Source organism: Mesorhizobium sp. P3_B5, from assembly GCF_056402815.1.
Map to the genome: position 1 here is coordinate 1 of NZ_JBFUGR010000015.1, position 56772 is coordinate 56772.

Sequence of the window (56772 nt, forward strand, 5' to 3'; positions counted from 1 at the left end):
AACTCGACACCATCGGCATGACGCTCGGCAATCTCGAGGCGCATGGCTTCCTCGTCTATGACGTCGAAAACCTGCGCGAGCACTATGCCCGCACCTGCCGTCTGTGGGCCGAGCGCCTCCAGGCACGGTTCGACGAAGCGATTGCCGAAGTGGGTGAGGCCAAGGCGCGGCTCTGGCTGCTATATCTCACCGGCTGCTCGATCACCTTCGAGCGTGCCTCGGCACAGATTTTCCAGACCGTCGTCACCAGGCGCGCGCGGGGGCCAAGCGGCTTGCCGCCGACGCGGGCGGATCTGTATCGATAATCCTCAGAGAAACCGCATCGTTGCGCCGATCTCGACGCGGGCGGGCTGGTCGACCGTGCAATAGACGCCGAGATTGTGGGCGTTGTGGCGGACCAGGTTGCGAAGGATGGCCGGGTCGTGGTCCAAGCCATCCTGGGCAATGATGGTGAAGCCGCAGCGGCGGCATGGCTCGGCGATGGTCAGCTTGAGGTCGCCGATCGCCAGCTTGCGGCCGATCCATTCCGTTTCGGGAAACGAGCCCTCGACCGGTGGCACGTCGACGACGATGTTGGGTCGGAAGCGGCGCGGGTCGGCACCCTCCGGATGCAGCGCCTTGAGGCGGGCCAGCGACGCCGTGGTCAGGAGATGGATAGGCGCCTTGCGATAGCGCGCCGCGGTCAGCGGGCCGGAATAGCCGGGCGCGGCATTTTCAGGGCCGAACGGCCGGATCGAGGCTTCGAAGCCGAGATAGGCTGATACGGCGCGGTCGCTTTCGGCGCCGGGTGCCGCCAGCCAGTCGCCGCCGGGAACGGCAACTTCAAGCTGGCGAGCTTGTGACAGCCGAGTGCGGATGCGCGGCACCTTGTGCCATTTCGCATCGCGATCGGGCCGCGCGATTTCGTTGTCGGAGACATCGACGAGACCGAACATGCGGTCGCCGTCGATGCTTTCCTGACTTACCAAAATCGCGTCGAGGCGTTCACCGGCGAGCGAGCTCGCCGGATAGCGCCAAAGCTCAGTGACGGAACCGACCGTCGACGGCATCAGCCCTTCTTGTTCTGCCGGTTGGCGATCAGGTCGTCGACCACAGCCGGATCGGCCAGCGTCGATGTGTCGCCGAGCGAGCCGAAATCGTCCTCGGCGATCTTGCGCAGGATGCGGCGCATGATCTTGCCGGAGCGGGTCTTCGGCAGGCCCGGCGCGAACTGGATCTTGTCGGGCGAAGCAATGGCGCCGATCTCCTTGCGAACATGGCCGACCAATTCCTTGCGCAGCTCCTCGCTCGGCGCCTCGCCGGCCATCAGAGTGACGTAGCAGTAGATGCCCTGGCCCTTGATGTCGTGCGGGTAGCCGACGACGGCGGCCTCGGAAACCTTGTTGTGGCTGACTAGTGCCGATTCCACTTCCGCCGTACCCATGCGGTGGCCGGAGACGTTGATCACGTCGTCGACGCGGCCGGTGATCCAGTAGTAGCCGTCGGCATCGCGGCGGCAGCCGTCGCCGGTAAAATACTTGCCCTTGTAGGTGGAAAAATAGGTCTGGATGAAGCGCTCGTGATCGCCATAGACGGTGCGCATCTGTCCGGGCCAGGAATCGGTGATGCAGAGATTGCCGTCGGCGGCGCCGTCGATCACCTTGCCCTCGCTATCGACCAACTGCGGCTTGACCCCGAAGAAGGGCCGCGTCGCCGAACCTGCCTTTAGGTCGGTGGCGCCAGGCAGCGGCGTGATCAGGATGCCGCCGGTCTCGGTCTGCCACCAGGTGTCGACGATCGGCACCTTCCCGTTGCCGACGACGTTGAAATACCACTCCCAGGCTTCCGGATTGATCGGCTCGCCGACCGAACCAAGCACGCGCAATGACTTGCGCGACGTCTTTTTCACGGGATCGTCGCCGGCGCCCATCAGCGCGCGCAGCGCCGTTGGTGCCGTGTAGAAGATGTTGACCTTGTGCTTGTCGATGACTTCCCAGAAGCGGGCCTGCGAAGGGTAGTTGGGCACGCCTTCGAACATCAGCGTGGTGGCGCCGTTGGCGAGCGGCCCATAGACGATGTAGCTGTGGCCGGTAACCCAGCCGACATCGGCGGTGCACCAGTAGATGTCGCCGTCGTGGTAATCGAAGACATATTGGTGCGTCATCGAGGCGTAGACGAGATAGCCGGCGGTGGTGTGCAGCACGCCCTTCGGCTTGCCGGTCGAGCCCGACGTGTAAAGGATGAACAGCGGATCTTCGGCCTTCATCTTCTCCGGCTTGCACTCGGCCTTCACCGAAGCGATTTCATCGTGGTACCAGACATCGCGCCCCGGCGCCCAGCCGACCTTGCCGCCAGTGCGGCGCACGACGACGACATTCTTGACCATGACGAAATTCTTGGCGGCGATGTCGATCGCCTTGTCGGTGTTCTCCTTCAGAGGAATGGCCTTGCCGCCGCGCAGGCCTTCGTCGGCGGTGATGACGAAGGTCGATTCGCAATCGACGATGCGGCCCGCCAGCGCATCCGGCGAAAAGCCGCCGAAGACGATCGAATGGATGGCGCCGATGCGCGTGCAGGCGAGCATCGCATAAGCCGCTTCAGGGATCATCGGCATGTAGATGGTGACACGGTCGCCCTTCTTGACGCCGTGCTTCTTCATCACATTGGCCAGCCGGCAGACATGCTCGTAGAGTTCGTTGTAGGTGATCTTCTTGTCGTCATAGGGATTGTCGCCCTCCCAGATGATGGCAGTCTGGTCGCCGCGTTTCTTCAGGTGCCGGTCGATGCAGTTGTAGGAAACGTTGGTCAGCCCGTCCTCGAACCATTTGATCGAGACCTTGCCATCGAAGGAGGTGTTCTTGACCTTGCTGAACGGCTTGAACCAGTCGATGCGCTTGCCATGCTTGCCCCAGAACTTGTCCGGGTTCTTGACGCTTTCGGTATACCATTTGAGATAGGTGTCGTTGTCGATCAGCGCGTTCTTCTTCCACGCCGGCTGGACGCGATGGACATGAACTTCGGACATTTCTTCACTTCCTCCCAAACCAATCCGCCGGCTTGAAACGCCGGCGGGATCGCGGCGACGCGGCCGCGAATTCGCGCGCATTATTATCAGTTCCGCGGTGACGGCAATATTAGACGTTGGGTTTGCGTGGCGGGATGACGCAGGGGCATTGCCAGGTGCTGTCAGCACTCGGGCAAGGTCGCTGCTAACTGTATGTTTTCGCGTGGAAAAGCCCGTTTCGATCAGGAAAAATCAATAGACAGTTAAGCAACGGCGCGCACAATGTTCGTTGGGAGGCGAGGTGAATCAACCTGGGGGCTGCAATGCGCGACCATGCCGAAATGGACCTGATGCTTAGGGGTTATGGCCTGACCACGGCCAAGATTCTCTATCACTTTCCCGATCATCCGCACCTCTTACAGAGCTTCATCTGGCAGGACTATGACCTGGCGCCGAAGTTCCCGGTGCTGATCCGGTTCATCGAGTTCTGGCAGGCCAAACTCGACGGGCCGCTGCATTCGGTTGTCTACACGCACCAGAAGCTGATCGCGCCGAATGAATGGCGCAAGGTGGATGGCGAGTTCGTTTTACACTGAGTGGCCGCCAGGCATTTTATCGACCGCTCGTGATTGGCTGAAACCCCCATCGCTTCGTCATCCACGGGCGGAGCAAGGAGCGTAGCGACGCGGCGCAGACCCGAGGATCCATGCCGGGACTCCGAAGCGTCACTAGGGTGCAGAATTCTGCTCCGCTGCACTTTACGTCCAAGGTCGCGGCATGGATCCTCGGGTCTTCGCGACGCCGCTTCGCGGCTGCTCCGCCCGTGGATGACGAAGTTGAGGGGCTTCGGCTACTCCCCAATGTGTATGGCGGCCCCGGAACGTGGGATCGCGTCGCTCAAACCGCCGGCGGATTGAGCCGGGCGAAACCTTCCTGCCGCTGATAGGGGAAATACGGATACGGCGCGGTGACCTCGCTTGCCGCATCGAGCTTTTTCATCTGGTCCCGCGTCAGCGTCCAACCAATGGCGCCGAGGTTCTGGCGCAATTGTTCCTCGTTGCGGGCACCGATGATGACGGATGAGACGGTCGGGCGCTGCAACAACCAGTTGATGGCGATCTGCGGCACGGTCTTGCCGGTTTCCCCGGCCACCGCATCGAGCGCATCCATGACCCGGTAGAGATGCTCGTCCTCGACCGGCGGTCCGAAGCTTGCCGTATCGTGCAGCCGGCTCTTTTCCGGCAGCTTTTGGCCGCGGCGGATCTTGCCGGTCAGACGGCCCCAGCCGAGCGGGCTCCACACCAGCGCGCCGACGCCCTGATCGAGGCCGAGCGGCATCAATTCCCATTCATAGTCGCGGCCGAGCAGCGAATAGTAGACCTGATGCGCGACATAGCGCGGATGGCCATGTCTGTCGGCGAGGCCGAGCGACTTCATAACTTGCCAGCCGGAAAAGTTGGAGACGCCGACATAGCGCAGCTTGCCGGCGCGCACGAGATCGTCGAGCGTCGACAAGACCTCCTCGATCGGCGTCGCGGCATCGAAGGCGTGTAGCTGCAGCAGGTCGATATAGTCGGTGCCAAGACGCCTGAGCGCATCCTCCACGGCTTTGATCAGCCGTGACCGGGACGAACCGTAGTCGGCCGGCCCATCGCCCATCGGCAGCGACGTCTTGGTCGAGATCAGCACCGCATCGCGGCGACCCTTGATGGCTGCGCCCAGCACTTCCTCGGATGCGCCATTCGAGTAGACATCGGCGGTGTCGAACAGATTGACGCCGGCTTCCAGGCAGATGTCGATCAGCCGCCGTGCTTCATTGGCATCGCTGGTGCCCCAGGCGCCGAACAGTGGCCCCGAACCGCCAAAGGTCCCGGTGCCGAACGAAAGCGCCGGGACCTTGAGGCCGGATGCGCCTAGACGTCGATAGTCCATTTTCTCACTCCTGCGGGTGTGGACGGAAAGTGAAAGCGATCTGGCTTTGCCTGCGGATGTCAGGACCGCACGGAAGCGGGCGTGCCGAGCGCGGCGGTGCGATCGAACCGTAGCGCCAGCATTGCGACTGCGAGTGCCGAGAGCGGCAGCAAGGCCGCGATCCAGCTGACGGCGCCGAGGCGGGGGCCGTCAGCAATGACCATGCCGCCGAGCCAGGCGCCGCCGGCATTGCCGAGATTGAAGGCGGCGATGTTGAAGGACGAGGCCAGGCTCTGGCCGGCGCCTTGCGCCTTTTCCAGCACCCACATCTGCAATGGTGCCACGGTGGCGAAGGCGGCGGCACCGAGCAGGCCGACATAGAGGACGGCCATCACCTGGCTGTGCAGGGCGAAGGTCATGGTGCCGAGCACCAGTGCCAGCACCACGAGGCTGCCGAGAACGGATGGCACCAGCCAGCGGTCGGCGAATTTGCCGCCGAGCAGATTGCCTGCGATCAGGCCGCCGCCGAAGACCAGCAGGATCGGCGACACCGCAGCTTCCCCAAAGCCACTGATCTCGGTCAGCAGCGGGGCGATGTAGGTGAAGACGGCGAAGACGCCGGCATAGCCAAGCACGGTGGTGGCGAGGCCGAGCAGCACCGGCATGCGGCCGAGCACGGCGAGGTCACTGCGCAGGTCGCTCTTTTCCGGCGCTGCCTGGCTGCGCGGCACCAGCACGAGAATGATGGCGAAGGCGGCGAGCCCGACCAGGGTTACCGCCCCGAAGGTCGCGCGCCAGCCGAAAGCCTGGCCGAGCCAGGTGCCGAAGGGAACGCCAAGAATGTTGGCGATGGTCAGGCCGGTGAACATCAGCGCGATCGCCGAGGCCTTCTTGTTGGGCGCCACCAGCCCGGTGGCGACGACCGAGCCGACGCCGAAGAAGGTGCCGTGGGCGAAGGCGGTGATGATGCGGGCGCCCATCAGCGTCCAGTAGTCCGGCGCCAGCGCACAGGCGAGATTGCCCAGCGTGAAGATCGCCATCAGTGCCAGAAGCACGGTCTTGCGCGGCCAGTTGCCGGTGGCGATGGTCAGCAGCGGTGCGCCGATAACGACGCCAAGCGCATAGCCGGAAATAAGCTGGCCGGCGGCCGAGATCGAGACGCCGAGATCTTTGCTGACATCGATCAGCAGGCCCATGATGACGAATTCGGTGACACCGATGCCGAAGGCGCCGGCGGCGAGGGCGTAGAGAGCGAGAGGCATGGCGGTTTCCAGTTCAAAGGCGATGAGCGTCCTGTCCAAATCCGCGCCCCGACCGCAAAGATCGTGCTCCCATGTACTGTGAACCAGACTTGCTACGGGCATAGTTTCTATGAAATAGATTCACAGATGGCCAGGCCCGACATCAACCGCTCCGGTGAGATCGAAGTGTTCGTGCGCGTCGTCGAGACGGGGAGCTTTTCGGCGGCGGCGCGCGAACTGCGCATGACGCCATCGGCGGTGAGCAAACTGATCGGCCGTCTCGAAGGCCGGCTCGGCGCCCGGCTGGTCAGCCGCTCGACGCGCAAGCTGCAGCTCTCACCGGAAGGCTCGGCCTTCTACGACAGCGGCGTGCGCATCCTGGCCGACATGGCGGCGGCCGAGCGCGAGGCGGCGGCAGGAGCGGCACCGCGCGGGCTGTTGCGTGTCAACAGCTATGTGCCGTTCGGACAGCACCGGCTGATCCCGCTTTTGCCGCGCTTCCTCGAACGCTACCCGGAAATATCAGTCGATCTGGTTTTGACCGACAGCGTCATCGACCTGATGCAGGAGCGCGCCGATGTCGCCATCCGTGCCGGCCCACTCAACGAATCGCGGCTGGTGGCGCGCAAACTTGGGCAAAGCCGCACCGTCGTCGTCGCAGCACCGTCCTATCTCGAGACGCATGGCACCCCGCAAGTGCCGGCCGATCTCGAGCGCCACAACCGGATGAGTTTCGGCTTCGTGCGGCATATCGATGGCTGGCCATTCCGCGACGGCGCCGGCGCAAGCGTGATCGTGCCGACGACAGACAACGCGCTGGTCAGCGACGGCGAGGCCATGCGGCTGATGGCGCTTTCCGGAGTGGGCATCGCCCGGCTGGCGCGCTGGCATGTGGAGGCCGACATTGCCGGCGGGCAGTTGCTGCCGTTGCTGGAAGATTTCAATCCGGGTGATGAGGAGTTCACCCACGCCGTCTATGTGGGCCAGGGCAAGCATCTGCCGGCGCGCGTGCGGGCTTTTCTCGACTTTCTCGTCGAGACTGTCCGGCTGTGATTTGAACCTGAGAAAGATTCGGGAGCCGTTCGGCTCCCGAAATGTCCAGTCAAGACGGCTACTTCTTGGGTATGAACGGCGCCGGGCGCCGGCCGGCTGCCTGCCGCTCCAGCATCCAGCCGGGATATTCGGCCGGCAGCGCGCTCACCGCATCGAGCCTGGCGAGATCATCGGCATCGAGCTTCAGCTCCGTGGCGGCAAGATTCTGTTCGAGCTGCTCCATGCGGCTGGCGCCGATGATGACGCTCATCACGAAGGGCTTTGCCAGCACGTAGCCCAACGCCACGGTGGCGACGCTGACGCTGTGCTTGCTGGCGATCTCGCGCATAATGGCGACTGCTGCCCAGGCGCGGTCTTCGTTGACCGGCGGGAAATTGAAGGAGGCGCGGCGGCCCTCGCCATTGCCCGGCGCGCCGGGTCCGTATTTGCCGGACAGCAGCCCGCCGGCCATCGGCGACCAGACCATCAGGCCGAGCTTCTCCTCATTGAGCAGCGGCACGATCTCGCGTTCGAGGTCGCGGCCAGCGATCGAGTAGTAAGATTGCACGGTCTCAAAGCGGGCAAAGCCCTTGCGGTCGGCAATGCCGAGCGCCTTGGCGATGCGCCATGCCGCCCAGTTGGAGACGCCGACATAGCGCACCTTGCCGCTGGCAACCAGATCGTCCAGCGCCCGCAGCGTCTCGTCGATCGGCGTCACCGTATCGGTGCCGTGCAACTGATAGAGGTCGATATGGTCGAGCTGCAGCCGTTCTAGGCTGGCGTCGACCGCATCCATGATGTGGCCGCGCGACGAGCCGCGCTGGTTGGGTCCTTCGCCCATGGCGCCATGCGCCTTGGTGGCGATGACCACGTCCGACCTTTTGACGCCGAGATCCCTGAGCGATTGGCCGAGCAGTTTCTCGGACTCGCCAAAGGAATAGACATCGGCCGTGTCGAAGAAATTGACGCCGCCGGCGATCGAGCGGCCGACGATCTCGTTGACGCCTTTCTGGTCGAGGCTGGCGATCAGGCCCCATTGGGCGTTCTCGCCGGCGGCGCCGAAAGTCATGGTGCCGAGGCAAAGTTCGGAGACGAACATCCCCGTGTTTCCAAGTTGATTGTAGCGCATAGTGCGGCTCCAGAGGTGTGGTGATTGACACCTGTCATATAGGAACGATACGTTTCGTTTCCAGTGCTGGAGCAACTGGCCGGCGGCTCTGGCCCAAGGCCTGACTGGCTAACGGCTGCCGAAGATCGCCGACCCAACCCTGACGCTGGTGGCGCCGAAGGCGATTGCCGTCTCGTAGTCGCCGGACATACCCATCGACAGTTTTGCGACGCCGGCCTCACGCGCCAGCTTTTCCAGCAGGGCGAAATGCGGGCCGGGGTTCTCGTCGGCCGGCGGGATGCACATCAAGCCTTCGATGGCGAGGCCATGGACGTTGAGACAGCGGGTGACGAAAGCGACGGCGTCGCGCGGCTCGATGCCGGCCTTCTGGGGCTCCGAGCCGGTGTTGACCTGCACGTAGAGTTTTGGCGCGCGGCCCTGTCTGGCAATTTCCCTGGCGAGTTCGGCAGCGATCTTTTCTCGGTCGACGGTCTCGATGACGTCGGCCAAAGCAACGGCTTCCTTCGCCTTGTTCGACTGCAGCGGGCCGATGAGATGAAGCACGATGTCGGGGAATTCCTGTTTCAGCGCCGGCCATTTGGCCTGCGCCTCCTGCACCCGGTTTTCGCCAAAGACGCGCTGGCCGGCTTCGATGACCGGGCGGATGGCGTCGGCTTCGAAGGTCTTCGACACGGCAACCAGCGTTACGGAACCGGCGTCGCGGCCGGCCTCGCGCTCGGCAGCAGCGATCCTCGTCTTGACGGCGAAAAACTGTTCGACGGCGCTGGCCATGCCTATATCCTGTCTGTCTTTCTAGCGCTGGCCGGCTCGCCGCAGTTGACGGGTCCGGCAATCCATGGTGAACACCGCGACGACATTTACCTCGGCCACCGGGCCTTGTCCGGCGGTCTGCGCCTGCTTTTAAGTGAAAATCATCCGATGGCAACCGAACGATACAATCCGCGCGCGTCAGAGCCCAAATGGCAGAAGGCCTGGGCCGAAAAGAAGCTGTTCGAAGCGCAGAACGACGACCCGAAGCCGAAATACTATGTGCTGGAGATGTTCCCCTATCCCTCGGGGAAGATCCATATCGGCCACACCCGCAACTATACGATGGGCGACGTGGTGGCGCGCTACAAGCGGGCCAAGGGTTTCAACGTGCTGCACCCGATGGGCTGGGACGCTTTCGGCATGCCGGCTGAGAATGCGGCCATGCAGAACAAGGTCCATCCCAAGGAATGGACCTACGCCAACATCGCCGCCATGCGCGAGCAGCTCAAGATGATGGGCCTGTCGCTAGACTGGGCGCGCGAATTCGCCACCTGCGATGTCGACTATTACCACCGCCAGCAGATGCTGTTCCTTGACTTCGTCGCGAAGGGGCTGGTGACGCGCAAATCCTCCAAGGTCAACTGGGACCCGGAGGACATGACGGTGCTCGCCAACGAGCAGGTCATCGACGGCCGCGGCTGGCGCTCGGGCGCGCTGGTCGAACAGCGCGAGCTGACGCAGTGGTTCTTCAAGATCACCGACTTTGCCCAGGACCTGCTGGAGTCGCTCGACGGCCTCGGCGAATGGCCGGAAAAGGTCAAGCTGATGCAGCAGAACTGGATCGGCCGCTCGGAAGGGCTGCTGATCCGCTGGCCCCTGGCAGCACCGGTTGGCGATGCGAGCGAACTGGAAGTCTACACGACCAGGCCCGACACCATATTCGGCGCCTCTTTCATGGCGGTCGCCGCCGACCATCCGCTGGCCAAAAAGGCAGCCGAGACCAATGTCGAACTGGCGAAGTTCATCGACGAGGTCCGCCACATGGGCACTTCGGTGGCGGCACTGGAGACGGCTGAGAAGAAGGGCTTCGACACCGGCATCCGTGTCGTGCATCCGTTCGACGACAGCTGGACGCTGCCGGTCTATGTCGCCAATTTCGTTTTGATGGAATACGGCACCGGCGCCATTTTCGGCTGCCCGTCGGGCGATCAGCGCGACCTCGACTTCGCCAACAAATACGGCCTGCCGGTGATCCCGGTGGTGATGCCGGAAGATGCCGACGCCAAAACCTTCCAGATCACGGAAGAGGCTTATGTCGATGACGGCGTGATGATCAATTCGCGCTTCCTCGACGGCATGAAGCCGGAGCGGGCTTTCGAAGAGGTCGCAAAGCTGCTGGAGCAGAAAAGCATCGGCGGCCGGCCGATGGCCGAGCGCAAAGTGAATTTTCGCCTGCGCGACTGGGGCATTTCGCGCCAGCGCTACTGGGGCTGCCCGATCCCGATGATCCATTGCGAGGATTGCGGCGTCGTGCCGGTGCCGAAGGCCGACCTGCCGGTCAAGCTGCCCGACGACATCGAGTTCGACCGTCCCGGCAACCCGCTCGACCGTCACCCGACCTGGCGGCACGTCACATGCCCGCAATGCGGCAAGGACGCGCGGCGCGAGACCGACACGATGGACACGTTCGTCGATTCGTCCTGGTACTTCGCCCGCTTCACCGCGCCCTGGGCGAACGATCCGACCGAGCCGAAGGCTGCCGACGATTGGCTGGCGGTCGACCAGTATATCGGCGGCATCGAGCATGCGATCCTGCACCTGCTCTATTCGCGCTTCTTCACCCGCGCCATGCGCGAGACCGGGCATCTCGACCTGGCCGAGCCGTTCAAGGGCCTGTTCACGCAAGGCATGGTGGTGCACGAGACCTACCGCGTCGGCGGCGCGTCGAACAATGGCCGCTGGCTGTCGCCGGGCGAGGTCAGGATCGAGGATGTGGGCGGCAAGCGCCGCGCTATCGAAATCGCCACCGGCGAAGAGGCGGCGATCGGCTCGCTCGAAAAGATGTCGAAGTCGAAGAAGAACACGGTGAGCCCGGAAGACATCACCGACGGCTACGGCGCCGATACCGCGCGCTGGTTCATGCTGTCGGATTCGCCGCCCGAGCGCGATGTCGAATGGACCGACGATGGCGCCGCCGGTGCGCATCGCTTCATCCAGCGCGTCTGGCGTCTGGTGTCGATCGCCGCCGAGACGCTCGGCGGCGTCAAGCCGCAAGCGGCGAAGGAGGGCGAGGCGGGCGCCGTTTCCAAGGCCGCGCACAAGATCCTGAAGGCGATCGGCGAGGATATCGAGAAGCTCGGCTTCAACCGCGCCATCGCCCGCATCTACGAGCTCGCTAATGCGCTGACCACGCCGCTCAACGATGTTGCCGAAGGCAAGGCCGATGAGGCGCTGAAAGCCGCTTGCCGCGAGGCAGTGGAGATCCTGGTGCATGTGGTCGCGCCGGTCATGCCGCATCTGGCCGAGGAGTGCTGGCACACGCTGGGCGGCACCGATCTGGTCGCCGAACGGCCGTGGCCGGTCTACGATCCGGCGCTGGTCGTCGACAATGAGATCGTGCTGCCGGTCCAGGTCAACGGCAAGAAGCGCGGGGATTTGACAATTGCCCGCGACGCGGATCAAGGTGCGGTCGAAAAAGCGGTTCTGGCCCTCGACTTCGTGCAAAAAGCGCTGGAAGGTAAGGCGCCCCGCAAGGTGATCATCGTGCCGCAGAGGATCGTCAATGTCGTTGCCTGATTTCGGAAAGACGACGCATTTGCTGCGACGCGCCGCGTTGTGCGGGCTGGTCGCCTCGGTGACGCTGGTTTCGGCCTGCACGGTCAGGCCGCTCTATTCGAGCGCGCCGCTGACGGTCGGCTCCACGGTCAGCGCTTCGGCCGAACTGGCGTCGATCTCGGTCAAGCCGGTCAAGACCCGCTACGCCCAGCAGGTCCGCAACAATCTGATCTTTGCGCTTGGCCAGGGTGCCGGCGAGCCGGCCGCGCCGGTTTATATGCTTGATCTCGGCGTTAGCGAACTGGTCGAATCGGCGGCGCAGGTGCAAATCCAGACCAACGAGGACGAGCCGACGGCAGGTACGGTCACGCTGACCGCGAACTACGTGCTGACCGACGCCAAGACCGGCGCGGTCATCGCCACCGGCAAGCGCTCGATCCCGTCATCCTTCGACAAGCCGACCCAGGAGTACGCTTCCTATCGCGCGCAGATCGATGCCGAGAACCGTGCTGCGCGCGAACTGGCCGAAATGGTGACCCTGTCGGTCGCCCAGGACCTGGTCAAGCACGGAAAGACCTCGAGCTAGAGGCTTTCCCGCTTAGATTCATTGGATGAAAACCTGGCAACAAAAAAGGCCGATCGCTCGGCCTTTTTTGTTACGCGGTGCGGCTTGGCCTCAGCCGATCGTCTGGCCGGTCTTTGCCCAGTCGGCAAGGAACTGTTCCAGGCCCTTGTCGGTCAGCGGATGCTTGACCAGCGCCTTCAGCGTCGCCGGCGGCGCGGTGACGACGTCGGCGCCGATCAGGGCTGCCTGCTTGACATGGTTCACGGTGCGCGCCGAGGCAACGAGGATCTCGGTCTGGAAATCGTAATTGTCGTAGATCTGCCGGATTTCCTGGATCAGCTCCATGCCGTCGAGGCCGATGTCGTCAAGGCGGCCGACGAAGGGCGAGATGAACGAGGCGCCGGCCTTGGCCGCCAGCAGCGCCTGGTTGGCCGAGAAGCAGAGCGTGACGTTGACCAGGCGGTTCATCTCGGTGCGGATGGTCTTGCAGGCCTTCAGGCCGTCCAGCGTCAGCGGCACCTTGATGCAGACATTGTCGGCGATCTTGGCCAGAACCTTGGCCTGCTGCATCATCTCGGAATATTCGGTGGCGGTGACCTCGGCCGAGACCGGGCCCTTGACGATGTCGCAGATCTGCTTGGTGACGTCGGCGATCTTGCCGCCGGATTTCAGGATCAGCGAAGGATTGGTGGTGACGCCGTCGAGCAGCCCCAGATCGTTCAGCTCACGAATGTCCTTGATATCGGCGGTGTCGACAAAAAATTTCATGGGGGGTCTCCTGAAGATTCTCATGTGCATGCCATGCACATTCGGGGTTGCCCTTTGATCTAGACCAAAGTCGGGGCAAGGTCACGCCTCATGATCGAAGATTCGCCCTTTGTCGCAGCCGCACCGGTGCTGGTGCCGATGCCTGCCGAACGCCCCTACACCTATGCCGTGCCTGCCGGCATGCGGGTGGTGCCGGGCTCGATCGTGCGCGTCCCGCTCGGTCCGCGCCAGGTTGCCGGCATCGTCTGGGATGGCGTGGTCGAAAAGGTCGACGCGAAAAAACTGCGACCGATCGAGCAGGTCTTCGACTGCCCGCCGATCGATCGTGCGATGCGCCAGTTCGTCGACTGGATCGCGCAATACACGCTGTCGCCGCCCGGCATGGTGGCGCGCATGCTGCTCCGGGCGCCAGAAGCCTTTGACCCGGAACCGTGGATCGAGGGCTTGCTGCGCACCGTGACCGAGCCCGACCGGATGACCGCCGCGAGACTACGGGTGCTGGAGACAGCCGAAGGCGGGCTCGCCTGGACGCGCTCCGGGCTGGCGCATGCGGCCGGCGTGTCGTCGACCGTCATCGACGGGCTGAAGGCGCAAGGCGTGTTCGAGACGGTGATGATCCCGCCGCGACCGGTGGTCGCAGCACCCGATGCGAGCTATGCCGTGCCGGAGTTGATGGTGGACCAGGGCGATGCCGCCGCCATGCTGCGTAGCAATGTCATGGCCAGCGCCTTCGGTGTCACGCTGCTCGACGGCGTGACCGGATCGGGCAAGACGGAAGTCTATTTCGAGGCGGTGGCGGCCGCACTCGACCAGGGCAAGCAGGTGCTGATCCTGCTGCCGGAGATCGCACTGACACATGCCTTTCTCGAACGCTTCCAGCAACGCTTCGGCGCCAAGCCGGCGGAATGGCATTCGGACCTGCCGCCAAAAATGCGTGAACGGGTCTGGCGGCAAGTGGCGGAAGGCGGCGTGCGCGTCGTCGCCGGCGCCCGCTCGGCGCTGTTCCTGCCGTTCAGGGAACTCGGGCTGATCGTCGTCGACGAGGAGCATGACCCTGCCTACAAGCAGGAAGACCGCGTCTTCTACAATGCGCGCGACATGGCGGTGGTGCGTGGCCATATTGGCGGCTTCCCGGTGGTGCTGGCTTCGGCAACACCGTCGGTGGAGAGCCGGGTCAACGCGCTGCAAGGCCGCTACGGCAGGGCAGTGCTTTCGGCGCGTTTTGCCGAGGCGGCACTTCCCGACCTGAAGACGATCGACATGCGCCGGGCGCCCCCGGCGCGCGGCGGGTTCCTGTCGCCTGTGCTGATCGATCATATGCGACGGACACTGGAGAAACAGGAGCAGTCGCTGCTGTTCCTCAACCGGCGCGGCTATGCGCCGCTGACGCTGTGCAGGGTTTGCGGCCATCGTTTCGGCTGTCCGGTCTGCTCGGCCTGGCTGGTCGAGCACCGGTTTCGCGGCCAGCTCGTCTGCCACCATTGCGGGCACAATGAGCGCCGGCCCGAGGCCTGTCCGGAATGCGGCACGCTCGACCATCTGGTGGCTTGCGGTCCGGGCGTCGAGCGCATCGCCGAAGAGGTCGTCACGCATTTTCCCGACGCTCGCACCATCGTGCTGTCGTCAGACCTGATGGGCGGCGTGCGGCGGCTGAGGCTGGAGCTGGAAGCCATCGCCGATGGCGAGGCCGACATCGTCATCGGCACCCAGCTGGTCGCCAAGGGCCACAACTTTCCCAACATGACGCTGGTCGGCGTCGTCGATGCCGATCTCGGCCTCGCCAATGGCGATCCGCGCGCCGCTGAGCGCACTTTTCAACTGCTCAGCCAGGTGACCGGTCGCGCCGGCCGCACCGGCAAGAAAAGCCTTGGCCTGCTGCAGACATTTCAGCCTGACCATCCGGTGATGCGGGCGATCGTCTCCGGCGACGCGGATGCCTTCTACGAGCGCGAGATCGCCGAGCGGGAGCGGGCGGCATTGCCGCCTTTCGGCCGGCTCGCCGGCGTCATCGTCAGCGCCGCGTCGCGGGCGGAAGCGGAGGGCCATGCGCGCGGCCTGCGGCGTGCTGCGCCCCAGGCCACCGACCTGTTCGTACTCGGCCCGGCCGAGGCGCCGCTGTCCTTGCTCGGCGGCCGCCATCGCTTTCGCCTGCTGATCCAGGGCGAGCGTCGCGCCGACATGCAAGGCTTCATCCGCACCATGCTGGCCGAAGGGCCGAAACAGCGCGGCTCGGTGCGGGTGCAGGTCGACATCGACCCGCAGAGCTTTTTGTGAGATCGACGATGCAAATCGGATCGGAGCAGCGAACGTCATGAAAACCCTTGGCCTGATCGGCGGCATGAGCTGGGAATCGACGGCTATCTATTATCGCCTGCTCAACGAGATCGTGCGCGAGCGTCTGGGCGGGCTGCATTCGGCAAGGCTTTTGCTGTGGTCGTTCGATTTCGCCGAGATTGCCGAGCGGCAGCATGAAGGAGACTGGCAAGGCGCCGGCGTGCTGTTGATCGAAGCGGCGCGCAAGCTGGAACAGGCGGGGGCCGAAGGGCTGCTGATCTGCACCAATACCATGCATAAATTGGCCGACGCCGTGCAGGCGGCCGTGTCGATCCCGATCATCCATATCGCCGATGCCACGGCCGTTGCGATCAAGGACGCCGGTGTCAACCGGCCGGCGCTGCTGGCGACGCGCTTCACCATGGAACAGGATTTCTACAAGGGCCGGCTCATCAAGAAGCATGGGCTGCATCCCGTGGTGCCGGATCAGGCCGGGCGGGACATGGTTCACCGCGCCATTTACGAGGAGCTCTGCCAGGGCATCGTCACAACAGAGTCGAAGGCGGCATACGTCGATGAAGTCACCCGCATGCGGCGCGATGAAAAGATCGACGGCGTCATCATGGGCTGCACCGAGATCACCATGCTGATCGGCCAGCCGGATTTCGACATTCCGGTCTTCGACACGACGCGCATCCATGCCGAGGCGGCGGTCGAATTCGCGCTGGGATAACCCGATCTAAAATCGCAATACCCATCTGGTGCATGTCTCCCGGTCGGCTAGAATGCTCAAAATTTTCAAGACAAGCATTTTCGAGGGGACAAGATGGAATTTGCATTTCCGTGGCCGACGAGCCAGGGCGAGTGGCTGGCATGGTCGAGCGCCGTCGTCACGCTCGCCTTCGGCCTGCTGCTGTTTCTGGCGCCCAGAATTGGCTTCAGGATTCTTCGGCTGCAGCCCAAGCCCGAAAAACTCGCCGCCATCGCCGAGGGGCGCGGCCGCATGTCGGGCTTCTATCTCGGTGTCAGCCTGTGCTGCCTCCTGCTGGCGCAGCCGCTGCTCTATATGGCGCTCGGCTTTTCCTGGCTGTTCACCGCCTTCGGCCGCTTGCTGTCGATGATGTCTGACGGCGCCAACACGCCTTTCAACTGGGTTTCCATCGTCGTGGAACTGGTGCTGGCCGGGCTGCCGCTTGCCTTTGCCTTCGGCTTTTTGCCTTGAATCCAACGGCTTCGGTTGAACTCAGCCGCCAGATGCGACAATAGTGCCTGAAAAGCATGCGGAACGACGCATTGCGGTCTTAAAATGCCTGTGCTAGACGGCAATCGACTTTCGGCCGGGGATAGCGGAAGCGGCGCCTCCGTGCTTGAAAAAATGCAGTAAGGTCAAAGATTTAGCCAGAGTTTTTGCTCGCGCCAACAATCTGCGGCCTGTCAGACAAGAGAAAAGACGGTCCGTGGCCCAATCGTCATCGCCAATCTCAGGTGTCGCAGAACGCTATGCGGGTTCGCTGTTCGAGCTCGCGCTGCAGGCAAATTCGATCGCCAAGGTCGAGGCCGATCTCAACAGTTTCCAAGCAATGCTAGACGGCAGCGCCGATCTTTCCCGCCTGATCAAAAGCCCGGTGTTCTCCAGTGAGGACCAGGCCAAGGCGATCGCGGCGATCGCCGACAAAGCCAAGATTACAGGCCTCACCGGCAATTTCCTGCGCGTCGTCGCCCGCAACCGCCGGCTGTTCGCCATTCCCGGCATGATCAAGGCGTTCCGCCAGATCGCCGCCGAACATCGTGGCGAGACTGCCGCGGAGGTGACGTCGGCGCATGGGCTGACGGCGGCCCAGCAGACTGAACTGAAGGCGGCGCTGAAAAGCGTTGCCGGCAAGGACGTGGCCATCTCCGTCACCGTCGATCCGTCGCTGCTCGGCGGGCTGGTGGTCAAGATGGGCTCGCGCCAGATCGATACGTCACTCAAAACCAAACTCAATTCGCTCAAGCTTGCACTGAAAGAGGTCGGCTGATGGACATCCGCGCCGCGGAAATTTCCGCAATTCTGAAAGACCAGATCAAGAATTTCGGCAAGGAGGCCGAGGTCTCCGAAGTCGGCCAGGTGCTGTCCGTCGGTGACGGTATCGCCCGCGTCTATGGCCTCGACAATGTCCAGGCCGGCGAGATGGTCGAGTTCCCCGGCGGCATTCGCGGCATGGCGCTCAACCTCGAAGCCGACAATGTCGGCGTCGTCATCTTCGGCGCCGACCGCGACATCAAGGAAGGCGACATCGTCAAGCGCACCGGCGCCATCGTCGACACGCCTGTCGGCATGGGCCTGCTCGGCCGCGTCGTCGACGCGCTCGGCAACCCGATCGACGGCAAGGGCCCGATCAAGGCGACCGAGCGCAAGCGCGTCGACGTCAAGGCCCCCGGCATCATCCCGCGCAAGTCGGTGAACGAGCCGATGTCGACCGGCCTCAAGGCCATCGATGCGCTGATCCCGGTCGGCCGCGGCCAGCGCGAGCTGGTCATCGGTGACCGTCAGACCGGCAAGACCGCGATCATCCTCGACACGATGCTCAACCAGAAATCGGTGCACGACAACGGCCCGGAGAAGGAAAAGCTCTACTGCGTCTACGTCGCCATCGGCCAGAAGCGCTCGACCGTCGCGCAGTTCGTCAAGGTTCTCGAAGAACGCGGCGCGCTCGAATATTCGATCATCGTCGCTGCCACCGCTTCCGATCCGGCGCCGATGCAGTTCCTGGCGCCATTCACCGCCTGCACCATGGGCGAATATTTCCGCGACAACGGCATGCACGCGCTGATCAGCTATGACGATCTGTCGAAGCAGGCCGTCGCCTATCGCCAGATGTCGCTCTTGCTGCGCCGCCCGCCGGGCCGCGAAGCCTATCCGGGCGACGTGTTCTACCTGCATTCGCGCCTTCTCGAGCGCGCCGCCAAGCTCAATGACGACAATGGCGGCGGTTCGCTGACCGCGCTGCCGATCATCGAGACGCAGGCCAACGACGTCTCGGCCTACATCCCGACCAACGTCATCTCGATCACCGACGGCCAGATCTTCCTGGAAACCAATCTGTTCTTCCAGGGCGTTCGCCCGGCCGTCAACGTCGGCCTGTCGGTGTCGCGCGTCGGTTCGTCGGCGCAGATCAAGGCGATGAAGCAGGTCGCCGGCTCGATCAAGGGCGAGCTCGCGCAGTACCGCGAAATGGCTGCTTTCGCGCAGTTCGGTTCCGATCTCGACGCCGCTACGCAGCGCCTGCTCAATCGCGGCGCGCGCCTGACCGAGCTTTTGAAGCAGCCGCAGTTCTCGCCGCTCAAGGTCGAGGAGCAGGTCACGGTGATCTTCGCCGGCGTCAACGGCTATCTCGACAAGCTGGCGATCAACCAGGTCGGCAAGTTCGAGCAGGGCCTGCTGTCGCATATGCGTGCGGCCGGCAAGGACGTGCTCGACGCCATCCGCAAGGAGAAGGCGCTGTCGGACGATCTGCGCGCCAAGCTGAAGGCGGAAATCGACGCCTTCGCCAAGACCTTTGCTTGAACGAAGCCGATTGGGTTGGATCAGGTTTGAAGCATGCCTTCATTAAAAGACCTTCGTAACCGTATCGCCTCGGTCAAGGCGACGCAGAAGATCACCAAGGCGATGCAGATGGTCGCCGCGGCGAAGCTGCGTCGCGCGCAGGAAGCGGCGGAAGCGGCGCGCCCCTATTCGGAGCGGATGGGCGCGGTGCTGGCCAACATCACCCAGGCGATCGGCGGCGGCGGCGATGCCCCGGCACTGATGACCGGCACCGGCAAGGATGACGTGCATCTGCTGGTCGTCTGCACCGCCGAGCGCGGCCTGTGCGGCGGCTTCAATTCGCAGATTGCCCGCCTCGCCCGCGACCACATCCGCAAGCTCTTGGCCGACGGCAAGCAGGTCAAGATCATCTGCGTGGGCAAGAAGGGCTTTGATATCTTGCGTCGCGACTACGCGTCGCTGGTGCTCGACCGTGTCGACCTGCGCGAGGTCAAGACACTCGGCTTCGTCAATGCCGATGCGATTGCCAGAAAGATCATCCACCTGTTCAATGAGGGTGGCTTCGACGTCTGCACGCTGTTCTATTCGCAGTTCAAGTCGGTGATCAGCCAGATTCCGACCACGCAGCAGATCATTCCGGCGGGTATTGCTTCCGCTCCAGCCGCGGCCGCGGACGGTGGCAATGCCGTCTATGAATATGAGCCGGAGCCGGGCGAGATCCTCTCCGATCTCATTCCTCGCAACATCTCGGTCCAGGTTTTCCGCGCGCTGCTCGAAAACGCAGCCGGCGAAATGGGCGCCAAGATGAGCGCCATGGACAACGCGACGCGCAATGCCGGCGACATGATCAACAAACTGTCGATCACCTACAACCGCCAGCGGCAGGCGCAGATCACCAAGGAACTGATCGAAATCATTTCGGGCGCCGAGGCGCTCTAGGCGCGACCGCCAGAGGGTCATCGGCCTTCTGCTGGAGCGTGAGAAACAAAGGACGAAAAGGGTAAAGACGATGGCGAAAGCAGCGACCCCCAAGACGGCAGCCCCGAAGACCGCCGCAAAGGCGGCACCGGCGAAGGCTCCGGCAGCAGCGGCCAAGGCCGCTCCGGCCAAGAAGGCGGCCGCGCCCGCAAAGGCGGCAGCGCCGGTCAAGGCAGCCGCAGCCAAGACGCCGGCGGTTTCCGTCAAGAAGACCGGCGTGGTCGGCAAGGTTCGCCAGGTCATCGGCGCCGTTGTCGACGTGCAGTTCGGCGAGCACCTGCCGGCCATCCTGAACGCGATCGAGACGGTCAATGTCGGCAACCGCCTGGTGCTCGAAGTTGCCCAGCATCTCGGCGAAAACACCGTGCGCTGCATCGCCATGGACTCGACCGAAGGTCTGGTCCGCGGCCAGGACGTCTATGACACCGGCGCGCCGATCACCGTGCCGGTCGGCCCGGGCATGCTCGGCCGCATCATCAACGTCATCGGCGAGCCGGTCGACGAAGAAGGCCCGGTCGACGGCATCGAGATGCGCGCCATCCACCAGCCGGCGCCGTCCTATGTCGAGCAGTCGACGGAAGCGCAGATCCTGATCACCGGCATCAAGGTTCTCGACCTGCTGGCCCCATACGCCCGCGGCGGCAAGATCGGCCTGTTCGGCGGTGCCGGCGTCGGCAAGACGGTGCTGATCCAGGAACTGATCAACAACGTCGCCAAGGCGCATGGCGGCTTCTCGGTGTTCGCCGGCGTTGGCGAGCGCACCCGCGAAGGCAACGATCTCTACCACGAGTTCATCGAATCCGGCGTCAACAAGAAGGGCGGCGGCGAAGGTTCCAAGGCGGCACTGGTCTATGGCCAGATGAACGAGCCGCCAGGCGCCCGCGCCCGCGTCGGCCTGACCGGACTGACGGTCGCCGAATATTTCCGCGACCAGGGCCAGGACGTGCTGTTCTTCGTCGACAACATCTTCCGCTTCACGCAGGCGGGTTCCGAAGTGTCGGCTCTGCTCGGACGTATTCCTTCGGCCGTGGGCTATCAGCCTACGCTCGCCACCGACATGGGCGCGCTGCAGGAACGCATCACCACGACGACCAAGGGCTCGATCACCTCGGTGCAGGCGATCTACGTACCGGCCGACGATTTGACCGACCCGGCGCCGGCGACCTCGTTCGCCCACCTTGACGCGACGACCGTGCTCAACCGCGCGATCTCGGAAAAGGGCATCTACCCGGCCGTCGACCCGCTGGACTCGACCTCGCGCATGCTCGACCCGCTGGTCGTCGGCGACGAGCACTATGGCGTCGCGCGCCAGGTGCAGTCGATCCTTCAGCGCTACAAGTCGCTGCAGGACATCATCGCCATCCTGGGCATGGACGAGCTCAGCGAAGAGGACAAGCAGACGGTGGCCCGCGCCCGCAAGATCGAGCGCTTCCTGTCGCAGCCGTTCTTCGTCGCCGAAGTGTTCACGGGTTCGCCGGGCAAGCTCGTCGACCTCGCCGACACCATCAAGGGCTTCAAGGGCCTCTGCAATGGCGACTACGATCATCTTCCGGAAGCTGCCTTCTACATGGTCGGCGGCATCGAGGAAGCGGTCGAGAAGGCACAGCGCCTGGCGGCCGAAGCGGCATAAAGAAGCGAAAAGAAGCGAATAGGGAGTAGCGAGTAGGGCGTATGTATGAGTCGGCGATAGTTCCTGAACTATTCGCTACTCACTATTCCCTACTCGCTAGATTGGCATGGCTGAAGCTTTCAAATTCGAACTGGTTTCGCCGGAGCGCCTGCTGGTTTCCGAGCAGGTCGAATCCGTCGTCATTCCGGGCGCCGAAGGTGAGATGACCGTGATGGCGCATCATGCACCGGTCATGACCACGATCAAGCCGGGTGTCGTCACGCTGAAGACCGTGGCAGGCCAGGAAGAGCGCTATGTGGTGTTCGGCGGCTTTGCCGATATCGTGCCTTCCGGCTGCACGCTGCTGGCGGAATCCGCCGTGGCGGTGAAGGATGTCGATCGCACCGATCTCGCCCGCCGCATCCAGGAAGCCAAGGAAGACGCCGCCGACGCCAAGGACGACCAGACCCGCAGCAAGGCCGAACAGTTCCTTAGCCAGCTCACCACGCTGGAAAGCGCTATTCTGCCGGCCTAGAGCATCCCTACTATCCCAAGCTGGCGCGCAGCCCTTGGGATGACATGACATTGGTGGCGTAGAAGTAGCGTGTGGTAGCGATCCTTCGCGCCCCCCTCTGTCCTGCCGGACATCTCCCCCACAAGGGGGGAGATCGGCAGCTCAGGTGTCGGCGCAAACTCTGCAATGTTGGAGATTAGCGAAAGCCGCTGTGACGGCCAATCTCCCCACCTGTGGGGGAGATGTCCGGCAGGACAGAGGGGGGCGCTATCCCGCCGGCGCTAAGGTTCTACACCCCTTACGCTCAAATGTTCCGGCGGTTGTCCCCAGCGTAACTGGGTCTAGCCGGAGCTCATGATTGCTTGCTCCCAATGCCGAGCGCGGCCAGTGCGAGCGCCGGGCCGCCCTGCTTGAAGTGGACGAGATGGGTGGCCACGAACTCGATCAGCGTCTGGCGCTCGGCGTGGTCCTTGGCGAAGCCGGCGAGATCGAACACCGCTGCTACTGTCGCTTCCGTCGGCAGGTCGCGGCTGAAAAGCGCCGCCAGCGCGGTATCCAGCGGATCGGTGAAATGGCCCTCCGGCAAGGTCTTGCCGCGCGCCGCGCAGGCGGCGATCCAGGCGGCGATCACCAGAGTCAGATGCTCAGGCAAGGCGCCGGCTTCAAGCCGTGCGACAGCGGACGCAACAATGCGCTGCGGCAGTTTCTGGCTGCCGTCATTGGCGATCTGCGCTGTACGGTGCGCGAGCGCCGTGTTCGAAAACCGCTCGGTGAGTTCCGCCGTGTAGGCGCTTGTATCGAGCCCGGCATCCTCAGGCAGCGTTGAAATGGCTTCGGCCCACAGGGCATCGACGAACTGCCGGATCGCCGGATCGGCGAAGGCTCGGTCGACCGTCGCGTGGCCGCTGAGCAGGCCGAGATAGGCGATGGCCGAATGCGAGCCGTTGAGCAGCCTCAGCTTCATGTCCTCGAAGGGGCCGACATCACCGACCATGGTGACGCCGAACTTTTCCCAGGCCGGCCGTCCCGCCGGAAAATTGTCTTCGACCACCCATTGGCAGAATGGTTCTGTCATCACCGGCCAGGCGTCGTTGAGCCCAAGCTCAACAGCGATGCGCGCCCGGTCAGCCTCGGTGGTCGCCGGCACGATGCGATCGACCATGCTCGAGGGGAAAGCCACTTCGTCGGCGACATGCCGGCCGAGGTCAGCGTCGCGCCGGGTGGCGAATTCGACCAGCAGCCGGTGCAGCGTGGCGCCGTTGGCCGGAAGGTTGTCGCAGCAAAGCACCGTGAACGGCGGGACACCGGCGGTGCGGCGGCGCGCCAACGATTCGGTGAGGAAACCATGCGCCGTTTTCGGACGTTGCGGGTTCGCCAGATCGTGAACGATGTCGGGATGGGCTGTGTCGAGGTTGCCGTCGGCGGCCCTGAGATAGGCTTTTTCGGTGATCGTCAGCGTGACGATAAGCGTGCGCGGATCGGTCAGCGCGGCCAGCACCGCGCCCGGATCCTCCGGTGCCACCAGCATCGACTGGATCGAGCCTATGACGCGCAGGCTCTCACTGCCGCTGCTTCTCACCGCCAGCGTGTAGAGCCCGTCCTGCGGCGCCAGCGCGTCGCGTGTGTCGGCACTGCGCAAGGAGACGCCGACAATGCCCCAGCCGGTCTCTCCGGCCGCCAGGCAGTCGTCGACATAGGTCGCCTGGTGCGCACGATGAAACGCGCCGACGCCGAGATGGACGATGCCCGGCGCGACGCGGCTGCGATCGTACCGAGGGAGTGCGACTTGCTTCGGCAATGACTGGAGTGCGTTGTCGGACAGATGACCGCTTGTCATGGCATCAAAGGGGCTGACGGAGTTGAGTGCATGGATATGTTCCTGCGCGGCGGATCGCACGCGGCGTAACACCTGTTTCCTGGCTCGGCAAGGACGCCAATTCCCGGCAACAACGTTGACATCATTCCTGCTCGACCGTACCGATACCGGCCCTGGGAGGAGCCGCTTTTCGATGATCGCGCTGACCGATCCGGATCTGCTGTTCCCGGCCGAAGCGCATTTGCGTTCGCTGGCCCGTGATCTCTACGCCGGGGTGAAAGATCTGCCGATCGTCAGCCCGCACGGTCACACCGATCCGCGCTGGTATGCGCTGAACGAGCCATTCCCGGATCCCGCGCAATTGCTCATCGTACCGGATCACTACATTTTCCGCATGCTGTTCAGCCAGGGCGTTCGCCTCGAGGATCTTGGTGTGCCGACGCTGGACGGCGCGCCCGTGGAGACCGACGGCAGGGTCATCTGGCGGCGCTTTGCCGAGCACTACTATCTGTTTCGCGGCACGCCGACCCGGTTGTGGCTCGACCATGTGCTGGCCCATCTGTTCGGCATCGACGAGCCGCTGAGTGCGGCAACAGCCGACCGGCATTACGACACCATCGCTGCCCTGCTGCAGCGCGACGAGTTCCGCCCCCGCGCTCTGTTCGAGCGCTTCACCATCGAGGTCATCGCGACGACCGAGGGCGCGCTCGACGATCTCAAATGGCACAAAGCGATCCGCGACAGCGGCTGGCAAGGCCGTGTCGTTACCGCCTACCGGCCGGACGCGGTCGTCGATCCCGATTTCGAGGGTTTTTCCGCCAATCTCGATCGGCTTGGCGAGATCACCGGCTGCGACACTGGCAGTTGGGCCGGCTATCTCGACGCGCATCGCCAGCGTCGCGCCTTCTTCAAGAGCTTTGGCGCGACCTCGTCCGACCACGGCCATCCGACGGCGGAGACCGCCAATCTTTCCGATGCCGCCGCCACCGAGTTGTTCAGCCGCATCCGCCGTGGCTCGGACGATGAGCGCGAGCGCAAACTATTTTGCGCCCAGATGCTGACCGAAATGGCCAAGATGAGCCGCGACGACGGGCTGGTGCTGCAGGTCCATCCCGGCTCCTGGCGCAATCATTCGCCGGCTATTTTTGAGAAATTCGGGCGCGACAAAGGCTTCGATATCCCGACCCGAGCCGACTATGTGACGGCGCTTAAGCCGCTGCTCGACTGCGTCGGACTGGAGCGTGATCTCACCATCATCCTCTTCACGCTCGACGAAACAAGCTATGCGCGCGAACTGGCGCCGCTGGCCGGCGTCTATCCGGCGCTGAAGCTCGGGCCGGCCTGGTGGTTCCACGACAGTCCCGAAGGCATGCGCCGGTTCCGCGAGATGACCACCGAGACGGCCGGCTTCTACAACACCGTCGGTTTCAACGACGACACCCGCGCCTTTCCGTCCATACCGGCCCGCCACGATGTGGCGCGGCGGGTCGACTGCGCCTATCTCGCGCGCCTCGTTGCCGAGCACAGGCTGCGCGAGGACGAGGCACACGAACTGGCCGGGGAGCTGGCCTACACCCTTGCCAAAAGAGCCTATCGGCTATGACGACGAAGACCGACCTCTCCGCCTTCAGCCTCGCCGGCAAGCGCATCCTTGTCACCGGTGCCAACACCGGCATTGGCCAGGGCATTGCCGTGTCGATCGCGCGCGCCGGCGGCACCGTCGTCGGTGTCGGCCGCTCGGCGATGGACGATACGGCGCAGAAGATCGCCGCGGCGGACGGACAGTTCGAAGCGGTCAACTGCGATCTTGCCGACCATGCCGCCGCACAGGCGATGCTCGACAGCGTCTGGGAGGAAACCGGGCCGCTCGACGGGTTGGTCAACAATGCCGGCATCATCCGCCGCGCCGATGCGGTCGATTTCTCGGAGGCCGATTGGGATGACGTCACCGACGTCAATTTGAAGACGGTCTTTTTTCTCAGCCAGAGTTTTGCCAGGCGTGTGCTGGCCGAGCCGGGACGGTGCGGCAAGATCGTCAACATCGCCTCGGTGCTGAGCTTCCAGGGCGGCATCCGCGTTGCCTCGTACACAGCCTCGAAACATGGCGTGCTTGGCATCACCCGACTGCTCGCCTGCGAGTGGGCGGCAAAAGGCATCAATGTCAACGCCATCGCGCCCGGCTATGTCGAAACCAACAACACCGAGGCATTGCGCGCCGATCCCGAGCGCAGCGCCGCCATCCTGGCGCGCATTCCGGCCGGGCGCTGGGGTGGGCCGGAAGACATCGGCGACGCCGCCGTCTTCCTGTTGGCGCCGGCGTCCAACTACATGCATGGCGCCGTGGTGCCGGTGGATGGCGGCTGGCTGGCGCGATAGGAGTGGCAATGACCGAAGCAAAGATCTTTGCGCATGCGGGCGAGGGCGCCTGGACGCCGACCCCGGACGGCAACCGCAGGCGGGTTGTGCTGCACACCGACGAGTTGATGATGGTCGAGTTCGGCTTCGACAGAGGCGGCGTCGGCGCGCTGCATTCGCACCCGCATGTCCAGGCGAGTTATGTCGCCGAAGGCCGCTTCGAGGTAACCATCGACGGCAGGAGCGAAATCCTGGCAGCGGGCGGCAGCTTCATCGTCCCGTCAAATCTGGTCCATGGCGTCAAGGCGCTGGAGGCCGGGCGTCTGGTCGACAGTTTTACCCCGCACCGCGCCGATTTCCTGGACTGATACAGTCTTCATCAATGGTTCCAAAACGAAAATGCCCGCGCCTCCGGAGAGGCGCGGGCGTGTTGCCTGGGCGCTTGTGGCGCCGCGGTACTCAAAACATCACCGCAGGGTCGGGACGGTGCCGCAAGATGGTGAAAATAGATTTAACAGGGCTGGATTAGCCCCGCTTTATCGGCCAAGCAGGACGGCAGGTCTTTGGCGAGTCGAATGCCGGCGGAACGAATCGCGCGGGCGGACTCAACCATGCATCCGCTTCAACAGCAGGCGACAAGGTGATGCAGATATCGGCGGCGAGCGCCCCGGCGCAGGATCCCAAGCGGCGCGTCTTGAAGGATGTGTTCGGCTTCGACGACTTTCGTCCCGGCCAGGCCGATGTGATGGAGGCATTGCTGGCCAGGCGTCATGTGCTGGCCGTCATGCCGACGGGCGCGGGCAAATCGCTCTGCTACCAGGTTCCGGCGCTGGTTCTGGGCGGACTCACCATTGTCGTTTCGCCGCTGGTGGCGCTGATGCAGGACCAGGTCGCGGCATTGCGTCTTGCCGGCGTCGCCGCCGACACGATCAACTCCTCGATCGAGCGCGATGCCAATATCGGGGCATGGCGCCGCGTCGCGGCGGGCCAGACGCGCCTGCTCTATCTTGCGCCGGAGCGGCTGATGACCGCGCGCATGCTCGAGGCGCTGGCCAGGCTCGATGTCCGGCTGATCGCCGTCGACGAGGCGCATTGCATCTCGCAATGGGGGCCGGCGTTCCGACGCGAATATGAAGAGTTGTCGCGGCTGCGTGATATTTTCCCCGATGTGCCGATCATTGCGCTGACGGCGACCGCAGACGAGGCCACGCGCACCGACATCGAAACGCAATTGTTTGCCGGGCGCGTCGAAACCGTAGTGCTGGGTTTCGACCGGCCGAACATCAAGCTTGGCATCGAGGCCAAGCAGGACAGCAAGCGCCAGTTGCTGGGCTTCGTCCAGCGTCATGAAGGCCGCAGCGGCATCGTCTATTGCCTGTCGCGCAAGAAGACGGAGGAGATGGCGGCGTTCCTCGACAAAAACGGCGTCACCGCCTTGGCCTATCATGCCGGCATGAGCAAGGAGGCGCGGGATGCCAATCAAAACGCTTTCATGACCTTGTCCGGCGTCGTCATGGTGGCGACCATCGCCTTCGGCATGGGCATCGACAAGCCGGATGTCGCCTATGTCTTCCACACCGATCTGCCGGGCAGCCTGGAGGCCTACTATCAGGAAATCGGCCGTGCCGGCCGCGACGGGCGGGCGGCCGAGGCGCATATGCTGTTCGGTCTCGGCGACATCCGCATGCGCCGGCTTTTCATCGACGACGAGGACGCGCCGGTGGAGCACAAAAGGCGTGCCCATGGCCGGCTCAACACACTGATCGGCTATTGCGAGACGGCCGAGTGCCGCCGCCAGATCCTGCTTGGCTATTTCGGCGAAGAAGCAACGCCTTGCGGCAATTGCGACACCTGCCTCGACCAGGCGCCGCGCGCCGATGGCGGGGCGGAGGCGCGGATCATCCTCGCTGGGATCGCCCAGACCGGCGAACGCTTCGGCGCTGGTCATGTCGTCGACATTCTGCTCGGCCATGACACCGAAAAGGTGCTGGCCAGGGGGCACCAAAGGCTGGCCAGCTTCGGGACCGGATTGGCGCACAAGAAGGACTTCTGGCTGTCGCTGATCCGCCAGCTTGTCGCGAACGGTTTCCTGGTACCGGATCCGGGCGGCCATGGTGGCCTTGCCATCGCCGAAAAGGGCCATGCGCTTGGCCGCGGCGAGGTGGCGTTCCAGTATCGCGTCGAGATGCGCACGCGCGCCGCACGCGGCAAGGCCCGCGCCGGCCAGAGCCCCCAGGGCGAAAATGTGGATGCGTCGCTGCTCGCCGCGCTCAAGACGCTGCGGCTGCGTCTGGCGAAGGAACGCCAGGTGCCGGCCTATGTGGTCTTCTCCGATCGCACGCTGATCGACATGGCCGAGCGCCGTCCGCATGATCTCGACGCCTTCGCCGAGGTCAACGGCGTCGGTGCGGCGAAGCTCAAGGAGTTCGGCCAGGTTTTTCTGGGCGCGATCGCCGCGCACCAATCCGGCGGATCGGCTTGAAGGCTCTGTCAGGCAAGCGGCATATGAGCCCGAGGATTGGAATGGTCTTTAGGGCTGCCAGACCGTCTCCACCGGAAACAGGGAGCGCGCGACGCTGAAAGCCGGCGGCGGGGATATCCGGTTCGTAGAAGCGGCGCCCAATTCGGGCCGCCTTTTCCGGCGCCGCCGCAGCAATAGGCTTGGCATTCTCCAGGGTCTCAATAGTGCGCGTAGCCGCTCAACGCCCACGTTTTAACTACCAACTCGCGATCGATGCGCCAGCCTGGCAGCGCTATTCCGGCAGCCGGCCTTTCGCAAACCTTCCGAAAGCAGAGCCACATCGGCCGCACGGCTAGTTGAAACGACGTCGGCGAGATTGGAAATTCGTTGGCCAGGATCGAGCGCGAGAATTCGGCTCACCACCTTTTGCGCGTCCTCGGTTCGGCCGGCGTGAGCATAGCTTGCAGCCGCATAGCGCAACGACCCCAAAAAGTCCGGCTTTTCCCGCAACGACCTTTCAGCCCAAGAGGATGCCTCCTCAAATCGACCAGCGAAGAGATGAGCCACTGCAACCGCATTCTGCATATCGAACATGAGCGGGTCGACTGGGCTCATACGTATCGCAGTCGCCAGATGCTGGAGTGCGGTTTCCGTATCGCCGAGGTCGACTCTGACCCAGCCGCTGAATAGCCACGCGGTAGCCAGGTTCGGATTGAGCGCGAGCGCGCGATCAATGAACGCTGCCCCGCTATTGTTGTCGCCCACGACGAAGGCGAGCGCGCTTCCGCCGAGGGAGAGCGCAACGGCGTCATCCCTGCCCAAATCCACTGCCTTCAGAGCCAGGCGTTCCGTCTCGGCGGCTTCCTGCTTGCGATCCGTCATCCAACCGTTCGCCTTGCGGATGACGCCACACCAGGCGGCCATGCCGTATGCCGAGGCGAATTCAGGGTCGAGTTCGATGGCTTTGTAAAACAACGGGAGGGCGTTTGCGGTGGATTCCCTGGTCAACTGGTGGAGGCTTGCTATCCCGCGCAGATAGTAGTCGTAAGCGTCAAGGTGCTCGGTCGGCTTGCGCTTGGCCCGCTCGATCTCTGCCTGTTCCAGCTTCGGAGCGATCGCTCCGACGACGCTCCGGGTCACTTCCTCCTGCAGGTCAAAAACGTCCTCCAGCCCGCCGTCGAAACGGTCGGCCCATAGATGTGCACCCGTTGCCGCATCGATAAGCTGCCCGGTGACGCGCACCTTGCTCGCCGCCTTGCGCACGCTCCCTTCAAGCACGTAGCGCACACCAAGCTCGCGTCCGACCTGCTTAATGTCCACTGCCCGGCCCTTGTAAGTAAAGCTCGAGTTGCGCGCGATGACGAACAGCCAGCGCGTCCGGGACAGCGCGGTGATGATCTCCTCCACCATGCCGTCAGCGAAGTAGCCCTGCTCGGGGTCGCCACTTAAGTTGTCGAATGGCAAGACCGCGATGGACGGTTTTTCGGGAAGCGTCAGCGTATCCCTTGTCGAGAATGCCGAAGTGGGTTTTGCTCGACTGACCCGATAGGCGCGCACCGCCTCCACGATGTTGTGGACCTGATGGCTACCGAGGTCGGTGTAGGCATAGTCTAGTTTGCCTTTGACCTGCTCGTAGACGTTGCGCGCGACGCAGACGCCGCCAGGTTCTGCAAGCTTCTCGAGCCGCACGGTGATGTTCACACCATCACCGTAGATCGTATCGTCCTCTGCAATCACGTCCCCCAAGTTCACGCCCATACGGAAAGTCATGCGCTTGTCTTCGGGCAAACTTGCATTGTGAGCGGCCAATCCCTCCTGGGCTTCGACCGCGCACTGCACCGCGTGGACTGCGCTGGCAAATTCGACAAGAAGGCTGTCGCCAGCGGAACCGACGATGTGTCCGCGCAACTCTGTGATCTTGGGCTCGATCACTTCGGCGCGAAGCCTCTTCAGCTGCGCAAGCGTGCCACCCTCGTCGGCTCCCATGAGGCGGCTGTAGCCGACGACGTCGGCAGCAAGGATTGCGGTGAGGCGTCGCTCCATGCTTGTGTCCTGCCTCTTCCATAGGTCGAAGCTCCGGGCGGCGAGCGTATTCTAGTCCTACCTCGAATGCGAGCGTGCAGTGCCGGCGCCAGCAGCGATCAACTCACCACGTCCCTTTGGCCATTCCTCACATGGCGTGGTTTATGGTCCGATCGTGGGTGCTGCCGAAGGGCTACTCTGGGGTCAAGTCACGACATCAGACCTTGGAGGTTGAAGGTCCGCTATCGTTCTTCCCTGACGACAAGACCTACTGCTTCCGGCCCCAGAGCGGACAGGCTCTACGCGCTCAAGAAAGACCGCTGGAGAGCGTGAAAGGGGGTTGGCGGCTTGCAAGGGCACCGACCACCTATCAAACACCGCTGTCGGGCGTTTGTCGGGGCGACGGCAAGCAATTGCTAGCTGATCGCACGTCGCCAGGCGTCGTTATCGCCGGTCCTTGATGGTCGCCGAAGATGTTTGCGCGTGGGTCCATCCGCAGGAAGTCAGAAAAAATCTGGCGCGATTTCGAAGCAAGGTAACTTGAGAATGGTACCCCTCCCCAGCCGCAAATCAGGACCGCCCCCCGATTGAGTAGAGGGGACCAGCGAGACGGTTGCCGGTATGCGTGAAGCACGTTGATAGGTGTATGGCCTGGCCATACTGCTAAGGCACTATTCGGCAATCCGCCCCGGGGGCCGACAGCGCCTTTTCCTACGAAGCGAGGAAACTCGGGAAATTTCTCATCTTGCCACGGTAACGAAAAGATAAAACTGAAATCGGCGGGGTCAGTTTGGGGGTTACGGTTTTATTTCGGGAAATTTTGAACAACTTCAGTGTTGTATGGCGGAGAGGGAGGGATTCGAACCCCCGATGGGCTTGCACCCATGCCGCATTTCGAGTGCGGTGCATTCGACCACTCTGCCACCTCTCCGCGGTCATGGTCGGCCGTTGCCGGCGCGGCGCACTAGATAACGGCTGCTTCGGCAGGTTACAAGGCCCAATCTGCCTGTTGTCCGGCTTCTTCGGCAAGGCAGCGTTTCTGCGGCGTGAGAACGCAAGGCGCCTTGCCGTTTCGGGGGGGCTTGCATGGCGTGGATGGTGGGAAGCCGCAAACGGCCGGCTCAGGGGCGTTTGTCCTGGCCGATTGCCTTGACTTCACCGCAACCTTCGGTTAGGGACAGCGCGCAATCGGCGTGGAGGGTTCTTCCGCGCCGCTTGTTTTTTGAACCCGCAGACTGACAAAAAGACGGCCGAACCGCCAACGCGGTTCATCAAGGCCGACCGAACAGCGAAAGGCAAAAAATGTTCGCAGTCATTAAAACGGGTGGCAAGCAGTATCGCGTTGCCGCCAACGATCTCCTGAAGATCGAAAAACTCGAAGCCCAGGTCGGCGATATCGTCGAAATCGGCAGCGTGCTCGCGCATGGCGAGGGCGACAATGTCACCTTCGGCGCGCCGTTTGTCGATGGCGCGATGGTCACCGCCGAAGTCGTCGAACAGGGCAAGAACCGCACCGTCATCGCTTTCAAGAAGCGCCGCCGGCAGAATTCGCGCCGCAAGATCGGCCATCGTCAGCTTTTGACCACCGTGCGGATCGCCGAGATCCTGCTGGCTGGCGCCAAGCCGACGAAGACGGCAGCGGTCAAGGCTCCGAAGAAGGAAGCCAAGGCTGAGGTCGCCCCCGAGGCGAAGGCCGAGGCAGCGCCGAAGGAGGCCAAGGCCAAGAAGGAAGCCAAGGCAGAGGCTGCCCCGAAGGCAGAGGCCAAGGCCGCTGAAGCCGCCGCCGCGCCGCTGTTCAAGGCGCCGAAGGGCGAGCCGGACGACCTGACCGTGATCAAGGGCATCGGCCCGGTCGCCGCCAAGGACCTTGCCGAGCAGGGCATCATCACCTTCGCGCAGCTGGCCAAGCTGTCGGACAAGGATGTCGCCAAGATCGACGAGCACATGCCGTTCAGCGCCGAGCAGATCAGCGACTGGCGCGAGCAGGCCAAGGAACTGGCGAAGAAGTAAAACGAACCGGCGACAAGGTCGCCGGATCGGACTTGAAACGGAACGCGAACGCGTTCATAAGACCATTCAAGCGCCCTCGAGGGCGCATCGGAGTTAGTTAGATGGCACACAAGAAAGCTGGCGGCTCGTCGCGCAACGGTCGCGACTCGCATTCCAAGCGCCTGGGCGTGAAGAAGTTCGGCGGCGAAGCCGTGATTCCGGGCAACATCATCATTCGTCAGCGCGGCACCACGTGGCATCCCGGCGTCAATGTCGGCATGGGCACGGATCACACCCTTTTTGCGCTCGAGACTGGCGCAGTCACCTTCAACAAAAAAGCCAACGGCCGAACCTACGTATCGGTCAATCCGATCGCCAAAGCCGCGGAGTAGCCGGTTCCGTACGAGAACACCGGCACCCATCTCGGGAACCGGTGTCTGGCCAAGCCAGGAAATGGATCAGGGGAGATGGGTTTCCATCTCCCCTTTTTCTTGTGCCTGGAGGACTGACATGGTTGCCGAAGCGGAAGACACGGAAGACGAAAGTTACGCGATAGACTGCCCGGTGCTGGCCACCGAGCGGCTGGTGATGCGTGCACCGCGTGAAAGCGATATCGGCCAACTGGCCGCACTCGCCGACAATCGTCATGTCGCCGAAATGCTGGCCCGCATGCCGCACCCCTATGGCGAGGCGGAGGCGCGCGCCTTTCTTGCCATGACGGCGTCGCGCCGGGCGGGGATCGCCTTTGCGCTGACGCTGGCGGGAACCGACACCTTCGTCGGCTGCGCCGGCCTCAACACCACCGATCGCGGGCTGGAACTCGGCTACTGGATCGGCGAACCCTTCTGGAAGCGCGGCTATGCGACCGAGGCCGCGCACGCGCTGGTCGACCTCGCCTTCCAGAGGACGACGATCCAGGTGCTGCATGCATCGACGCGGGTCATCAATCCGGCCTCGCGGCGGGTCATCCACAAATGCGGCTTCCAGTATGCCGGCCAGGGCATGCTGAACTCGATCGTCGCCGGCCAGGTGCCGGTCGAGCGCTATCGCCTCGATCGCAAGACCTGGACCAGCCTCAGGAATTGGGTCCACTTCTGATGTATGCGGATCACGCCGGTCAGGCTGTCTCGAGCCAGACCGGCAGATGGTCGGAACCGACCGCTTGTCGGTCGACCCACAGACGCTTCAGCGATCCGGCGAGCGAGGCCGAGGTGAAGACATAGTCGATGCGTTTGTGGCGGCTCGCATCGTCGGGCCGTTTGGGATCGACCCAGGTGACGAGATCGGGCGTGTCGAGGCGCTGGGCGGCGTCGACGGCGAGATCGGCGGTCAGCGGCATGCCGAACTCATGATCCGGGCGGCCGGCAAGTTCGACATATTCGGGCGATCCGGGCAGCATGTTGAAGTCGCCGAGCACGATGAAGGCCTCGGGATAGGGCAGGTCCGGCAGACCGATCTCGGGAATGCCCGACAGGCCGCCGCCCTCGAGCGCATAGTTCAACAGGCGCTGGCGCAGGAAACGGATCTGGCTGGTGCGTTCGACCGGACTGCGGTGGTCGAGATGAGTGGAGTAGAAACGGATGAAACCGAGCGGCGTCTCGATCAGCGCCTCCAGCGCCCCGCGCTGGAAGTTCATCGCCTCGAAACTGCGGCTGCGCGGCAAAAGCAGGTTGCGCGACAGATGAATGGGAGTTTTCGACAGCACCATGTTGCCGAGTTGGAAGGTGGTCGTCAGCGCCCGGCCGTTCTCGATGCGCGAGCCGACATTGACCTCGAAATTGCTGCCATAGGCGGCGAAATATTCAGGCAGCGCCTCGCCGATCTCGGCCACCATGTCACGATTGCCGTTCCTGGGGTTGTTGCGGGTGACCTCCTGCAGCGCAATCACGTCGGCGCCGCGCACGGCGTCGGTGATCCGGCCGACGTCGTATTGCCCATCGAGACCGATGCCATACTGGATGTTGTAGGTTACAACCCGCATTCCACATCTCCCCGGCCCGGGCAAATTGCAACAGCGCCGCAAAAATCGCGCGGCGCCGTCGTCGCAAAACGGCCTCGCCCTTCGCCCCACCTTGGTTTAGAGCAGTGCCGAGGGTTAGAGCAATGCCGCAAGGCCAATAGAGAAACTACGAAATCCGATGAAATTTCTCGATCAAGCCAAAGTTTACATCCGCTCCGGCGACGGCGGCGCCGGTTCGGTGTCGTTCCGGCGCGAAAAATTCATCGAGTTCGGCGGGCCGGATGGCGGCGATGGCGGCCGTGGCGGCGATGTCTGGCTGGAGGCCGTCAACGGCCTGAACACGCTGATCGACTATCGCTACCAGCAGCATTTCAAGGCCAAGACCGGCATTCACGGCATGGGCCGCAACATGACCGGCGCCAAGGGTGCCGACGTGACGCTGAAAGTTCCGGCGGGAACCCAGGTCTTTGCCGAGGACAATGAGACGCTGATCTGCGACCTGACCGTGGTCGGCCAGCGTTATCTGCTGGCCAAGGGCGGCAATGGCGGTTTTGGCAACCAGCATTTCAAGACTTCGACCAATCAGGCGCCGCGCCGCGCCAATCCCGGCCTGCCGGGCGAAGAGCTCAACATCTGGCTGAGACTCAAGCTGATCGCCGATGCCGGCCTGGTCGGCCTGCCCAATGCCGGCAAGTCGACCTTCCTGGCGGCGGTTACGGCTGCCAAGCCGAAGATCGCCGACTATCCCTTCACCACACTGCATCCCGGCCTCGGCGTCGCGCGCATCGACGCGCGCGAGTTCGTCATTGCCGACATTCCCGGCCTGATCGAAGGCGCGCATGAAGGCGTCGGCATCGGCGACCGATTTCTGGGCCATGTCGAGCGCACGCGTGTGCTGCTGCACCTTGTTTCGGCGCAGGAGGAAGATCCGGGCAAGGCCTATAAGACCGTGCGCGCCGAGCTCGATGCCTATGGCAACGGGCTAATCGAAAAGGTCGAGATCGTCGCCCTTTCCCAGGTCGACATTCTCGATGCCGCCGAACGCAAGAAGAAGGTCGCGGCGCTGAAGCGCGCTGCCGGACGCGCGCCGATGCTGCTGTCAGCCGTCACCGGCGAAGGCGTCGAGGCGGTGCTGCGCGCGCTGATGGCGGTGGTGGGCGAAGCCCGCGCCGCCACTGCGGCTCCGGTCGAGACGCGCTGGGATCGCTAGCATGGCCGCGCAGTCGCTGAAAAAATACCGGCGCATCACCGTCAAGATCGGCTCGGCGCTGCTCGTCGACCGCACGAGCGGCCTGAAGCGCGACTGGCTGGCGTCGCTGGCCGACGACATTGCCGTGCTGGCTGAAGGCGGCGCCGAAATCCTCGTCGTGTCCTCCGGCGCCATTGCGCTTGGCCGCACGATTCTCGGCCTCGGCAAGCGTGCACTGAAACTGGAGGAGAGCCAGGCGGCCGCTGCCGTCGGGCAGATCGCGCTGGCCGGTGCCTGGTCGGATGCGCTGGGCAAGGGCGGCCTGAAGTCGGGCCAGATCCTGCTGACGCTCGGCGACACCGAAGAGCGCCGCCGCTATCTCAATGCCCGCGCGACCATCTCGACGCTGCTCAAGATGAAGGCGGTGCCCGTCATCAACGAGAACGACACCGTGGCGACCTCCGAAATCCGTTATGGCGACAATGACCGGCTGGCGGCGCGGGTGGCGACGATGATGGGCGCCGACCTGCTGGTCCTGCTCTCCGACATTGACGGGCTCTACACGGCACCGCCGGCGCGCGATCCCGACGCGAAGTTCATTCCGATGGTCGACCGCATTACGCCCGATATCGAGGCGATGGCGGGGGCGGCTGCGTCCGAACTGTCGCGCGGCGGCATGCGCACAAAACTCGACGCCGGCAAGATCGCCACCGCCGCCGGCACCGCCATGATCATCACCGCCGGGACGCGGTTGTCGCCGCTGATGGCGATCGAGCGCGGCGAGCGCGCCACCTTCTTCCGGCCGAGCGCCAATCCGGTCAAGGGTTACAAGACCTGGATCGCCGGCCAGCTCGAACCGGCGGGACGGCTGACAGTCGATGCCGGCGCCATCGGCGCGCTTTTGTCGGGCAAGTCGCTGCTGCCGGCCGGCGTCAAACTGGTCAGCGGCAATTTCTCGCGCGGCGATACGGTGGCGATCCTGTCGCCGGAAGGCCGTGAGATCGCGCGTGGGCTGGTTGCCTACGATGCCGCCGATGCCGTAAGGATCGCTGGCCTGAAGACTGCCGAAATTGAAACGGTTCTTGGTTACGAAGCGCGTTCGGCGATGATCCACCGCGATGACCTTGTGGTGAGCCATGCCGGTAACCAAGTAGGGGCCGGTAACCAAGTAGGGGCCGGTGACCAAGTATTGGCCGGTGACCAGAGCGGAGGATGAGCCATGCTGAAGTTGCATGAAAAATCCCGGGATGATACCGCGGCGTTGATGGCCGATATTGGCCGCCGTGCCCGCACTGCTGCCCGACCGCTGGCCATCGCTACCCCAGGTGCCAAGAACGCCGCACTCCTCGCCATGGCCGACGCGATCATCGCCCGCGAGCATGACATTCTCGACGCCAACGCCATCGATGTCTCGAATGGCCATGAATCCGGGCTCTCAGGCTCCTTCATGGACCGGCTGAAGCTCGATCCGGCGCGCATCCGCGCCATGGCCGACGGCATCCGTGAAATCGCCGAACTCAAGGATCCGGTCGGCGACGTCATCGCCGCATGGGACCGGCCGAACGGCCTGCATATCGAACGCGTGCGCACGCCGCTTGGCGTCGTCGGCGTCATCTATGAGAGCCGGCCGAACGTGACGGCGGATGCCGGCGCTCTCTGCCTCAAGGCCGGTAATCCGGTGATCCTGCGCGGCGGCTCGGATTCGCTCAATTCGTCAGCCGCCATCCATGCCTGCCTGGTCGAAGGGCTGAAGGCCGCCGGGCTGCCGGAAGACGCCATCCAGCTGGTGCCGACCACCGATCGCGCCGCCGTCGGCGAGATGCTGAAAGGTCTTGACGGCGCACTCGACGTCATCATTCCGCGCGGCGGCAAAAGCCTGGTCGAGCGCGTGCAGACCGAGGCCCGGGTGCCGGTCTTTGCCCATCTCGAAGGCATCTGCCACCTCTACATCGACCGCTCGGCCAAGCTCGACATGGCGGTCAACATCGCCGTCAACGCCAAGATGCGGCGCACCGGCGTGTGCGGTGCTGCCGAGACTTTGCTGGTCGACCGGGCCGTTGCCTCGACGCATCTGGTGCCGATCCTCGACGCGCTGCGTGCGGCCGGCTGTGAGATCCATGCCGATCTCGAAGTGATGAAGCTGTTCTTCGACGCCAAGCCGGCGATCGATGCCGACTGGGTGACCGAATATCTCGATGCCATCATCGCGGTAAAACTGGTCGACGGCGTTGCCGGGGCGATCGAGCACATCGAGACGTTCTCCTCGCATCACACCGAGGCGATCGTCGCCGAGGATGCGAAGGCGGTGGAGCGCTTCTTCAACGAAATCGATTCGGCAATCCTCCTGCACAACTCCTCGACGCAGTTCGCCGATGGCGGCGAGTTCGGCATGGGCGCCGAGATCGGCATCGCCACCGGCAAGATGCATGCGCGTGGGCCGGTCGGCGTCGAGCAGCTGACCTCTTTCAAATACCGCGTGCGCGGGTCCGGCCAGATACGGCCTTGAGCGATCTTTCGAAGTCCTGGCCGGGCGTCGGGTATCGGCATCTGAAGATGCCGCATGCCGAAAAGGGCCTGGCTGTCGGGCTGTTCGGCGGCTCGTTCAATCCGCCGCATGCCGGCCATGCGCTGGTTGCCGAGATTGCCTTGAGGCGTCTGGCGCTTGACCAGCTGTGGTGGATGGTGACGCCCGGCAATCCGCTGAAGAGCGCGCGCGAGCTGGCGCCGCTCAGCGACCGGCTGCTGCAGTCGGAGCAGATTACCAAGAACCCGAAGATCAAGGTCACCGCCTTCGAGGCCGCCCACCATATCCGCTTCACCGCCGACACGCTGGCGCTGGTCAAGGCGCGCAACCCCGGCGTCGATTTCGTCTGGATCATGGGTGCCGATAGTTTGCGCGATTTCCACCGCTGGCAGCGCTGGCGGCAGATCGTCATGACCTTTCCGATCGCGGTGATCGACCGTCCGGGGGCAACGCTGTCGTTCCTGTCGTCGGTCGTCGCCAAGACCTTCGACTACGCCCGCGTCGACGAAGGTGACGCGCCGCGGCTCGCCCGCATGAAGGCGCCGGCCTGGACCTTTATCCATGGCCCGCGGTCATCGCTGTCGTCGAGCGCGATCCGCAATATGGCAAAGCTGTGATCGGTTCGGGGCCATGATCGATCAGGACCCGCCTGCGGTTCATGCCGTCTGGATCGGCGGGCCGCTCGGGTCGATGCATGTCGCCTGCCTGAAATCCTTCGTCAGGATTGGCCACCGGACGGTGCTGCATGTCTATGACGACCCGACGGATGCACCGGCGGGCGTCGAACTCGCGGATGCGTCAAAGATCCTGCCGCGCGAGCGCATCATCGTCCACAGGAACGGCAGCTATGCGCTGTTTGCCGACATTTTTCGCTACAAGCTGCTTGCCAGCGGGGCCGAGATCTATGTCGACTGCGACATGTATTGCGTGCGGCCTTTGCCGCGCCGTCCCTACATGTTCGGCTGGGAGAGCCAGACCCGCATCAACAATGCGGTGCTGAGCCTGCCTGTCGGTTCGCCGATCTTGCGCGATCTCGCCGAGATGGTGGATCATCCCGAGCGGCTTCCGGAATGGTTTTCATGGACCAAGCGCTTGCGCTTCGGCGCCCGGCGGGCGTTCGGACTGATGAAGGGGTTCGAGAATCTGCCGCATGCCTCGCTTGGACCGCCTTTGCTGACCCATCTGGTGCGCAAGCGCGGCCTCTTGGCCGAAGCCTCGCCGCTGGATGTTTTCTACACCAACATCGAGGGACAGGGCACCCTGCTCGATCCGCAACGGTCTCTCGTAGACCTGATCAGGCCCGACACTTTGGCCATCCACCTCTGGCATGGGTCGCTGCGCAAACTCTCGCTCGCCGATGTGCCGCCGACCTCGCCGCTGGGCGAAATTCTGGCCATGTGAGGATCCGCGCTGCTGGCCGTCCGGCGATGTCGCTTTTGCAGCGGCTTTTCGCTGTGCGGTGGGCGATGGTGCATGAATGCTGGAGAAGGACCACGCCACAATCGATCCGGAGCAAGGCAAGCCGTCGGCGCCGCTGATCGCCATTGCCAGCGTCGTCGTGTCGATGGCGCTGATCGCCGTCGGCAACGGGCTGATGTTCGCCTATATTCCGGTGCGGCTCGGCGCCGAGGGTTTCGATCCGACCTGGGCCGGGTTGATCATCACCGGGCTTTCGGCGGGAGGTCTCGCCGGCTGCATCCTGACCGGACCGCTGGTCAGAAGGGTCGGCCACGCCCGCGCCTTCATGGTGCTGTCGGCGCTGATCGCGCTCTCCAACGCCGCTGTCGGCGCCGGGACGCATCCCATCGTCTGGATTGCAGCGCGGGCTCTTTATGGCTTCTCGATCTGCGGCCTTTTCATTGTCGCGCAGAGCTGGCTGAACGACGCCGTCGCCAACGCCATACGCGGCAGGGTGATGGCGTTCTTCTACGTCGCCTATGTCGCCGGGCTCGGTGTCGGCTACGCGACGCTGGCGCTGGTTGACATCAATACGGCGGAGGCACCGCTGGTCGGCATCGCCTTCACGGCGTTGTCGATCCTTCCCGTCGGCATGACGCGGCTCGCTCAGCCACCGGCGCCGCGGGCGGCATCGGTAGCGCTGCTTCGGGCTTGGCGGATCTCGCCGGTCGGTGTTGCCGGCATGCTGGCCGTCGGCGGCCTGTCGATGGCGATTGCCGGCTTCGCGCCGATCCATGCCACGGCCAAGGGCTACAGCCAGGCCGATGTGGCGCTGCTGCTGTCGGCCATGCCGGTCGGCACGCTGATCCTGCAAATCCCGCTCGGCTGGATCTCCGACCGCACCGACCGCCGCTATGTGCTGATCGCCGCCTCGGCACTTGCCGCCGGTGCGGGAGCGTTTGCCCTCGGTTTCGATGGCGGCGCGCTGGCCGCATTGATCGTCATCTATATCGTCTGGGACGGCGCCTCGGAATCGATCTACTCGCTGGCCAGCGCGCATGCCGCGGACCGCGCCGGCAAGGACGACATGGTGGCGCTGTCCAGTTCGCTGCTGTTTGCCTGGTCGCTGTCGGGTTTTGTCGTGCCCGGCATCGTGACGGCGCTTTCGGCCGTCTACGGTACGCAGGCCTTCATCTATGTGGCGATCGTCATTGCCGCCGGCTTTTGCCTGTTCGTGCTGTGGCGGGTGGCCACCACGCGGGCGGTTCCCGCCACTGAGACCGGCAGCTTCGCGCCGATGACGGCGCAGGCGCCGCTGCCGGTGGAACTCGCCTTCGCGGGCGAAGAGCCGCGCCGCACGGATAACTAGTCCTATTGCCTTGTGGCCGAGGGTTCTTGATACGGCGCTTCCGGCGGCGGCGCGGGCACCGAAATCCCTTCGGCATCGAAGGATTGCTTGGCGCGTTTGGTGAGATCGATCTGGGTGGCGAAGAAATCGGCTGACGAGGTCCAGTAGCGCAAGGTGATGGCGACGGTGCTGTCACCGACGGTGGCGACAAAGGCTATTGGCGCCGGCTCGCGCTTGGCGCGCCGTTCGGCAGCGGCGGTGGCCAGCATCGTCTTTTGGGCAAGATCGATGTCGTTCCAGGAGCCGATGGTCAGCGTTATGTCGCTGCGGCGAACGCCATTGCGCGTATAATTGCGGACCGGTTGGTTCCAGAGCGTCGAATTGGGCGCAAGCATGTAGACGCCGTCGACGGTCCGCAGCCGGGTGGCGAACAGCCCTATTTCCTCGATGATGCCGGAAATGGCGCCGACTTCGACATATTCGCCGATGCGGAAGGGCCGCAACGCCAGCAACATGATGCCGGCGGCGATGTTCTGCAACGTGCCTTGCAGGGCAAGGCCGATGGCGAGGCCGATGGCGCCGATGGCGGCAATGATCGACGCTGTCTGCACGCCGAACTGGCCAAGCACCATGATGACGACGAGGATCAGGATGGCGTAGCGGACGATCTTCGAGAAGAAGTGGCGCAAGGTTGCGTCGAAGCCATGGATGTGGCCGAGGCCGGCGAAGATCGATCGCTCGGCGAGCCCGGCGATGACGTAGCCGACGACCAGCAGGATTATGGCTCCGACGGCCGAGAAGGAATAGGTAACGATCAGCGTGCTGAGTTGCGCAAGGCCTGCTTGCACCGTGAGAAGGGTGTCCTGGGGGTCGATTGGCATGATTGGGAATCCGTGTTGGTCGGCAAGTCGATAACCCTCGCAAGGCGTCCGGGTTCCCATTTTTGTCGAGGCGCGGAACCGCAATACAGGCTCTGCGTTTGCGATGGCGGAGCCTGCCGTCTTGAAACTGCAACGGAACTCTGCCTATCTAAGTGGTGTCACCTGCTTTGAAGGGTGATTTGGTTGTTCTTGCTGCGAAAGGAAATACACTGAGAACAGCACTGCGGAAGAAGGCCGACATCGTGCCTTCGCCGGCCGGGATCAGCGTAAACGACGCCGTGTCCCGCGCCATCAAGACAGTCCTTGCCAGTCTGGAAGACTCCAAGGCCGAAAACATCGTCTCAATCGACATTCAGGGGAAATCGAGCCTCGGCGACTACATGGTCGTCGCGTCGGGCCGATCGCACCGTCATGTCTCGGCTGTCGCCGACCATCTGCTCAAGGCGCTCAAGGATGCCGGTCTTGGCATGGCGCGCGTCGAGGGACTGGCCGGTGCCGACTGGGTCCTGATCGATTCGGGCGACATCATCGTCCATGTCTTCCGCCCCGAAGTCCGCGACTTCTACAATCTTGAAAAGATGTGGCAGGCGCCGGATCTCGAGGAAGAGACCCTCCACTGAGCAGCTTTTGTTTTAGCTGCTTTTCGAGGCGAGGATGAAGATTGCCGTTCATGCTGTGGGCCGGATGAAAGCCGGCCCCGAGAAGCAACTTGCCGACCGCTATTTCGAGCGTTTCGCCAAGAGCGGCCCGGCCGTGGGGTTCGAATTCTCAGGTGTCGTCGAGATTGCTGAGGGACGCGCCCAGACCGCCAATGAGCGTCGCCGCGAGGAAGGCCAGAAGCTGCAGACGCTCTTGCAGCAAGGCAGTGCGCTGATCCTGCTCGACGAGCGTGGCAAAAACCTGTCATCCGAGGATTTCGCCGGGCGCATCGGCCTGTTGCGCGATGGCGGCCGCAAGGCCCTGGTCATCGCCATTGGCGGCGCCGACGGTCACGATCAGTCGCTGCGCGACCAGGCGGAGTTGATGCTGTCGTTCGGCGCGCTGACCTGGCCGCATCAATTGGTGCGTGTGATGCTGGGCGAGCAGCTTTACAGGGCCGCCACCATTCTTTCCGGGCATCCCTATCACCGCTCGTAATCCTGCGAATTTGCCCGAACCGCCCGGATTTCCGCCCCAATGCGCGGCAAGATTGCGCTGAGCAGGGTGGACCTTTCGAACATGGTTGATTGTTCGTTAACGAAGCCGCGCATAGAGTCGGGCTTCAATGTCTGAAGACTGGAAATCAAGAACGAGCTCCTGGCGCGCGCGCTGCGGCATCGCCGCGGCGGCGGTCGCTTTGTCGCTCGGCGCGGTACAGGCCGAAAACACGCTCGACATGGCGCCGGATCCCGATCAGAGCCGGGCCGAATACGAGCAGATTTCGAAAGAGATCACGCTGTCGTCCGAGCGGCTGGGCAAGCTTGCCGCCGACATTGCTGCGGTCAAGAAGGACCATGCCTCGATCACGGCGGCGCTGATCCAGTCGGCGATGACCGAGCAGAAGCTCGGCCAGGACATCGAGGACATCGGCGCCAAGCTGGAAGGGCTGAAAGCGCAGGAGCAGAAGCTGCGCATTTCGCTGCTGGCGCGGCGTGACGTGCTGGCTGAAGTGCTGGGCGCGCTGCAGCGCATGGGCCTCAACCCGCCGCCGGCAATCCTGGTCAAACCCGAAGACGCGCTGTCGTCGGTGCGCAGCGCCATCCTGCTCGGCGCGGTGGTGCCGGAACTGCGCCAGCAGACCGACAGTCTGCTGGCCGATCTCAAGGAACAGTCGCGGGTGACCGCCTCTATCGAGGCCGAGCGGACCCGGCTGACGGCGGCTGTCAGCGAGCAGGCGGCGGAAAAGAAGCGGCTCTCCATGCTGCTCGAAGCCAAGCAGAAGCTCGAGGCGGACACCTGGACGGCGATGGTGGCCGAAAAGCAGCGATCCCAGGCACTTGCGGCCAAGGCCGGCAGCCTGAAGGAGCTGATCGCCTCGCTTGAGGCCGACAAGAGCCGCAAGGCGGCGGGTGCCGTCAAAGCCGGCGAGCAGAAGGCGGCTGATGCCGACAAGTCAGACGCAGACACAACCGCGTCAACGGAACTGGCGTCGCTGCCGGTGCCGGAAGGCAATCAGCTGACCGCCACGGCGCCGTTTTCGGCGCTCCAGGGGCAGGTCGCGCTGCCGGTCACCGGCAAGATCAAGCGGCGCTTCGGGGCCGACGACGGTAACGGCGCAGTGATGCTTGGCGACATGGTTGCGACACAATCGGGAGCCATCGTCACCGCACCGGCGGACGGAAATGTGCTTTATGCGGGGCCCTTTCGCTCCTATGGTCAACTCTTGATCCTGAACGCAGGTGACGGCTATCATGTCGTTCTGGCGGGGATGAGCAGAATCAGCGTCGCGTCTGGCCAGTCGGTGCTCGCAGGAGAGCCGGTCGGCGCGATGGGAGAGGCCCGGGTGGCAAGCACCTCGGCCTCGAAGAATGGAAATGCCACGCCGGAACTCTATGTCGAGTTCCGCAAGGATGGAAAACCCGTCGATCCGACCCCATGGTGGGCGGACCGTTTTTCTGGAAGGACGTGAAATTATGCGGAAACTGTCGCTTCTGTTTGCCGGTGCGCTGATGGGCGCATCAGCGATGAGCCTGGTCTACGGCGCGTCTGGCTCGACGGCGAACGCTGCGGGCTCCGAAACCTACAAGCAACTGGCGATCTTCGGCGACATTTTCGAGCGTGTGCGGGCGCAGTATGTGACGCCGCCGGATGACAAGTCGCTGGTCGAAAACGCAATCAACGGCATGCTCGCCTCGCTTGATCCGCACTCGTCCTACATGAACGCCGAGCAGGCGCAGGACATGCGCGTGCAGACCAAGGGTGAGTTCGGCGGCCTCGGCATCGAGGTCACCATGGAGAACGACCTGGTCAAGGTGATCACGCCGATCGACGACACACCGGCCGCCAAGGCTGGCGTGCTGGCCGGCGACTATATCGCCAAGATCGACGGCGAAGAGGTTCGCGGCCTGACGCTGAACGACGCGGTCGAGAAGATGCGCGGCCTGGTCAACACGCCGATCAAGCTGACCATCCTGCGCCAGGGCGCCGACAAGCCGATCGAACTGACGGTCGTGCGCGACATCATCAAGGTCAAGGCGGTCAAGTTCCGGGTCGAAAACGACGTCGGCTACATGAAGATCACCTCGTTCACCGAAAAGACCTATGACGACCTCGAGAACGCCATCGACACCATCAAGAAGCAGGTGCCGAACGACAAGCTCAAGGGCTATGTGCTCGATCTCAGGCTCAACCCGGGCGGCCTGCTCGACCAGGCTGTGAGCGTGTCCGACGCCTTCCTCGACCGTGGCGAGATCGTCTCGACCCGCGGCCGCGATCCTAAGGACGTCACCCGCTTCGACGCAAGGCCGGGCGACGACATCGGCGCCAAGCCGCTGATCGTGCTCGTCAATGGCGGCTCGGCCAGTGCCTCGGAAATCGTTGCCGGTGCGCTGCAGGATCTGCGCCGCGCCACCGTGGTCGGCACACAGTCCTTCGGCAAGGGTTCGGTGCAGACCATCATCCCGCTCGGCGAGAACGGTGCGCTGCGTCTGACGACGGCGCTCTACTACACGCCGTCCGGCAAGTCGATCCAGGGCAAGGGCATCACGCCCGACATCAAGGTCGACCAGCCGCTGCCGCCGGAATTGCAGGGCAGGGACCTGACTCGCGGCGAATCGGACCTCAAGGGCCACATCAAGGGCGCCGACGAGAGCGATACCGGTTCGGGCTCGGCTGCCTATGTGCCGCCGGATCCGAAGGACGATCTGCAGCTCATCTATGCCGAGCAGCTGCTGCGCGGCCAGAAGACCGATCCGGCGTTCCCGCCGAATCCGGAGAAGGCTGTGCTCAACCAGTAAGGGTCGACCCGGCCGGGCAAGCAGCTCTGGCCGGTTGATCGAAGCAATGCAATGCTGCCGGGACCGTGAGGTTCCGGCAGTTTGATTCGGGGATGCTGCTTGGCAGACATCGTAAAGGATATCGAACGCCCGCTCGGACAGACCGTCCGGTCGCCGCGCGTGGCCCGCAGCATCAGCAGCGGTGCGGTTGCGGCCACGCTTGCCGTGCTGGCGGTGGTCGGCATCTCCGGCGCGATCGCGCTGCGCGAAAAGCCGTTCCGCAAACCGGAAGCAGCCACTGTGTCGACGCCGAAAGTGACGGCCGCGGCAGAGCCTGCGGCCGCACCGGTCACTGCAACGGCAGCGCCGAAGGCGGACGCGCCGGCCAAGACAGGCGGGCCGCAGATCATCCATGTGCAAACGGAAGAGGGCGACGGTCCGCCCAAGGCGGCCATCGTCATCCACGACCCGTCGACGCTCGGCCAGAACCTGAAGATCGCGCATATTCCCGACAAGGCGCTGATCGAGCCCAGCGACACCGGACCGTTGCCGATCCGTGCCGCCGACGGAAGGCGGCCGTTCGATGTCTATGCGCGACCATGGTCCGGCGCGCGCGGTGCCCGCGTGGCGATCGTCATTGGCGGGCTGGCCGTGTCGCAGACCGGCACGCAGGCGGCGATTGCCAAGCTGCCGGCCGAGGTGACGCTGGCTTTCGCGCCGCAAGGCAACAGCATCGGCCGCTGGATGCAGGCGGCGCGGCAGGGCGGCCATGAGATCGTCCTGCAGGTGCCGTTGGAGCCGTTCGACTATCCCAACGTCAATCCCGGCCGCAACACGCTGACGGTTTCCGCGACGCCGGATGAGAATTTGAAGAGTTTGCGCTGGGCGCTGTCGCGCACGACCAACTATACCGGCGTCATGAACTATATGGGCGCGCGCTTTTCGGCCGACGCGACAGCGATGGGGCCGTTCATGGCCGAGCTCGGCAGACGCGGCCTGGCCTATGTCGACGACGGCTCGTCGGCACGCAGCTTGGCGCCCGACCTGGCGTTGAAGGACGGCGTGCCGTTCGTCGCCGGCGACACGGCGATCGACGCCGTACAGGATCGCGGCGCGATTCTCAAAGCGCTCGACGCGCTGGAAGCCACCGCGCGGGCCAAAGGCTCTGCCGTCGGCATCGGCTCGGCCTTCGACCTGACCGTCGACACGGTTTCGTCCTGGGTGATCGAGGCCAAGAAGCGCGGCATCGAGATCGTGCCGATCTCGGCGGTGGCCATTGACCCGGAAAAAGGCTGACAGCCGTTTTGATAATTCTACTCCGGCGGGCATCTGGCTGCGTTTTCTGCGCTTCCGGTGCTCACGTACTTTAAGTACGCTCCGCTCCGGTTCTCGAAACCGCTCGCCACCTGCCTCGCCGGAGCGAATTCTCAAAACGGCTGGAAATCTGACCCGATGTCGAAGAAGAAACGTGTCGACCCCGAAACGCTGCCCTATCGTCCCTGCGTTGGGCTGATGATCCTCAATGGTGACGGCCTGGTCTGGGTCGGCCATCGCATTGCCGAACCGGACAGCGAATTCGCTGGCACGACGCAGCTCTGGCAGATGCCGCAAGGCGGCATCGACAGGGGCGAGGAGCCTCTGCAGGCGGCGGAGCGCGAACTCTACGAAGAAACCGGCATGCGCTCGGTCTCGCTGCTGGCCGAAGCGCCGCACTGGATCAACTACGACCTGCCGCCCGACCTGGTCGGTATCGCCTTCAAGGGACGCTTTCGCGGTCAAACGCAAAAATGGTTTGCCTTCCGATTTCACGGCGAGGCGAGCGAAATCCAGATCAATCCGCCGCCGGGCGGGCATACGGCCGAGTTCGACAAATGGGCCTGGCGGCCAATGCAGGACCTGCCCGAGCTGATCGTGCCGTTCAAGCGCAAGGTCTATGAGGACGTGGTGGCGGCGTTCCGGCATCTGGTGGCGTAAGGCGGCCAGGAACGGCATCGTCTCCGCATGGTTGCCGCGCCCGCGCGGCGGCCCTATTGATGGGTTGATGCAACAAGGGGCTGGCATGAGCAACGCCGCCGAAGGGTCTTTCCCCGAACCTGTCGACACTGCCGGCGAGCCGGTCAGCGAAGCGGCGGCCGGCGCGATTCTGACCATCGACCTTGGCGCCATCAGGCAAAACTACCGGCGATTGAAGGCGCAACTGGGCAGCGTGCGGTGCGCCGGTGTCGTCAAGGCCGACGGTTATGGTCTGGGTGCGGCACCAGTCGCACGGGCGCTGGCAGAAGAAGGTTGCAGGATCTTCTTCGTCGCGCTTTTGGCCGAGGGTCTGACGCTGCGCAAGGCTCTCGGACCCCAACCAGTGGTCCATGTCCTCAACGGCCTGCCGCCCGGCTCGGAAGCAGAGGCGGTTGCAGCGGACCTTGTTCCCGTCATCAACAGCGCTGGCCAGCTCAAAGCATGGGGTGAAGCCGGCCGACAGGCCGGCAGGAAACTGCCAGCCGCCATCCAGGTCGACAGCGGCATGTCGCGGCTCGGCATGGCACCTGCGGAAGTGGAAGCGATTGCTGCTGATCCGCATGCCTTCGACGGCATCGCCGTTACCCTTGTCATGAGCCATCTCGCTTGCGCCGACGAGCCGGAGCATCCGGCCAACGAGCGGCAATGGCTGGTCTTCGAACGCCTGCGAAAGGTGCTGCCCGAGGCTCCCGCCTCGCTCGCCAATTCCTCCGGCATCTTCCTGGGGTCGGCCTTTCATTTCGACCTCGCCCGCCCGGGGGCGGCGCTCTACGGCATCAATCCAACGCCGGGCGAACCGAACCCGATGCTGCCGGTGGTGCGGCTGCAGGCCAAGGTCGTGCAGACGCGGCGACTCGAAAAGGGAGCCGGCGTCGGCTACGGCCACATTTTTCACGCGACGGGTCCGTTGAGCGCGGCGACAATTTCACTTGGCTATGCCGATGGCTGGCACCGCCGCGCGGCTTCCGCCGCCTGGTTCGAAGGCGTGCGCTTGCCCTTCCTCGGGCGCGTGTCGATGGACTCGATCATCCTCGACATTTCCGCGCTGCCGGCGGGCAAGCTTGCGGAAGGTGACCTCGTCGAACTCCTGGGTCCCTTACAGAGCGTCGACGATGCCGCCGGTCATGCCGGCACCATCGGCTATGAAATCCTGACCAGCCTCGGCTCCCGCTTCCATCGCCGCTACGACAACGGATAGCGGCAGAGCACGCAAGCACTTGGCGGACGCTGCAAAATCCGGCAGACAGAAAGCGACGGTCTGGGCTTCAAGCCCAGGCGAGACGTCGTCGTGGAGAATGGTGCGATGAAGATCCTGGTGTTGGGCGGCGGCGTGATCGGGGTCACCACCGCCTATTTTCTCGCCGAGGCCGGCCACGAAGTGACGGTGATCGATCGCCAGAAAGGTCCGGCGCTGGAAACCAGTTTTGCCAATGCCGGCGAGGTGTCGCCCGGCTACGCCTCGCCCTGGGCGGGACCCGGCATCCCGCTGAAGGCGATCAAGTGGCTGCTGATGAAGCATGGGCCGCTGGTGGTGCGGCCGGCTTTCGATCCGCATATGTGGGTCTGGCTGCTCAAGATGCTGCGCAACTGCACGGCGGAACGCTACGCGGTGAACAAGGCGCGCATGGTGCCGCTCGCCGAATACAGCCGCGACACGCTGAAGGCGCTGCGCGAGACGACCGGCATTGCCTATGATGCGCGGGCCAAGGGAACGCTGCAGCTTTTCCGCGCGCAAAAGCAGCTCGACGGCACGGCCGGCGACATCGAGGTGCTGAAGACCTATGGCGTTCCCTACGAGGTGCTCGACCCCGATGGCTGCATCGCGGCGGAGCCGGCACTGGCGGGCGTGCGCGAAAAGTTCGTCGGTGGCCTCAGGCTGCCGGGTGACGAGACCGGCGATTGCAAGATGTTCACCGACCGTCTGGCGGAGCTGTGCGTGGCGCGCGGCGTCACCTTTGAATACGGCACGACGATCAGACGCGTCGTCAAGAACCGCAACCGCATCACCAACATCGCCACCGACAAGGGCTGGCGGGTAGCCGACGCCTATGTGATGGCGATGGGTAGCTATTCGGCGAAATTCATGCGCCAGCTGAAACGGCCGATCCCGGTCTACCCGGTCAAAGGCTATTCGATCACCGTGCCGATCAAGGATGCGGCCGCCGCGCCCGAATCCACGATCATGGACGAAACCTACAAGGTGGCGATCACCAGGCTTGGCGACCGCATCCGCGTCGGCGGCACGGCGGAAATTTCAGGCTTCGATCTCAGGCTGCACGAATCGCGGCGCCGCACGCTCGAGCACTCGGTCGGCGACCTGTTTCCGGAGGGCGGCGACCTCAAGGCGGCGACGTTCTGGTGCGGGCTGCGGCCGATGACGCCGGACGGACCGCCGCTGATCGGCCGCACGGAGTTCTCCAACCTCTATCTCAACACCGGCCATGGCACGCTCGGCTGGACCATGGCCTGCGGCTCGGCCAAGGTGCTGGCCGACATCATCTCCAGCCGGGTGCCGGACATCAATGTGCGCGAGTTGGGGCCAGAGCGGTATCAGAGTTAGTGCGAGTGTTTGCCGAGCCGATTCACACCAGCAGTTACGGTGGGATTGGCGGAGACCTCCATGAGGTCGTCATCCTGGGGCGGAGCAAGGAGCGAAGCGACGCGGCGCAGACCCCGGGATCCATGCCGTGAGGCTAAGGTGTTGCCACGGTTCAGAATTCTGCTCCGCTGCAGCCTTCGATAGAGGTCACGGAATGGATCCTAGGGTCTCCGCGACGGAGCTTCGCTCCTGCTTCGCCCTAGGATGACGAACGTTTGGCGGCCTTCAATCGGCTGTCGTCGTTATGCTCTAAAACGCTTCCTTCGCCCAGCCTTTGCCGAACAGCAGGCGGTAGGCCCACGGGATCGTCACTTTCGTCGACACCGGGTTGGAATGAGCGACATAGTCGTCGTAGATCGGCTGCATCCTGGCATAGAAGGCGGGATCGAGCACCATCATGCCGTTCTCCGAATCGTGGAAGAAGCTGCGGTTGTTGAGGTTGACCGACGAGATCGTCACCAGCCTTTCGTCGATCATCATGATCTTGGAATGCAGCACGACATCGGGCGCCTTGAATTCGCGGATGTTGATGCGGTCGCCGTATTTCTCGACGAACAGCTTGTTCAGCGCTGTCAGGAACTTGCCGCCGATGTCGCCCTTGAGGTCGATGCGGCCGACGATGTCAATCCTGACCCCACGGGCCAGCGCCCGGTCGAAGGCCAGAGCGAGCTTCGGCGTCAGGTTGAGATAGGGATTGACGATCTCGATACGGTGCTCGGCGGTGTCGATCAGCTCGACGAAATAGGCTTCCAGCGCATGCCCATCCTCGTAAGGCACGGAGATGAAATGTCGCGCTGTGCCTTGCGGACGCTGGCTGCCTGAGCGGACCGGAATGGAGAAGGGCCTGATAATGTTGGTGTCGGCGTCGCGCAGCCACAGCGTCGAAAGATGCGCGGCGAGCGTCTCGACCGTGGCCCGGTCCGATATCTCGATGTCGAAGTCGCTCCAGTTCGAATAGTAATTCAGCGACAGTCCGTCGGTCCGGCCATATTGCTGGAGGTTCGGGTAGCGCGACAGGTCGACAGGCTGGTGGAACAGGAAGCCGTCATGGATGTTGCGGCCGCCGATGATGACGCGGGAGCGGCCCGGATCGTCGCTAAGCGTCGCCAGCATCTTGACGTGGTGGGTCTTGTGGAATTGCGACAGCTGCTCGTCGATCGGCGCGCCGTGGTCTGGCCGCCAGCGGTATTCCTGCAGCTCGACATTGGGGAATTCGGCCGCCAGCCGATGCAGCATGGCGTCGTCCTTGTCGCGCTCCAGCACGTCGGTGACCATGATGCGCACCTTGGTGCCGAGCGCGGCGTGATGGCGGATCAGCCGCTCGATGATGCGGCCGGAAAAGTCCGCCTTGAACTCCAGCGACGACAGATAGATCAGCCTGAGTTTGGGCGCGTGCGAGAAATCGAGCGGCAGTTCGGGATCGCCCTTGTCGAAGGCGCTGTCGGGCAGGGCCGCGCCCATCAGCGCTTCGACCTTGGCGTTGAAGCCCTCGCGCGACTTGCGCAGCAGGCGTGGCTGTCCGATCGGCAGCGCGCAGGTCTGCGACAGCCAGCGGCTGGCGTAGAAAACGCGGTCGAGTTCTTCGAGGCCGGCCGGACCGGGGACCGGACAGCGCTGGTAGCGGCTGTCGAAGGCGGCCAGCGCCGGGTCGGCGATTTCTTCGCGCAGGATGGTGAGCGGCGTGCCGGCCGGCGTAAGACTGGAGCGGATTTGCAGATCGCAGCGGTTCAGGCCGTCGCTTGGAAACAGGCTGACGGCCACACCCTCCCCGGACAGGTGGAAACGAAATGCCGCGCCCCTGGCGATGGTGCGCGAATGGCCGCCGGCACGGAGCGCCAGCGCACCGTCACACGTGCCGCCGATGTCGACGGGTTGCTGCCCCGCCTGGCGCAGCAGGATTTCGACCGAGCGCGCCTGCAGGCCGGAGAAGCTGAAGGTCTTTGGCTGAGATGGCCGGGCGGCGGCGTCGATATAGAGCGTCTGCCGCGACACCCGCCAGCGGCCGTCGAAACGGCCTTCGCCCGCTTGGCCGCTCGCCGGCGGCACCTGCGCGATGGCGACCGGCTTTGCCAATTGTTCCAGCGCCCGATAGGTCGCCTGGAAGTCGCTGTTGGCGATGGCGTGACGATCATGGCCGAAAGGGCCGGTGCCGTTGGCGCGGTCGATGGCGCCGATCTGGTTGTGGGCGAGCAGCGCCAGGAACTGCTTTTCGTAGTCGCTGGTGCCGGCGTCGCCGAAAAACTGGGTGGCCGCGATTTGCGGTTCTGATGCACCCGCCGACAGCGACGGTCTCGAGCAATCCTTTCCGTTGGGGAAGAAATCACAGCCATGGCGAAGTGGTCCGGCGCAACCGGCAAGCGCGGCAAACGCCAGTCCGAACAGGGCCATGCACGCGGCCCGGTTCAACCCGCTGCCTCGTTCAATTCCTTCAACTGGGCGGGATCGCGCGGCGGCATGAAGCCTTGCGGAAAGACCTTGCAGACGGGGAGCGCGAAGGTGGCGATCAAAAGCTCTGCCTTGCTGCGCATCTTTTTTGGCGCCGTCTTGTCATCGCGGATCGCCTTGGCCGAGGCGATGAGGGCGCTGTCGCAATCGCAATGGTTGTGACGGGCGATGTAGCAGGCGTCATGGGTTTGGCAAGCGCTATCGAGACGATCGACCGGCCGAGCCGAGAGGTCGCCGGTGCGGGTGCCGGGGCCGCAGTAATTGCCGAAGACGAAAGGCGAGGGGCGTGCCATAGCCGTGCGGATCGGCTTGGGCAATTCCGCTTCCGGCACCTTCGTCCACGGGTTGGCGCAGGCCGAGACGAAAAGCAGCGGCAGGATGGCAAGAACGGCTCGCATGTCTATCCGCGCCAATTTCCGAAATGTCCCCACCCAGCGCTTTGGCCACGTGATCGAGAACGCCTGCACCTGATGCCACACTGGCCGATTTTGTGGCAAGGGCAAGGCGGCTTGGTTTGCACTACGGACGGTACGTTCGTCCCCGACGCGCCCCGATCCTATACGAATAGCCCGCGTTCCCGCTCCACCGCCTTGGTGATGAAATTGGCAACGATCTGGACGCGGCGCAACGGCCGGACAGATTCGTGATAGACCAGCCAGTAGGCGCGGCGGATGGGCGCGACGATGTCGACCGGCAGCAACTCCGGCATCGAGCGGGCGACGAAGGTGTGCAGGATGCCGATGCCGGCACCGGATCGCACCGCCTCCGCCTGGCCGAGTGCCGAGGAAATGGCAAAACTGGTGCGCCAGTCGGCGCTGAACTCGGCGGCATAGTCGAGCGAGGGGCTGACGATGAGGTCGGGCACGTAGCCGATCAGGTTGTGCTGGCCAAGCTCGGCGGCTGTTCTGGGCAGACCATGCGCCTCGGCATAGGCACGGGAGGCGAACAGGCCGAGCGTGTAATCGACCAGCTTCCCCGCCACCAGTCGGCCTTCCGTCGGCCGCTCGACGGTGATGGCAATGTCGGCCTCGCGCCTGGACAGCGAGAAGGAGCGCGGCACCGGCACCAGCTGGATGGTAAGTTCGCGGTGAAGCGCGGTGAGCTGGCCAAGGTGCTTGGCCAGAAAGGCGACGCCAAAACCGTCCGGCGCGCCGATGCGCACGGTGCCCGAGACATCGTCGCCCTCGCCGGCAACGGTGGAGCGCGCGGCGATCATGTCGCCCTCCATGCGCTCGGCGATGTCGAGAAAGCGCTCGCCGGCCGGCGTCAGTTCGCTGCCGGTGGTAAGCCGGCGAAAGAGTTTCGTGCGCAGTGCATCCTCAAGGGCGGCGATGCGTCGTGAGACGGTGGCGTGGTTGAGCTCCAGCCGCTTGGCCGCGCCAAGGATCTGGCCGGCACGGGCCACGGCGAGGAAGATACGGACGTCATCCCAGTTCATGGGAATGGTCCCGGTGAAAACGGTCAAGGCTCAACGTGTGGTTCCAGCAATCGACGCTGCACCCTATCATTTGCGGCAATTAATGCACAGACACCAACCGATATCTATTTCACGCACAACGGTTGCGTTCTGGCTCGCGTTGCCATCGACCGCGCAAAGGCGTTGAATAATGCCATCACAAACAAAGGGAGAGAAATCATGATCGACTACGGTCATTTCATCGGCGGCAAGCATGTCGCCGGCACCAGCGGCCGCAAGCAGGATGTCATGCAGCCGATGGACGGCACTGTGCGCGGCACGGTGGCGCTGGCTTCGCAGGCGGAACTGCGCGCAGCGGTCATCAATGCCAGGGAAGCCCAGCCCAAATGGGCGGCAACCAACCCGCAGCGGCGCGTGCGCGTCTTGATGAAGTTCCTCGAACTGGTCGCCAAGGAATACGACTCGCTCGCCGAGATCCTGGCGCGCGAGCACGGCAAGACCATCGCCGACGCCAAGGGCGACATCCAGCGCGGCCTCGAAGTGGTCGAAGTCTGCATCGGCGCACCGCATATGATGAAGGGCGAATTCACCGATGGCGCCGGCCCCGGCATCGACGTCTATTCGATGCGTCAGGCGCTCGGCGTCGTTGCCGGCATCACCCCGTTCAATTTCCCGGCCATGATCCCGCTGTGGAAGATCGCGCCGGCCATCGCTTGCGGCAACGCCTTCATCCTGAAGCCTTCCGAGCGTGACCCAGGTGTGCCGATGCGCATCGCCGAACTGTTCATCGAGGCCGGCCTGCCGGCAGGCATCCTCAACGTCGTCAATGGCGACAAGGACGTGGTCGACGCCATCCTCGACGATCCTGATATCAAGGCCATCGGCTTCGTCGGCTCGACGCCGATCGCCCAGTACATCTATTCGCGCGGCACCGCGTCGGGCAAGCGCGTGCAGTGCTTCGGCGGCGCCAAGAACCACATGGTCATCATGCCCGATGCCGACATGGACCAGACCGTCGACGCGCTGATAGGCGCCGGCTACGGCTCGGCCGGCGAGCGCTGCATGGCGATCTCGGTGGCGGTTCCGGTCGGCAACGACACCGCCAACCGGCTGATGGAAAAGCTGATCCCGCGCGTCGAAAGCCTGAAGGTCGGCCCGTCGACGGATTCGTCCGCCGATTTCGGCCCGCTGGTCACGGCGCAAGCGCTGGAGCGGGTCAAGGGTTATGTCGACATCGGTGTCAAGGAAGGCGCCAAGCTGGTCGTCGACGGCCGCGGCTTCTCCATGCAGGGCTATGAAGACGGCTACTATATGGGGGGCTGCCTGTTCGACAACGTGACATCAGACATGCGCATCTACAAGGAAGAGATCTTTGGCCCGGTGCTCTCGGTGGTGCGTGCACCGACCTATGAGAGCGCCATCAAGCTCGCCAACGACCACGAGATGGGCAATGGCGTCGCCATCTTCACCCGTGACGGTGACGCGGCGCGCGACTTTGCAAGCCGTGTCCAGGTCGGCATGGTCGGCGTCAACGTGCCAATCCCGGTGCCGATCGCCTATTACACCTTCGGCGGCTGGAAGGGTTCTTCGTTCGGCGACCTCAACCAGCACGGCCCGGACGCGTTCCGCTTCTACACCAAGACCAAGACGGTGACGTCGCGCTGGCCGTCCGGCGTCAAGGATGGTGCGGAGTTCGTCATTCCGACGATGAACTGAGTTCAGATTTTCACCGAGTTAAGGGCGCGGCTTTTGCCGCGCCTTTTTTGCGCGGCATCCTGTTGCTTGGATCGTGTCATGCGGTGACAAAATCCGGTGCGGTGGCGCCGGTGACGGCAAGGCAATGGTGCTTGTTTTCGGATCGGGACCTCACCATATCGAATCGAGGGAATGAGACAAAATTCCCAGACGACAGACCGGAAACCAGAAGGAGTGACGTGATGAAGACGTCGGACCCGGCCTGGAACGCTCCGGCATATTGAGGCTGCCTATGTGCCTCCCTTTGCCGGAACGTGAAGGCGAAGGAGGTGCCAAATGGCACACAAATTTTCGTTTCGATGGATCAGGATAGCCGCGATCGCCGCCGCGTTGGCGCTGTCGACGCTGCCCGCTCAGGCGCAACTCGTCTGCGGCGGCCACAGTGACGTTATCGCCGGACTGGCGCAGGCCTTTCAACAGCGGCAGATCGGCTACGGTGTTGTCGGGCAAGCGGCCGTTGTCGAAATCTATGTCTCGGCAAGTGGGACATGGACCCTGCTGATAACCGACGTAAACGGCCAAAGCTGTATCCTCGCGATCGGTGAGGGATGGGAGAATACCCTCACCGTGAACGCGATGGCGCACGGGAACTGAGCTGCCTGATCAGCGCGTGGCGGCCGCCTCGGCATGG

General features: G+C 63.9%; 51 protein-coding genes and 1 tRNA gene (1 of these 52 only partly in view). 36 read left to right on the plus strand and 16 right to left on the minus strand.

Translation table 11 applies throughout. The features are described 5' to 3' along the window. A partial coding sequence (locus AC1DVW_RS25805; protein ID WP_477326876.1) for a class I SAM-dependent methyltransferase occupies positions 1 to 305 on the plus strand: 305 nt, incomplete at its 5' end. A gap of 3 nt (positions 306 to 308) precedes the next feature. Here AC1DVW_RS25805 and AC1DVW_RS25810 read toward each other — a convergent pair. Next, positions 309 to 1049 carry an MOSC domain-containing protein gene (locus AC1DVW_RS25810; protein WP_477270522.1) on the minus strand — a complete coding sequence of 247 codons (741 nt, stop codon included), beginning with the start codon at positions 1047 to 1049 and terminating at the stop codon, positions 309 to 311. Continuing rightward, entirely contained in the window at positions 1049 to 3004 is a 1956-nt protein-coding gene (gene acs, locus AC1DVW_RS25815) for an acetate--CoA ligase (RefSeq protein ID WP_477326878.1), read from the minus strand. The genes AC1DVW_RS25810 and acs overlap by 1 nt, the downstream gene beginning before the upstream one ends. Before the next feature lie 302 nt (positions 3005 to 3306). Here acs and AC1DVW_RS25820 point away from each other — a divergent pair, with 302 nt between their 5' ends. After that, positions 3307 to 3579 carry an usg protein gene (locus AC1DVW_RS25820; RefSeq protein ID WP_477270524.1) on the plus strand — a complete coding sequence of 91 codons (273 nt, stop codon included), beginning with the start codon at positions 3307 to 3309 and terminating at the stop codon, positions 3577 to 3579. A gap of 301 nt (positions 3580 to 3880) precedes the next feature. Here AC1DVW_RS25820 and AC1DVW_RS25825 read toward each other — a convergent pair whose 3' ends face one another. Continuing rightward, positions 3881 to 4915 carry an aldo/keto reductase gene (locus AC1DVW_RS25825; protein ID WP_477326880.1) on the minus strand — a complete coding sequence of 345 codons (1035 nt, stop codon included), beginning with the start codon at positions 4913 to 4915 and terminating at the stop codon, positions 3881 to 3883. Between the two features lie 59 nt (positions 4916 to 4974). After that, positions 4975 to 6156, minus strand: coding sequence for an MFS transporter (locus tag AC1DVW_RS25830; RefSeq protein WP_477326882.1), 1182 nt, complete (start codon positions 6154 to 6156; stop codon positions 4975 to 4977). A gap of 126 nt (positions 6157 to 6282) precedes the next feature. On the opposite strand from AC1DVW_RS25830, the gene AC1DVW_RS25835 reads away from it, so the two are divergent. Then, on the plus strand, positions 6283 to 7188 hold the full coding sequence (locus tag AC1DVW_RS25835) for a LysR family transcriptional regulator (protein WP_477326884.1): 906 nt from the start codon (positions 6283 to 6285) through the stop codon (positions 7186 to 7188). 58 nt (positions 7189 to 7246) lie between these two features. On the opposite strand, the gene AC1DVW_RS25840 is transcribed toward AC1DVW_RS25835, so the two are convergent. Further along, positions 7247 to 8296 carry an aldo/keto reductase gene (locus AC1DVW_RS25840; protein WP_477326886.1) on the minus strand — a complete coding sequence of 350 codons (1050 nt, stop codon included), beginning with the start codon at positions 8294 to 8296 and terminating at the stop codon, positions 7247 to 7249. A 108-nt stretch (positions 8297 to 8404) separates the two neighbouring features. Beyond that, complete coding sequence (locus AC1DVW_RS25845; RefSeq protein WP_477326888.1) at positions 8405 to 9067, minus strand: YggS family pyridoxal phosphate-dependent enzyme; 663 nt, start codon at positions 9065 to 9067, stop codon at positions 8405 to 8407. A gap of 147 nt (positions 9068 to 9214) precedes the next feature. On the opposite strand from AC1DVW_RS25845, the gene leuS reads away from it, so the two are divergent. Beyond that, the gene (leuS, locus tag AC1DVW_RS25850) at positions 9215 to 11842 is read left to right on the plus strand and encodes a leucine--tRNA ligase (RefSeq protein ID WP_477326890.1); all 2628 of its coding nucleotides are present in this window, start codon (positions 9215 to 9217) and stop codon (positions 11840 to 11842) included. Then, complete coding sequence (gene lptE / locus AC1DVW_RS25855) at positions 11829 to 12407, plus strand: LPS assembly lipoprotein LptE (protein WP_477245955.1); 579 nt, start codon at positions 11829 to 11831, stop codon at positions 12405 to 12407. The genes leuS and lptE overlap by 14 nt, the downstream gene beginning before the upstream one ends. A 90-nt stretch (positions 12408 to 12497) precedes the next feature. Here lptE and fsa read toward each other — a convergent pair whose 3' ends face one another. Then, complete coding sequence (gene fsa, locus AC1DVW_RS25860) at positions 12498 to 13154, minus strand: fructose-6-phosphate aldolase (RefSeq protein WP_477270538.1); 657 nt, start codon at positions 13152 to 13154, stop codon at positions 12498 to 12500. A gap of 90 nt (positions 13155 to 13244) precedes the next feature. On the opposite strand from fsa, the gene AC1DVW_RS25865 reads away from it, so the two are divergent. The 8 genes from AC1DVW_RS25865 (at position 13245) to AC1DVW_RS25900 (ending at position 22076) form a co-directional block, all read left to right on the plus strand. Further along, a complete protein-coding gene (locus AC1DVW_RS25865) occupies positions 13245 to 15428 on the plus strand; it encodes a primosomal protein N' (RefSeq protein ID WP_477326892.1) in 2184 nt (727 codons plus the stop codon). A 37-nt stretch (positions 15429 to 15465) separates the two neighbouring features. Continuing rightward, on the plus strand, positions 15466 to 16161 hold the full coding sequence (locus AC1DVW_RS25870; RefSeq protein WP_477326894.1) for an aspartate/glutamate racemase family protein: 696 nt from the start codon (positions 15466 to 15468) through the stop codon (positions 16159 to 16161). Positions 16162 to 16254: 93 nt separating this feature from the next. Beyond that, positions 16255 to 16650 carry an AGROH133_08824 family phage infection protein gene (locus tag AC1DVW_RS25875; protein ID WP_477270544.1) on the plus strand — a complete coding sequence of 132 codons (396 nt, stop codon included), beginning with the start codon at positions 16255 to 16257 and terminating at the stop codon, positions 16648 to 16650. Positions 16651 to 16885: 235 nt separating this feature from the next. Continuing rightward, positions 16886 to 17446 (plus strand): F0F1 ATP synthase subunit delta, encoded by a 561-nt coding sequence (locus AC1DVW_RS25880; RefSeq protein WP_477326896.1) that lies wholly within the window; start codon positions 16886 to 16888, stop codon positions 17444 to 17446. After that, on the plus strand, positions 17446 to 18975 hold the full coding sequence (atpA, locus tag AC1DVW_RS25885; protein ID WP_477245967.1) for a F0F1 ATP synthase subunit alpha: 1530 nt from the start codon (positions 17446 to 17448) through the stop codon (positions 18973 to 18975). The genes AC1DVW_RS25880 and atpA overlap by 1 nt, the downstream gene beginning before the upstream one ends. A 33-nt stretch (positions 18976 to 19008) precedes the next feature. Continuing rightward, positions 19009 to 19893: a F0F1 ATP synthase subunit gamma gene (locus AC1DVW_RS25890; protein ID WP_477245969.1), complete on the plus strand. Its 885-nt coding sequence runs from the start codon at positions 19009 to 19011 to the stop codon at positions 19891 to 19893. A 70-nt stretch (positions 19894 to 19963) separates the two neighbouring features. After that, complete coding sequence (gene atpD / locus AC1DVW_RS25895) at positions 19964 to 21562, plus strand: F0F1 ATP synthase subunit beta (RefSeq protein WP_477270548.1); 1599 nt, start codon at positions 19964 to 19966, stop codon at positions 21560 to 21562. Positions 21563 to 21668: 106 nt separating this feature from the next. Continuing rightward, positions 21669 to 22076, plus strand: a complete 408-nt coding sequence (locus tag AC1DVW_RS25900) for a F0F1 ATP synthase subunit epsilon (protein WP_477245973.1) — start codon at positions 21669 to 21671, stop codon at positions 22074 to 22076. Between the two features lie 331 nt (positions 22077 to 22407). On the opposite strand, the gene AC1DVW_RS25905 is transcribed toward AC1DVW_RS25900, so the two are convergent. After that, positions 22408 to 23892 (minus strand): mannitol dehydrogenase family protein, encoded by a 1485-nt coding sequence (locus AC1DVW_RS25905; protein ID WP_477326898.1) that lies wholly within the window; start codon positions 23890 to 23892, stop codon positions 22408 to 22410. Positions 23893 to 24064: 172 nt separating this feature from the next. Here AC1DVW_RS25905 and uxaC point away from each other — a divergent pair, with 172 nt between their 5' ends. From uxaC to recQ, 4 genes are all read left to right on the plus strand, one after another. Further along, the gene (gene uxaC, locus AC1DVW_RS25910) at positions 24065 to 25474 is read left to right on the plus strand and encodes a glucuronate isomerase (protein WP_477326900.1); all 1410 of its coding nucleotides are present in this window, start codon (positions 24065 to 24067) and stop codon (positions 25472 to 25474) included. After that, a complete protein-coding gene (gene kduD, locus AC1DVW_RS25915) occupies positions 25471 to 26247 on the plus strand; it encodes a 2-dehydro-3-deoxy-D-gluconate 5-dehydrogenase KduD (protein WP_477326902.1) in 777 nt (258 codons plus the stop codon). The genes uxaC and kduD overlap by 4 nt, the downstream gene beginning before the upstream one ends. An 8-nt stretch (positions 26248 to 26255) precedes the next feature. Beyond that, positions 26256 to 26594 carry a cupin domain-containing protein gene (locus tag AC1DVW_RS25920; protein WP_477326904.1) on the plus strand — a complete coding sequence of 113 codons (339 nt, stop codon included), beginning with the start codon at positions 26256 to 26258 and terminating at the stop codon, positions 26592 to 26594. 275 nt (positions 26595 to 26869) lie between these two features. Continuing rightward, positions 26870 to 28708, plus strand: a complete 1839-nt coding sequence (gene recQ, locus AC1DVW_RS25925; RefSeq protein ID WP_477326906.1) for a DNA helicase RecQ — start codon at positions 26870 to 26872, stop codon at positions 28706 to 28708. A gap of 231 nt (positions 28709 to 28939) precedes the next feature. Here the strand turns inward: recQ and AC1DVW_RS25930 are convergent, their stop codons facing one another. Both AC1DVW_RS25930 and AC1DVW_RS25935 read right to left on the minus strand, forming a co-directional pair. Next, positions 28940 to 30730 carry an adenylate/guanylate cyclase domain-containing protein gene (locus AC1DVW_RS25930; RefSeq protein ID WP_477326908.1) on the minus strand — a complete coding sequence of 597 codons (1791 nt, stop codon included), beginning with the start codon at positions 30728 to 30730 and terminating at the stop codon, positions 28940 to 28942. A gap of 820 nt (positions 30731 to 31550) precedes the next feature. Then, positions 31551 to 31640 (minus strand) — tRNA-Ser (locus AC1DVW_RS25935). A 371-nt stretch (positions 31641 to 32011) separates the two neighbouring features. On the opposite strand from AC1DVW_RS25935, the gene AC1DVW_RS25940 reads away from it, so the two are divergent. The 3 genes from AC1DVW_RS25940 (at position 32012) to AC1DVW_RS25950 (ending at position 33796) form a co-directional block, all read left to right on the plus strand. Further along, entirely contained in the window at positions 32012 to 32719 is a 708-nt protein-coding gene (locus AC1DVW_RS25940; RefSeq protein WP_477326910.1) for a 50S ribosomal protein L21, read from the plus strand. A 101-nt stretch (positions 32720 to 32820) separates the two neighbouring features. Further along, positions 32821 to 33090: a 50S ribosomal protein L27 gene (gene rpmA, locus AC1DVW_RS25945; RefSeq protein ID WP_013529063.1), complete on the plus strand. Its 270-nt coding sequence runs from the start codon at positions 32821 to 32823 to the stop codon at positions 33088 to 33090. Positions 33091 to 33208: 118 nt separating this feature from the next. Next, positions 33209 to 33796 (plus strand): GNAT family N-acetyltransferase, encoded by a 588-nt coding sequence (locus AC1DVW_RS25950; protein ID WP_477270560.1) that lies wholly within the window; start codon positions 33209 to 33211, stop codon positions 33794 to 33796. Between the two features lie 19 nt (positions 33797 to 33815). Here AC1DVW_RS25950 and AC1DVW_RS25955 read toward each other — a convergent pair whose 3' ends face one another. Then, a complete protein-coding gene (locus AC1DVW_RS25955) occupies positions 33816 to 34679 on the minus strand; it encodes an endonuclease/exonuclease/phosphatase family protein (protein ID WP_477326912.1) in 864 nt (287 codons plus the stop codon). 157 nt (positions 34680 to 34836) lie between these two features. Between AC1DVW_RS25955 and obgE the strand changes: the two genes are divergently transcribed. From obgE to AC1DVW_RS25985, 6 genes are all read left to right on the plus strand, one after another. After that, on the plus strand, positions 34837 to 35868 hold the full coding sequence (gene obgE / locus AC1DVW_RS25960) for a GTPase ObgE (protein WP_477326914.1): 1032 nt from the start codon (positions 34837 to 34839) through the stop codon (positions 35866 to 35868). Position 35869: 1 nt separating this feature from the next. Then, complete coding sequence (gene proB, locus AC1DVW_RS25965) at positions 35870 to 37063, plus strand: glutamate 5-kinase (protein ID WP_477326916.1); 1194 nt, start codon at positions 35870 to 35872, stop codon at positions 37061 to 37063. A 3-nt stretch (positions 37064 to 37066) separates the two neighbouring features. Beyond that, a complete protein-coding gene (locus tag AC1DVW_RS25970) occupies positions 37067 to 38353 on the plus strand; it encodes a glutamate-5-semialdehyde dehydrogenase (protein ID WP_477326918.1) in 1287 nt (428 codons plus the stop codon). 47 nt (positions 38354 to 38400) lie between these two features. Further along, the gene (locus AC1DVW_RS25975) at positions 38401 to 38988 is read left to right on the plus strand and encodes a nicotinate-nucleotide adenylyltransferase (protein WP_477326986.1); all 588 of its coding nucleotides are present in this window, start codon (positions 38401 to 38403) and stop codon (positions 38986 to 38988) included. A 13-nt stretch (positions 38989 to 39001) separates the two neighbouring features. Continuing rightward, the gene (locus AC1DVW_RS25980) at positions 39002 to 39772 is read left to right on the plus strand and encodes a glycosyltransferase family 32 protein (protein ID WP_477326920.1); all 771 of its coding nucleotides are present in this window, start codon (positions 39002 to 39004) and stop codon (positions 39770 to 39772) included. Between the two features lie 76 nt (positions 39773 to 39848). Then, positions 39849 to 41138, plus strand: a complete 1290-nt coding sequence (locus AC1DVW_RS25985; protein WP_477326922.1) for an MFS transporter — start codon at positions 39849 to 39851, stop codon at positions 41136 to 41138. Positions 41139 to 41140: 2 nt separating this feature from the next. Here the strand turns inward: AC1DVW_RS25985 and AC1DVW_RS25990 are convergent, their stop codons facing one another. Beyond that, positions 41141 to 41998 (minus strand): mechanosensitive ion channel family protein, encoded by an 858-nt coding sequence (locus AC1DVW_RS25990; protein WP_477326924.1) that lies wholly within the window; start codon positions 41996 to 41998, stop codon positions 41141 to 41143. Between the two features lie 242 nt (positions 41999 to 42240). On the opposite strand from AC1DVW_RS25990, the gene rsfS reads away from it, so the two are divergent. The 8 genes from rsfS (at position 42241) to AC1DVW_RS26030 (ending at position 50485) form a co-directional block, all read left to right on the plus strand. Next, positions 42241 to 42618 (plus strand): ribosome silencing factor, encoded by a 378-nt coding sequence (gene rsfS, locus AC1DVW_RS25995; protein ID WP_477246006.1) that lies wholly within the window; start codon positions 42241 to 42243, stop codon positions 42616 to 42618. A gap of 34 nt (positions 42619 to 42652) precedes the next feature. Then, entirely contained in the window at positions 42653 to 43135 is a 483-nt protein-coding gene (gene rlmH, locus AC1DVW_RS26000) for a 23S rRNA (pseudouridine(1915)-N(3))-methyltransferase RlmH (protein ID WP_477326926.1), read from the plus strand. 127 nt (positions 43136 to 43262) lie between these two features. Beyond that, entirely contained in the window at positions 43263 to 44606 is a 1344-nt protein-coding gene (locus AC1DVW_RS26005; protein ID WP_477326928.1) for a murein hydrolase activator EnvC family protein, read from the plus strand. 1 nt (position 44607) lies between these two features. Then, a complete protein-coding gene (locus AC1DVW_RS26010; RefSeq protein ID WP_477326988.1) occupies positions 44608 to 45933 on the plus strand; it encodes a S41 family peptidase in 1326 nt (441 codons plus the stop codon). Between the two features lie 99 nt (positions 45934 to 46032). Then, entirely contained in the window at positions 46033 to 47208 is a 1176-nt protein-coding gene (locus AC1DVW_RS26015) for a divergent polysaccharide deacetylase family protein (RefSeq protein WP_477326930.1), read from the plus strand. Between the two features lie 156 nt (positions 47209 to 47364). Continuing rightward, positions 47365 to 47886 (plus strand): RNA pyrophosphohydrolase, encoded by a 522-nt coding sequence (locus AC1DVW_RS26020; protein ID WP_477326932.1) that lies wholly within the window; start codon positions 47365 to 47367, stop codon positions 47884 to 47886. Between the two features lie 85 nt (positions 47887 to 47971). Continuing rightward, positions 47972 to 49123: an alanine racemase gene (gene alr / locus AC1DVW_RS26025; RefSeq protein WP_477326934.1), complete on the plus strand. Its 1152-nt coding sequence runs from the start codon at positions 47972 to 47974 to the stop codon at positions 49121 to 49123. Positions 49124 to 49228: 105 nt separating this feature from the next. After that, on the plus strand, positions 49229 to 50485 hold the full coding sequence (locus AC1DVW_RS26030) for a D-amino acid dehydrogenase (protein WP_477326936.1): 1257 nt from the start codon (positions 49229 to 49231) through the stop codon (positions 50483 to 50485). Between the two features lie 288 nt (positions 50486 to 50773). Here the strand turns inward: AC1DVW_RS26030 and AC1DVW_RS26035 are convergent, their stop codons facing one another. The 3 genes from AC1DVW_RS26035 to AC1DVW_RS26045 all read right to left on the minus strand — a co-directional run bounded on the left by AC1DVW_RS26035 (position 50774) and on the right by AC1DVW_RS26045 (position 54407). Beyond that, positions 50774 to 52912 (minus strand): phospholipase D-like domain-containing protein, encoded by a 2139-nt coding sequence (locus AC1DVW_RS26035; protein ID WP_477326938.1) that lies wholly within the window; start codon positions 52910 to 52912, stop codon positions 50774 to 50776. Positions 52913 to 52926: 14 nt separating this feature from the next. Next, on the minus strand, positions 52927 to 53367 hold the full coding sequence (locus tag AC1DVW_RS26040; protein ID WP_477246020.1) for a hypothetical protein: 441 nt from the start codon (positions 53365 to 53367) through the stop codon (positions 52927 to 52929). A gap of 158 nt (positions 53368 to 53525) precedes the next feature. Beyond that, complete coding sequence (locus tag AC1DVW_RS26045) at positions 53526 to 54407, minus strand: LysR family transcriptional regulator (protein ID WP_477326940.1); 882 nt, start codon at positions 54405 to 54407, stop codon at positions 53526 to 53528. 198 nt (positions 54408 to 54605) lie between these two features. Between AC1DVW_RS26045 and AC1DVW_RS26050 the strand changes: the two genes are divergently transcribed. Together AC1DVW_RS26050 and AC1DVW_RS26055 are read left to right on the plus strand one after the other, a co-directional pair. Further along, complete coding sequence (locus AC1DVW_RS26050) at positions 54606 to 56102, plus strand: CoA-acylating methylmalonate-semialdehyde dehydrogenase (RefSeq protein WP_477326942.1); 1497 nt, start codon at positions 54606 to 54608, stop codon at positions 56100 to 56102. A 315-nt stretch (positions 56103 to 56417) separates the two neighbouring features. Next, positions 56418 to 56735 (plus strand): hypothetical protein, encoded by a 318-nt coding sequence (locus AC1DVW_RS26055; protein ID WP_477326944.1) that lies wholly within the window; start codon positions 56418 to 56420, stop codon positions 56733 to 56735. Positions 56736 to 56744: 9 nt separating this feature from the next. Here the strand turns inward: AC1DVW_RS26055 and AC1DVW_RS26060 are convergent, their stop codons facing one another. Beyond that, positions 56745 to 56772 carry the 3' end of a GntR family transcriptional regulator gene (locus AC1DVW_RS26060; RefSeq protein WP_477326990.1) on the minus strand. It continues 626 nt past the right edge of the window, so only the last 28 of its 654 coding nucleotides appear in the window; its start codon lies off the right edge, out of view — the gene reads right to left on this strand; its stop codon occupies positions 56745 to 56747.

Excerpts from the sequence above, each read along its gene's own strand:
- AC1DVW_RS25990 (WP_477326924.1), bottom strand. The coding sequence starts at position 41,998 with ATGCCAATCGACCCCCAGGACACCCTTCTCACGGTGCAAGCAGGCCTT.
- AC1DVW_RS25975 (WP_477326986.1), top strand. The coding sequence starts at position 38,401 with ATGCCGCATGCCGAAAAGGGCCTGGCTGTCGGGCTGTTCGGCGGCTCG.
- atpD (WP_477270548.1), top strand. The coding sequence starts at position 19,964 with ATGGCGAAAGCAGCGACCCCCAAGACGGCAGCCCCGAAGACCGCCGCA.
- AC1DVW_RS25955 (WP_477326912.1), bottom strand. The coding sequence starts at position 34,679 with ATGCGGGTTGTAACCTACAACATCCAGTATGGCATCGGTCTCGATGGG.
- AC1DVW_RS25830 (WP_477326882.1), bottom strand. The coding sequence starts at position 6,156 with ATGCCTCTCGCTCTCTACGCCCTCGCCGCCGGCGCCTTCGGCATCGGT.
- rpmA (WP_013529063.1), top strand. The coding sequence starts at position 32,821 with ATGGCACACAAGAAAGCTGGCGGCTCGTCGCGCAACGGTCGCGACTCG.
- AC1DVW_RS25890 (WP_477245969.1), top strand. The coding sequence starts at position 19,009 with ATGCCTTCATTAAAAGACCTTCGTAACCGTATCGCCTCGGTCAAGGCG.
- AC1DVW_RS25980 (WP_477326920.1), top strand. The coding sequence starts at position 39,002 with ATGATCGATCAGGACCCGCCTGCGGTTCATGCCGTCTGGATCGGCGGG.
- AC1DVW_RS25940 (WP_477326910.1), top strand. The coding sequence starts at position 32,012 with ATGTTCGCAGTCATTAAAACGGGTGGCAAGCAGTATCGCGTTGCCGCC.
- fsa (WP_477270538.1), bottom strand. The coding sequence starts at position 13,154 with ATGAAATTTTTTGTCGACACCGCCGATATCAAGGACATTCGTGAGCTG.
- AC1DVW_RS25810 (WP_477270522.1), bottom strand. The coding sequence starts at position 1,049 with ATGCCGTCGACGGTCGGTTCCGTCACTGAGCTTTGGCGCTATCCGGCG.
- lptE (WP_477245955.1), top strand. The coding sequence starts at position 11,829 with ATGTCGTTGCCTGATTTCGGAAAGACGACGCATTTGCTGCGACGCGCC.
- AC1DVW_RS26030 (WP_477326936.1), top strand. The coding sequence starts at position 49,229 with ATGAAGATCCTGGTGTTGGGCGGCGGCGTGATCGGGGTCACCACCGCC.
- AC1DVW_RS25825 (WP_477326880.1), bottom strand. The coding sequence starts at position 4,915 with ATGGACTATCGACGTCTAGGCGCATCCGGCCTCAAGGTCCCGGCGCTT.
- alr (WP_477326934.1), top strand. The coding sequence starts at position 47,972 with ATGAGCAACGCCGCCGAAGGGTCTTTCCCCGAACCTGTCGACACTGCC.
- AC1DVW_RS26045 (WP_477326940.1), bottom strand. The coding sequence starts at position 54,407 with ATGAACTGGGATGACGTCCGTATCTTCCTCGCCGTGGCCCGTGCCGGC.
- AC1DVW_RS26050 (WP_477326942.1), top strand. The coding sequence starts at position 54,606 with ATGATCGACTACGGTCATTTCATCGGCGGCAAGCATGTCGCCGGCACC.
- uxaC (WP_477326900.1), top strand. The coding sequence starts at position 24,065 with ATGATCGCGCTGACCGATCCGGATCTGCTGTTCCCGGCCGAAGCGCAT.
- AC1DVW_RS26040 (WP_477246020.1), bottom strand. The coding sequence starts at position 53,367 with ATGCGAGCCGTTCTTGCCATCCTGCCGCTGCTTTTCGTCTCGGCCTGC.
- AC1DVW_RS25870 (WP_477326894.1), top strand. The coding sequence starts at position 15,466 with ATGAAAACCCTTGGCCTGATCGGCGGCATGAGCTGGGAATCGACGGCT.
- AC1DVW_RS25930 (WP_477326908.1), bottom strand. The coding sequence starts at position 30,730 with ATGGAGCGACGCCTCACCGCAATCCTTGCTGCCGACGTCGTCGGCTAC.
- AC1DVW_RS25920 (WP_477326904.1), top strand. The coding sequence starts at position 26,256 with ATGACCGAAGCAAAGATCTTTGCGCATGCGGGCGAGGGCGCCTGGACG.
- AC1DVW_RS25875 (WP_477270544.1), top strand. The coding sequence starts at position 16,255 with ATGGAATTTGCATTTCCGTGGCCGACGAGCCAGGGCGAGTGGCTGGCA.
- AC1DVW_RS26055 (WP_477326944.1), top strand. The coding sequence starts at position 56,418 with ATGGCACACAAATTTTCGTTTCGATGGATCAGGATAGCCGCGATCGCC.
- AC1DVW_RS26005 (WP_477326928.1), top strand. The coding sequence starts at position 43,263 with ATGTCTGAAGACTGGAAATCAAGAACGAGCTCCTGGCGCGCGCGCTGC.
- proB (WP_477326916.1), top strand. The coding sequence starts at position 35,870 with ATGGCCGCGCAGTCGCTGAAAAAATACCGGCGCATCACCGTCAAGATC.
- AC1DVW_RS25835 (WP_477326884.1), top strand. The coding sequence starts at position 6,283 with ATGGCCAGGCCCGACATCAACCGCTCCGGTGAGATCGAAGTGTTCGTG.
- acs (WP_477326878.1), bottom strand. The coding sequence starts at position 3,004 with ATGTCCGAAGTTCATGTCCATCGCGTCCAGCCGGCGTGGAAGAAGAAC.
- leuS (WP_477326890.1), top strand. The coding sequence starts at position 9,215 with ATGGCAACCGAACGATACAATCCGCGCGCGTCAGAGCCCAAATGGCAG.
- AC1DVW_RS26020 (WP_477326932.1), top strand. The coding sequence starts at position 47,365 with ATGTCGAAGAAGAAACGTGTCGACCCCGAAACGCTGCCCTATCGTCCC.
- AC1DVW_RS25905 (WP_477326898.1), bottom strand. The coding sequence starts at position 23,892 with ATGACAAGCGGTCATCTGTCCGACAACGCACTCCAGTCATTGCCGAAG.
- AC1DVW_RS26035 (WP_477326938.1), bottom strand. The coding sequence starts at position 52,912 with ATGGCCCTGTTCGGACTGGCGTTTGCCGCGCTTGCCGGTTGCGCCGGA.
- AC1DVW_RS25985 (WP_477326922.1), top strand. The coding sequence starts at position 39,849 with ATGCTGGAGAAGGACCACGCCACAATCGATCCGGAGCAAGGCAAGCCG.
- atpA (WP_477245967.1), top strand. The coding sequence starts at position 17,446 with ATGGACATCCGCGCCGCGGAAATTTCCGCAATTCTGAAAGACCAGATC.
- obgE (WP_477326914.1), top strand. The coding sequence starts at position 34,837 with ATGAAATTTCTCGATCAAGCCAAAGTTTACATCCGCTCCGGCGACGGC.
- AC1DVW_RS25865 (WP_477326892.1), top strand. The coding sequence starts at position 13,245 with ATGATCGAAGATTCGCCCTTTGTCGCAGCCGCACCGGTGCTGGTGCCG.
- AC1DVW_RS25845 (WP_477326888.1), bottom strand. The coding sequence starts at position 9,067 with ATGGCCAGCGCCGTCGAACAGTTTTTCGCCGTCAAGACGAGGATCGCT.
- AC1DVW_RS25840 (WP_477326886.1), bottom strand. The coding sequence starts at position 8,296 with ATGCGCTACAATCAACTTGGAAACACGGGGATGTTCGTCTCCGAACTT.
- AC1DVW_RS25950 (WP_477270560.1), top strand. The coding sequence starts at position 33,209 with ATGGTTGCCGAAGCGGAAGACACGGAAGACGAAAGTTACGCGATAGAC.
- AC1DVW_RS25820 (WP_477270524.1), top strand. The coding sequence starts at position 3,307 with ATGCGCGACCATGCCGAAATGGACCTGATGCTTAGGGGTTATGGCCTG.
- AC1DVW_RS25900 (WP_477245973.1), top strand. The coding sequence starts at position 21,669 with ATGGCTGAAGCTTTCAAATTCGAACTGGTTTCGCCGGAGCGCCTGCTG.
- recQ (WP_477326906.1), top strand. The coding sequence starts at position 26,870 with ATGCAGATATCGGCGGCGAGCGCCCCGGCGCAGGATCCCAAGCGGCGC.
- AC1DVW_RS25970 (WP_477326918.1), top strand. The coding sequence starts at position 37,067 with ATGCTGAAGTTGCATGAAAAATCCCGGGATGATACCGCGGCGTTGATG.
- rlmH (WP_477326926.1), top strand. The coding sequence starts at position 42,653 with ATGAAGATTGCCGTTCATGCTGTGGGCCGGATGAAAGCCGGCCCCGAG.
- kduD (WP_477326902.1), top strand. The coding sequence starts at position 25,471 with ATGACGACGAAGACCGACCTCTCCGCCTTCAGCCTCGCCGGCAAGCGC.